This is a genomic window from Streptomyces sp. NPDC026589 (assembly GCF_040638385.1).
GTDB lineage: Bacteria > Actinomycetota > Actinomycetes > Streptomycetales > Streptomycetaceae > Streptomyces.
In genome coordinates, this window is the sequence record NZ_JBEZYG010000004.1 from 282,453 (window position 1) to 340,123 (window position 57,671).

Here is a 57,671-nt window from a genome sequence, read left to right on the forward strand (position 1 = left end):
ACTCGCTCGACACAACGAGGCGCAGGTGCAGCTCGCAGCTGACCGTGGTGTTCATAAGCGCCAGGGCCTTTCGCTCAGTGTGCGCTCGGGGATTCGCACGTCGGCGAAATCGACATGCCACCTACGGTGGCGTTGTAAACCCCTCTGACCTATTTGTGATGCTTCGGGTCCCTCGCTCAGCGGCGTGTAACTTTGAGTTATGCGCCCATTCCAGTGACGAGGACAGGTCGGGTAAGTTGAGCTTCATGAACGCGGAGAGTGACGAGCGGAGCGAGGTCGCCGGCCAGGCGGCCCCGGCATCCGCCACGGGGGAATCGGACCGGGTGGAGCGTGAGCTGGGCTCGCGGGCGCCGGGTTTCATCAAGGCGTCGAAAGCGCTCCATCTGAGCTGGCAGGTCGGCGTCTTCATCGTCGGTCTCGGCGTGGTGATCGCGGGCGTGCTCATGCTGGTGCTGCCGGGCCCCGGCTGGCTGGTGATCTTCGGCGGTATGGCGATCTGGGCGACCGAGTTCGTCTGGGCCCAATTGGTGCTGCGCTGGACCAAGCGCAAGGTCACCGAGGCGGCGCAGCGGGCCCTCGATCCCAAGGTCCGGCGACGCAACATCATCCTCACCACGCTCGGGCTCGTGATCATGGCGGTACTGGCCGGGATCTACGTCTGGAAGTTCGGGCTCACCATGCCGTGGAAGATCAGCGAGTAGCCCGGGGGACGGTCCGGGAGCACCGCTGACATGGGGTAATGTTTGCGGTGCGCCCGGGCGATTAGCTCAGTGGGAGAGCGCTTCGTTCACACCGAAGAGGTCACTGGTTCGAACCCAGTATCGCCCACCCGGACAGAGGGCCCGGGAGACGGAATCCGTCTCCCGGGCCCTCTGCGTTGCCCGCCGGGGTCCGGCCCCGGAGCCGCTGTGACCAGCGTGCCCCCGGACCGGGCGTGGCTCACCGCATCCGCCCCAGCGCCTCCCTCAGCCGACGGGCGTCGCGCAGCCGCTGCTCGTACGTCGCTCCCACCACCAGCAACAACAGCCCGGCCAGGGCCGGCGGCAGCCAGCGGGGGAGGGCGCCCGCGACCTGCACCACGTACGGGGCCAGCTCGTGCAGCCCGTCCAGAGCCAGCACAGCCCCACCGAGCAGCAGCAACGCCTGGAGGCGGTAGCGCGCGCCGAGCAGGGTGATCACCAGCGCCGCCACCCCCAGCAGCAACGGCCGGAGCCAGTCCGTGTCGGTCCAGGCGACCGCCATGCTCGGCAGCAGCGTCGCCGCGAGCCCCGGCCCGTACGCCGTCCACGACGAGGCCTCCGGGTCCCGGCGCCGCCGCAGCACGCCGATCACCAGCGCGGGCACGGTCACCGGCAGCGTGTACGCCTCCGGGAACGACACCTCCGAGGCCGCCAGCCGCACCCACGTGGCCAGCACGAACAGCGCCGCCGCCAGGTAACCCGCCACCGGCCGCCGCTCCGGCCGTACCGCCGCCCCCGCGGCCAGCACCCCGCACAACGCCAGCACCAGGGCCAGGAACGGCGCGTCGGACACCGCGAGCCCCACGGCCACCAGCGCACCCAGCGCGCCCGTCAGCTCCACCGGCAACGCCACCGGGTTCCGCCGCAGCCGTGCCCCGAGCAGCACCGTCAGCGCGGGCACCACGAGCACCAGCGGCGCGGTCTCCTGCGGGGCGAGGCCCAGCGACCGGCCCGCCAGCCCCGTGAGCACGGTGCCCCAGACCACCGCGGCGACCGCGAACACCGCACGCGGCAACGCGGCTCCCGCTCGGACCGCCGCCCCGGCGAACAGGGCCGCCAGCGCGCCGAACACCGCGTAGGAGGCCCCCTCGGACGCCAGCGACAGCACCCCGGCGCTCACCGCCCCGGCCACCGCCGCCACCAGCGCGGTCACCGGCATCGTGGTCGCGCCCCGGCCGCTCCCGGTGCCCCGGACCGCCAGAGCGAGCAGACCGCCCACCAGAGCCGTCTCCCCGGCCACCGCGAGCGCGTAGGGCACGTCCAGCAGCGCCCCGGCCAGCAGCAACGCGCCCCAGCCGAGAGCCACCGCCCCAGCACCGACGACCCCGCGCGCCGTGGCCGCGGAAGGCCGCCTGCCGGCACCGGCCCCAGCGCCGGACCAGGCGGTCCAGCCGGACCAGCCGGGCCAAGGCGCCGAGGCCCCGACCGCTCCCGGCGCTCCCGGTACTTCCGCTTCCGGCGTGCCGGTGTCCGCCGTCCTCGGCGCGGCCAACGGCGCCGAGATCCGCACGACCGACGGCCACCACCGGTGCGCCGCCCCCAGCAGCCCGGCCACCAGCGCGAGCACCACCGGGGCCGCGGCCAGCTCCGACCACGGCAGCGTCGTCCCCAGCGCCGACCGGAAGCCCTCCGGCGACCCCGCCCACACGTCCGACAGCAGCGTCCCCGGACCCAGCAGTACCACCGCGAGCGGCCGCAGCGCCCACACCAGGGCGCCGGCCACCACCACCCCCGACGCCGCCAGCACCCCGCGCGCCGCGTCCCTCGGCACCCCTGTCCGTACGACCCCGGTCAGGGCGAGGCCGCACAGCAGATACGCGAGCACCCGCCAGCCGTCCGGCAGCGCGGCGGCCGGTACGCCGCCCACCGCGGCCACCGCCGCGAGACCCGCTACCACACCGCCCGTCCGTGCGAAACCCTTCGGCGCGCGCCACGCTCCGGCCAGGGCCGCCGCGGCCGCGGCCAGCAGCAGCGCGCCCGGAGCCGCCGCCGCGAGCGGCCCGGAGGCCGTCGTGGAGAGCGCCAGGCCCACCATCAGGGCCGAGAACCCCATCGCCGATCCACCGACGCACGCCGTGACCCGCACCCCGGCGCCCTTGCCCCACAGGGCGATCGCTCCGTCCAGCACCGCGGTCGCCAGCAGCGCCCACCCGACCACCAGCGCCGGTGCGCCCGCGGCCCAGGCCCAGAGCGGCAGCGGCCACTGCGCCAGCACCACGGCGGCCGGCAACGGCAGGCGCAGCGTGCCCAGCGCCAGCCCGTACGCCGCCCACAGCGCCGCGAGCACCGCCGACGCGACGGCCGTGAAGCCGAGCCCGTCGGCGTCGGGCGCGGCCACCGCGTGGACCGCGTAGACGTCCAGCAGCGTCAGCACCAGGGCCAGGGCGGCCAGCGCCTCGGCGGTGGCCGCCAGCCCCCGCCGCAGCAGCACCGCCGGGGCGGCCAGCGCCCCCAGAGTCACCACGGCCAGCACGGCCGACCGGCCGCCGATCCCCATCGAACCCCAGCTCACCAGGGTGAACGCGACGGCCGCGACCGTCAGCAGCAGACCGCCCAGCGTCAGCAGGACGTTCTGCGCGCCGCGCGGGGCGGACGGCTGCTTCGGCACATAGCCCCACGGCTGCGCGGGCGCACCGGGAGGCGCTCCCCAGCCGGACGGGTTCCAGCCCGGGGCGGCCGTCGGCGCGGGCGGCCGCAGCGCGGCGAGCAGCCAGGTGCGCCGGGTCAGCAGCTGGGCCCGGCGGGCGTCCAGCTCGGCCAGTTCTCGATCGAGGCGGGCCAGTTCCTCGGCGGGCGGGGGCACGTGTTCCATGTACGGGAGTGTGGGCCCGGCCCCCCGGCCCGTACATGCGCTCGGATACTCACTTCCCGGCCGCGGCGCCCTGAGTAGAGCCCCGCCCGGAAGCGGTTTGAACGAAGCCCTCGGAGCCCTGTATGGTTCAACCCGTTCCCGGGCGATTAGCTCAGTGGGAGAGCGCTTCGTTCACACCGAAGAGGTCACTGGTTCGAACCCAGTATCGCCCACCGGGGAAAGCCGGTCCGCCAGCATCACGCGGACCGGCTTTCGCATGTCCCACGCCTCGAACCCCTCACGCCGCCGCGGGCAGTTCCGGGCGCAGCGGCCACGCCGGATCCACCGTCTCCGGCGTCCCGCTCTTCGCGAACCACGCCTCCAGGCCCCGCGCCTGGGCCGCGTGCCAGGTCGCCTGCAAGGCGTGCAGCTCGGACGGCGACACCCGCTCCAGCCGGGCCGAGAAGCGCCGGCACACCGCCCGCACCAGCTCCAGCGAGGCCGTCGCGTCGGCCGCCGCGTCATGGGCGCCGTCGAGCACCACCTCGTAACTCGCGCACAGATCCGTGAGCGTACGACGGCCCTTGCGGTAGCGGTCCAGGTGCTTGTCCAGCACCCGCGGATCCACGACGCGCATCGGCACCCCGTCCAGGTAGCCGGCCAGCGACGACGCCCGGTGCCGTTTCAGCTCCCGGTCCAGCAGCGTCAGGTCGAAGGGGGCGTTCATCACCACCAGCGGCCGCCCGGTCGCGCAGCTCTCCGCCAGCGCCCGGGCTATCTCGTCCATCACCGGGGCGGGCCAGCGCCCGGTGCGCTGAAGGTGATCGTCGGTCAGACCGTGGATCTCGGTCGCCCCCGGCGGAACCGGGACCCCCGGATTGACCAGCCAGCGCGTGACGCGGACGCGACCGCCCGCGGTGTCCTGCGCGACGAGAGCGGCCGAAACGATCCGGTCCCGCTCGACGTCCACGCCTGTTGTCTCCGTGTCAAAAGCGGCCAGTGGCCCCTCGAACCAGTGCATCATCCCCGAACTCCTCGCACCCGCACGGCAGATGGAGTGATTCCTCTGCCCGATATCGGTGATACCCGGGCTGTTTGCCTGATACGCCGTTTGCGGGCGGTCCGATGCGGTGACAACACAGTTGAGACGCCGGGAAGTTGCCTCCGACGTCCGTCGATCCGCCCAGCCCACGACACCCGCCGGCAGACCACCTGCCATCGATCGGCACGCCCGGAAGGCACACGGAGCCATGGCGCTCGCGCAGCCCGACCCCGGGGGGACCGCCCGCGCCGAGGCCATCGGGCCCCGGCCGCCGCAGCAGCTCGACGCGCCGCTGCGCGGCTCCCTCGCCACCACCGCCTGCATGGAGACCCTTCAGGTGGGCTATCTGCACGCCGTCGCGGCGGCGGCGGGATGCTCCCTGTCCCAGCCCTTCCCCGACAACGGCATCGACTGGCACGTCAGCCACGGCGCCCCGGCCCACACCGTCGACGACGAGGTGACCATCAAGGTGCAGCTCAAATGCACCTACCAGATACCGCCGCACCCGGCGGGCGGGGCGTTCTCCTTCACGCTCGACAACGCCCACCTCGTCAAGCTCGCCCGCAGCCCGGTGTCGGTGCACAAGATCCTGGTCGTGATGATCGTCCCCCGCAGCCAGGACGACTGGCTGCGCGCCGGGCCCGGGGGCCTCGACCTGCGCCACTGCTGCTACTGGACCAACCTGGCCGGCCACGCGGTGACGGGCCGGCACCGGACCACTGTGCGCGTCCCGACCTCACGGATCTTCGACGACCGCGCACTCTGCGACATCATGGCCCGGGTCGGGGCCGGAGGGAGACCCTGATGCACCGGTCGATGGACGAGCCCACGGGCGGAGCCGGACTGCCCGCCGCCCGCTCGCATCCCACCGCCCGCCCCGGGCCCCCGCCCCTCGCCGGGGCCGGTGAGGAACTCCCCGACCCCGCTGTCCTCGGGGCCCTCCTGCGCCGGCACGGCTGGCAGAGGCGCGGGGGAGCACCGGGACGCTACGGCCGCTGGACCCCGCCCGGATCCGCCGCGGGGACGACCAGCCTGCTGGTGCCCGAGAGCGCGGGCTTCCCCGACAGCGGGGAGCTGATCGAGGAGGCCCTCGACGCCCTCGGCCGCAGCGCCGCCCCCTCCGCCCGCGACATCCTCCTCTCCCTCACCCTGCCCAGCGACGAGATCCGCTGGTGGCGCGAGGTCCCCGAGTCGGCGGCCGCAGCCGCGGGTGCCGCCGCCTGGACCGAGGCGGAGGAGCTGCGCTCGGCCGCCCGGCAGGTCCTCATGGCCGGGGCCCTCGCGGCCCGCGGCCGGGCCGGCTACCACGGGGCCCGGCACCGCCGGAAAGCGCGCGCCGTCCTGGACGACGCCCTGATCGGGCCCGGAGCCGACGGCCGGAGCCTCACCGCGTACGTCCCCGTCGCCTCCGGCCGCGCCGTCGCGGTGCGGCTCTGCCACGCCCTGCACGCCACCCGCGAGGCGGTGGACTACCAGCGGGCCACCGGCGGCATGGAGGCCTTCGACAGCGCGGTCGCGGCGGGCGCCGGCCGGGAGCTGACCGAGGCGCTGATCGCCCTGGTGCGCGGCTCCGAGGGGGCCCGGATCGACCTGCGCTGGGCGCCCGCCGCAGGCACCCCGGACGGCTGCCCGGCCCGCCCCGCGCCCGTCGAGTTCTCCCCGGGCGACCTGCCCGCCCTGCGCGCCGCCGGAGCCCGCTACCTCCGCGACGAACCCGCCGTGCAGGTGCGGCTGACCGGCGCGGTGGTCCGGCTGCGCCGCTCGGGGCCGCGCGGCGCCGGAATCGTACGGCTGCGGGTACTGGCCGGGGCCGAGGTCGCGCACGTCCGCGTGGAGCTGGACGAGGAGGCGTACCGCATCGCGGGCCACGCCCACCTGGTCGGACTGCCGCTCCGGGTGGAGGGGCGGCTGGAGAACCGGGGCGGCTTCCGGCGGCTCACCGGGGCCTGTCAGGTCGCGCCCGTCCAGGTCGACGAGGCCGAACGGGACCGGCTGATGAAGGCCCTCCAGGAGAACGTGGACTTCTTCGAGGAGGCGTGCGCGGGGGAGGAGCCGTAGCCCGGCCCGGAAGGCGTTCGCGCCGGGGGCGTACGGCTCGGTACGATCCATAGTGCCTAGCCACTATGGAGCGGGCATCCCCTCAGTCAGGAGAGACCGGTGTCAGACGTCCGTGTGATCATCCAACGCGATTCCGAGCGGGAAGAGCACGTGGTGACGACGGGCACGACGGCCGGCGAGCTCTTCCCCGGTCAGCGCACCGTCGTCGCCGCGCGCATCGGTGGCGAGTTGAAGGACCTCTCCTACGAGCTCCAGGACGGCGAGAGCGTCGAGCCGGTGGAGATCTCCTCCGAGGACGGCCTGAACATCCTGCGCCACTCCACCGCGCACGTCATGGCCCAGGCCGTGCAGGAACTCTTCCCCGACGCGAAGCTGGGCATCGGCCCGCCGGTCAAGGACGGCTTCTACTACGACTTCGACGTCGAGAAGCCGTTCACGCCCGAGGACCTCAAGGCCATCGAGAAGAAGATGCAGGAGATCCAGAAGCGGGGCCAGAAGTTCTCCCGCCGCGTGGTCTCCGACGAGGCCGCCCGCGAGGAGCTGGCCGACGAGCCGTACAAGCTGGAGCTCATCGGCATCAAGGGTTCCGCCTCCTCGGACGACGGCGCGGACGTCGAGGTGGGCGGCGGCGAGCTGACCATCTACGACAACCTCGACCCGAAGACCGGCGACCTGTGCTGGAAGGACCTCTGCCGGGGTCCGCACCTGCCCACCACCCGGTTCATCCCGGCGTTCAAGCTGATGCGCAACGCCGCGGCGTACTGGCGCGGCAGCGAGAAGAACCCGATGCTCCAGCGCATCTACGGCACCGCCTGGCCGACCAAGGACGAGCTGAAGGCGCACCTGGAGTTCCTGGAGGAGGCCGCCAAGCGCGACCACCGCAAGCTCGGCAACGAGCTGGACCTCTTCTCCTTCCCCGACGAGATCGGCCCCGGCCTCGCGGTCTTCCACCCCAAGGGCGGCGTCATCCGCCGGGCCATGGAGGACTACTCGCGCCGCCGTCACGAGGAGGAGGGCTACGAGTTCGTCTACAGCCCGCACGCCACCAAGGGCAAGCTCTTCGAGAAGTCCGGCCACCTGGACTGGTACGCCGACGGCATGTACCCGCCCATGCAGCTCGACGACGGGGTGGACTACTACCTCAAGCCGATGAACTGCCCGATGCACAACCTGATCTTCGACGCGCGGGGCCGCTCGTACCGCGAACTGCCGCTGCGTCTCTTCGAGTTCGGCACGGTGTACCGGTACGAGAAGTCGGGCGTCGTGCACGGCCTGACCCGCTCGCGCGGCTTCACGCAGGACGACGCGCACATCTACTGCACCAAGGAGCAGATGGCGGAGGAGCTCGACCGCACCCTCACCTTCGTGCTGAACCTGCTCCGGGACTACGGGCTCACCGACTTCTACCTGGAGCTCTCCACCAAGGACCCGGAGAAGTACGTCGGCTCCGACGAGACCTGGGAAGAGGCCACCGAGACACTGCGTCAGGTCGCCGAGAAGCAGGGTCTGCCCCTGGTCCCGGACCCGGGCGGCGCCGCGTTCTACGGTCCGAAGATCTCGGTGCAGTGCCGAGACGCCATCGGCCGTACCTGGCAGATGTCGACCGTGCAGCTCGACTTCAACCTGCCGGAGCGCTTCGACCTGGAGTACACCGGCCCGGACGGTTCCAAGCAGCGCCCGGTCATGATCCACCGTGCCCTGTTCGGTTCCATCGAGCGCTTCTTCGCCGTGCTCCTGGAGCACTACGCGGGCGCGTTCCCGGTCTGGCTCGCACCGGTCCAGGCCGTCGGCATCCCGATCGGCGACGCCCACATCCCCTACCTCCAAAAGTTCGCCGCCAAGGCGCGCAAGCAGGGGCTGCGGGTGGACGTGGACGCCTCCTCGGACCGGATGCAGAAGAAGATCCGCAACCAGCAGAAGGCCAAGGTGCCCTTCATGATCATCGCTGGTGATGAGGACATGGCCAACGGCGCCGTCTCCTTCCGCTACCGCGACGGATCCCAGGAGAACGGCATCCCGGCCGACGAGGCCCTCGCCAAGATCGCGAAGGCCGTCGAGGACCGCGTACAGGTCTGATCCGTACGACAGGATCCGTACGACAGGAACGGCCCCCGGAGCGTCATCAACCGCGCTCCGGGGGCCGTCTCTCGTCCTCCCGGGTGAACACCTGGATCAGCCAGGACGAGAACGACCCCGTGACCGCGCCCAGCAGCGCCAGGCCGCCGGCCATCAGCCCCGCCGCGACCGTCCGGCCCCAGAACGTGACCGGTGCGGCGTCCCCGTAACCGACCGTCGTGAGCGTCGCGCACGCCCACCACACCGCGTCGCCGAAGGTACGGATGGAGGCGCCGGGGGCCGAGTGCTCCAGGTGGTAGACGGCGAGCGAGGCGGCGAAGCCGAGCAGGGCGGCGGTCAGTCCCGCGTACGAGATCACTCGCGCGTACAGACCGAGCCGCGGGCGGTCGCGGCGTCGCTGCACCGCCGTGTACACCTTGACCATGCGCAGCGGGCGCAGCAGGGGCAGCAGCAGGACCAGGGTGTCGAGCCAGTGCGTACGCGGGAAGCGCGCGCCCAGTCCGCTGAGCCGCAGCCGGGCCCCGTAGTCCACGAGGAACAGCAGCCAGGTCGACCAGACGAGGATCAGGGCGAGGTCGTTCCAGGGCTCGTCGTCGTGCGGGGTCAGCACCCGGACCGCGTAACCGGTCAGGAAGAGCAGCCCCGCGGCGAAGAGCGGAACCTCCGCGCGCTGCTCCCAGCGGGTCAGCCGGTCGGGTGGCTCGGGGGCGGGTCCGTCGCTCATCGCCTCAGCATCGCGGGCGGCCGGGCGGTGCGGCCCCGGCGACACGCTCCGCCGGGGTGACGCAATATGCTGATCGGCATGACGAGTGAGCCGGAGCAGCAGATCGGCGTGGGGACGCCCGACGCATTCCAGCGCCTGTGGACTCCCCACCGGATGGCGTACATCCAGGGCGAGAACAAGCCGAGCGGCCCGGGCGCGGAGGACGGCTGTCCGTTCTGTTCGATCCCCGCCAAATCCGACGAGGACGGGCTCCTCGTGGCGCGCGGCGAACACGTCTACGCGGTGCTGAACCTGTACCCGTACAACGGTGGTCACCTCATGGTCGTCCCCTACCGTCATGTGGCCGACTACACCGAGCTGGACGGCCCGGAGACGGCGGAGCTGGCGGACTTCACCAAGCGGGCGATGGGCGCGCTGCGGGCGGCCTCCGGGGCGCACGGCTTCAACATCGGCATGAACCAGGGCTCCGTGGCCGGTGCCGGGATCGCCGCGCATCTGCACCAGCATCTGGTGCCGCGCTGGGGCGGGGACGCCAACTTCATGCCGGTCATCGGCCACACCAGGGTGCTGCCCCAGCTGCTGGGCGACACCCGGGCGATGCTGGCCGACGCCTGGCCGAAGGGCGAGCTGCCTGCCCGCTGAGCGCGGTACGTGAAAGGGGGAGGGCCGACCGGGCCTCCCCCTCTCACGTCACGTTCCTACGCGTCGTAGACGTCGGCCTTGCGCGGGGCCGGGTCCTGGACGAGGCCGCTCAGTATCATCGAGCGGTTGTCGAAGCGCTCCGTGTCGACGCCGTTCTCCGCGAGGACCCGCATCGCCGCCGTGTGCACGGCCCGGAGTACCGGCGTGGCGGCGCGCATCGCGTCGTCCGCCATGAAGCGGTGGTTCCACGGCTTGGCCGCCCACGCGTGCCGCAGCCCGAACGGCTCGGGCAGCACTATCTTCCCGCCCAGGTAGTCCAGCAGCGGCGGATACCAGGTGAGCGGGGCCCGCAGGGCCAGCCGGACGACCTCCTTGGCGTCCACCAGCGCCAGCTGGATGTCCCGGGTCTCCCAGAAGCGGACGGTCTTGTTGACGGTCTTCGTCTTCGCCGCCGGCTTGGAGAGGAACAGGCCGTGCACCGGCCCCAGCGCATGGCCCGTGACCTCGATGCGCAGGGTCTCGTGGAGCACGGTGACGGTGATCATCATGGTGATCACCAGCTGGCCGTCCCACAGGGTGAACTGGACGCCCAGGTAATGCCGGTCGCCGCTGCCGAACTGCTGGTGGTTGCAGATCCGCTGTATCTCGTGGGGCTTCACCTGGAAGGTGGCGACGTCCTCCCCCTCGGGGCGTGTGACGGAGTCGGCGTTCTCCCCGATGGGCGAGACGATCCAGTGCTTCACGGACGGCTTCGGGAAGCCGCCGGTGTTGAGCGGTCCGCGCTCCAGCATCTTCAGCTGGTCGTGGATGATCCGGATCAGGTCCCAGCTGCGGAACTGGTGGATCTCCCTCGTCGGGTCCTTGGGGAGCAGCTCCTCGGCCAGCTGCCAGCTGCCCCAGCGGGTGCCCATCCCGAGGACGCCCTTGGGACCGGCGTAGAAGACGGCGTTCGACTGCTGCTCGGCCGACAGCTTCTCCAGGCCCTGGCGGAGGGCCTCGCGGGCGGTCTCGTTGGGATTCTTCGGCACCGCCTCGGGGATCTTCGCGATCACCCCGGCGCCGGAGAGCAGGCCTTCCCAGCGGGCCCGCATGTCCTTGGCCGAGGTCTCCGCGATCCGCTTGGCGATCAGCCAGCCGATCACCGGGGCGATGAGCGCGCCCCGGACATAGAGCGCGAGCAGTCCGTCCAGGGGAAGCTTGACCATCAGGACCAGCGCGCCGATCCCGAAGGCGGTCAGGAGGACCGTGCCGACCGCGCGGAACGCCGTGTCCTTGGACTTGTTGAGCGCGTCCCGGACCCGGAAGGCGATCACCCAGGCCAGCATGCCGGGCAGGAACAGGACGCCGAACACCACGGTCACCAGGGTGAGCCGGGTGTCACGGGCCTTGCGCAGGTTGTTCGCCGACAGGCAGTGCTCCACCACGGTCTGCGGGTCCGTGCCGAAGGACTGGATGAGCGCCTTGCGGGCGCCGCCGAGCATCCGCTCCTGGACGGCACGGGCGAACGCCTCGCCCAGATTCGGCTTGAAGTAGTCGGACTTGAAGAGTTTCGAGGAGCCCGGCTTCACCACCGATTTGTGCCACTCGCTGTTGGCGTCGAGGATCGTCTCCACCGGACTGTCCCGATACGCCGCCGAGGCCAGGGCATTGGTCGCCACGGTCTGGCCGCCCGAGCCCTGGATCGGGACCTGGGCCCCGGGTGAGAAGTCGAATCCGTCGTTGGCCACCTGTCGCCCCCACTCGCCGCACGTCTGCTCCTGCGGTGTGCCCAACTACCGTACGCGGCATACCTTCTGAGCTGCGACCACAGCGTATCGTCCTGATCACACCACTGCCCGTCACCCGCGTGCGTCGAACGGCGTGTGCGACAGTGCGCCGGTCACGCGCCGGGGGCCCCGTCCGACCGCTCCGCCCGGACCCGGTCCGCCACCTGCGGCGGCATCGCCTCGTGCCGGGCGTACGCGCGGTCGAAGCGGCCCGTGCCGTGCGACAGGGAGCGCAGGTCCACCGCGTACCGGCCGACCTCGATCTCCGGCACCTCGGCCCGTACGAGGGTGTGCCCGTCCGGACTCTGCTCGGTGCCCACGACACGCCCTCGCCGCCCCGAGAGGTCGCTCATCACCGGACCCACGTAGTCGTCGGGGATCAGGACGCTCACCTCGCACACCGGTTCCAGGAGCTGGATACGGGTGTCGGACGCGGCCTCGCGCAGCGCGAGCGCCCCGGCGGCCTGGAAGGCGGCGTCCGATGAGTCGACCGAGTGCGCCCTGCCGTCCAGCAAGGTGACGCGCACGTCGACCAAGGGGTGCCCGGCGCCCAGCCCCCGGGCGGCCTGGGCCCGCACGCCCTTCTCCACCGAGCGAACGAACTGACGCGGCACCGAACCGCCGACGACCTTGTCGACGAACTCGATGCCCGAGCCCGGCGGCAGCGGCTCCACCTCGATCTCGCAGATCGCGAACTGGCCGTGACCGCCCGACTGTTTGACGTGCCGTCCGCGCCCGGCGGCCCGCCCGGCGAACGTCTCGCGCAGCGGCACCCGATGCCGTTCCGCGTCGACCTGGACGCCGTAATGGCTGCGCAGCCGCTCCAGGGCCACCTCCTGGTGGGCCTCGCCCAGGCACCACAGGACGACCTGACCGGTGTCCGGGTTCTGTTCGAGCCGCAGCGTGGGGTCCTCGGCGACCAGCCGGGCCAGGCCCTGCGACAGCTTGTCCTCGTCCGCCTTGCCGTGCGCCCGTACGGCCAGCGGGAGCAGCGGGTCGGGCGTCGACCAGGGTTCGATCAGGACGGGGTCGCCGGCCGGGGAGAGCGTGTCGCCGGTCTCCGCCTCACCGAGCCGGGCCACGCACGCCAGATCGCCCGCGACACACCGGTCCAGAGCGTGCTGCCGGCGGCCGAACGGTGAGGTGAGCGCCCCGACGCGGATCTCCGCCTCGTGACAGGGGCGGGGCGCGCGTCCCGTGGCGTCCAGACCGTGGCCGCAGAGGTGTACGGAGTCGTCGGGGCGCAGGGTGCCGGAGAAGACGCGGACCAACGAGACCCGGCCCACGTACGGGTCGGAGGCCGTCTTGACGACCTCGGCGACCAGCGGGCCCCCGGGATCGCAGACCGGGGCGGGCCGGGGCTCGCCCGACGGGGAGGTGACGGTGGGCGGGGTGCGCTCCAGTGGGGTCGGGAAGCCGCGGGTGATCAGATCCAGCAGCTCCACCGTGCCGATACCCTGCCGGGCGCCCTCGGCCGCTGGCGCCGCCGTGAGGACGGGGTGGAAGGAGCCCCGGGCGACGGCCCGTTCGAGGTCGGCGATCAGCATCGCGACGTCGAGGTCCTCTCCGGCGAGATAGCGGTCCATCAGGGACTCGTCCTCGCTCTCGGCGATGATCCCCTCGATCAGCCGATCCCGGGCCGCCCGAAGGGGCTCCTCCTGGTCGGGCGCCGGGGGCCGCTCGGCGCGTTCCCCCGAGGAGTAGTCGAGGACGCGTCGGCTCAGCAGCCCGGTGAGCCCCGTCAGCGGGGCGTGCCCATCGGCGCCCTCGGGCCCCAGCACGGGCAGGTACAGGGGCAGTACGGCGTCGGGGTCCTCGCCCCCGAAGGCCTCGGCGCAGATCCGGTTCATGTCGTCGAAGGAGGTGCGGGCGGTGTCCAGGTGCGTCACGACGATCGCGCGTGGCATGCCGACGAGCGCGCACTCCTCCCAGGCGGCCCGGGTGGTCGCGGCCACGGTCGCCGCGTCCTGGGCCGCGGAGACGACGAACAGGGCCGCGTCCGCCGCGCGCAGACCGGCCCGCAGCTCCCCGACGAAGTCCGCGTATCCGGGGGTGTCCAGCAGATTGATCTTGCAGCCGTCCCAGGCCACCGGGACCAGCGAGAGCTGTACGGAACGCCGTCGGCGCCGCTCGATCTCGTCGTAGTCGGAGACGGTCGCCCCGTCCTCGACCCGCCCGGCCCGGTTCACGGCTCCCGCCGTCAGGGCCAGCGCCTCGACCAGCGTGGTCTTGCCCGATCCGCTGGGGCCGACCAGCACCACGTTCCGTACGGCGGAGGGGTGGCCGGCCGTCGGTACTCCTCCGGCGGCCCCGGGGTGTCCGTGTGCCTTGTCGCCCATGGTGCGTGCCTCCCGGTCGATGGCGCGGTGCGGGGGAGGGCGACCGCGCGCGGAGCAGCGGTGGTCACGGGCACGGGGAGGCCGCCGCGGCGGCTTCGGCGACGCCCGCGGTCCTTCGAGCTTGGCACCGCGACAGGGTCCCGTCCATACGTCGCGCACGGAGCGGTTCGTACGGACGGGCCCTGCCCCTACGTCGCGCACGGCGCGGTTCGTACGTCGCGCACGGCGCGGTTCGTACGGCGCGCGCGGCAGGGTTCGTACGGCGCGCACCGGCACACCCCGGAAGCCGGGCACCGGCACGGGCCACAGCGGCGCGTACACGCCCGGCCCCTGCCGGGACCGGTGTGACACCCGGCGGCGGGTGCCCGTCCGGTGGAAGGCACCGGCGGTGACTACGATGGGCCAGCCGGCGGCCGAAGGGGCCGCCCGGCGAACCGAACCCTCGGGAAGGCCATGCTGAACAAGTACGCGCGTGCATTTTTCACGCGTGTCCTCACACCGTTCGCCGCTCTGCTGCTCCGCCTCGGGGTCAGCCCCGACGCGGTCACTCTCGTCGGCACGGCCGGAGTGATGGCAGGTGCGCTGGTCTTTTTCCCCATGGGGGAGTTCTTCTGGGGCACGATCGTCATCACGATCTTCGTCTTCTCCGACCTCGTCGACGGCAACATGGCGCGGCAGGCCGGGGTCTCCAGCCGGTGGGGCGCGTTCCTCGACTCGACGCTGGACCGGGTCGCCGACGGGGCGATCTTCGCCGGATTCGCCCTCTGGTACGCGGGCGGCGGTGACGACACCATCCTGTGCGCCGTCGCGATCTTCTGCCTGGCCAGCGGCCAGGTGGTCTCGTACACCAAGGCGCGCGGCGAGTCGATCGGTCTGCCGGTCGCGGTCAACGGCCTCGTGGAGCGCGCCGAGCGCCTGGTGATCTCGCTGGTCGCCGCCGGTCTCGCCGGACTGCACACCTTCGGCGTCCCCGGTATCGACATCCTGCTGCCGATCGCGCTGTGGATCGTCGCCGCGGGCAGCCTCGTGACGCTGATCCAGCGCGTCGTGACCGTACGCCGCGAATCCGCCGAGGCGGACGCCGCGGAGACCGCCTCGGGACCGGCCGCCGTGGACCCGTCCGCCGCCGGTTCCGCCGGTCAGGCCGGCCAGGTCGGCCAGAGGAGCGAGGGCGACCGGTGAGCGCCGACGCGTCCGACCTGAAGGGGCGGCTCACCGACGGGCTCTACGGACTGGGCTGGGGCGCCGTCAAGAAGCTGCCCGAGCCCGCCGCCGCCCGGCTCTTCTCCACCATCGCCGACCAGGTGTGGAAGCGGCGCGGCAAGAGCGTGCTGCGTCTGGAGTCGAACCTGGCCCGGGTCGTCCCCGACGCGGGTCCGGAACGGCTGGCTGAGCTGTCGCGGGCCGGGATGCGTTCCTACATGCGCTACTGGATGGAGTCCTTCCGGCTGCCCACCTGGAGCCCCCAGCGCATCAAGGACAGCATCGACATCGCCGACGTCCACCACCTGACCGAGGGCCTGGACGCCGGGAAGGGCGTGATCGTCGCCCTGCCGCACCTGGCCAACTGGGACCTCGCGGGAGCCTGGGTCACCACCGACCTCAAGGTCCCCTTCACCACCGTCGCCGAACGCCTGGAGCCCGCGACGCTCTACGACCGGTTCGTCGCCTACCGCGAGGGCCTGGGCATGGAGGTCCTGCCGCACAGTGGCGGGGCCGCGTTCGGAACCCTGGCCCGGCGGCTGCGCGCGGGCGGTCTGATCTGCCTGGTCGCGGACCGGGACCTGTCCGCGTCCGGCGTCGAGGTGTCGTTCTTCGGCGCCACCGCCCGGATGCCCGCGGGCCCGGCGCTGCTCGCCCAGCAGACCGGCGCGCTGCTGATGCCGGTAACACTCTGGTACGACGGCACACCCGTGATGAAGGGGCGCATCCACCCGGCGGTCGAGGCGCCGGCAGAAGGCACCCGCGCCGAGAAGACCGCCGCCATGACCCAGGCGATGGCCGACGCCTTCGCCGGCGGCATCGCCGAACACCCGGAGGACTGGCACATGCTCCAGCGGCTCTGGCTGGACGACCTGGACCCCCGGGGGGAACCCACGTGAAGATCGGCATCGTCTGCCCGTACTCCTGGGACGTACCGGGCGGCGTGCAGTTCCACATCCGCGACCTCGCCGAACACCTGATCCGGCTCGGCCACGAGGTCTCCGTCCTGGCCCCCGCCGACGACGAGACGCCACTGCCGCCTTACGTCGTCTCGGCGGGCCGGGCCGTCCCCGTTCCGTACAACGGTTCCGTCGCCCGGCTGAACTTCGGCTTCCTGTCGGCGGCCCGGGTGCGGCGCTGGCTCCACGACGGCACGTTCGACGTCATCCACATCCACGAGCCGACCTCCCCGTCGCTGGGCCTGCTGGCCTGCTGGGCGGCGCAGGGGCCGATCGTGGCCACCTTCCACACCTCCAACCCGCGCTCCCGGGCGATGATCGCCGCGTACCCGATCCTCCAGCCCGCGCTGGAGAAGATCAGCGCCCGGATCGCCGTCAGCGAGTACGCCCGGCGCACCCTGGTCGAGCACCTCGGCGGGGACGCCGTCGTCATCCCCAACGGCGTCGACGTCGGCTTCTTCGCCAAGGCCGAACCGAAGGCCGCATGGCAGGGCGGGACCCTCGGCTTCATCGGCCGCATCGACGAACCCCGCAAGGGCCTGCCCGTCCTGATGAAGGCGCTGCCCGCGATCCTCGCCGCCCATCCCGAGGCCCGGCTGCTGGTCGCCGGGCGCGGCGACGAGGAGGAGGCGGTTCAGACCCTGCCGAAGGAACTGCGCGAGCGCGTCGAGTTCCTCGGCATGGTCAGCGACGAGGACAAGGCCCGGCTGCTGCGCAGCGTCGATGTGTACGTGGCCCCCAACACCGGCGGCGAGAGCTTCGGCATCATCCTGGTCGAGGCGCTGTCGGCCGGTGCGCCGGTGCTGGCGAGCGACCTGGACGCCTTCGCACAGGTGCTGGACCAGGGCGCGGCGGGCGACCTTTTCGCCAATGAGGACGCCGACGCGCTGGCCGCCGCCGCGATCCGGCTGCTGGGCGACCCCGAGCGCCGGGCCGGACTGCGCGAGCGCGGCGAGGCCCACGTACGGCGCTTCGACTGGGCGACGGTGGGGGCCGACATCCTCGCGGTGTACGAGACGGTGACCGACGGGGCCGCCTCGGTCGCGGCGGACGAACGCTCCGGGCTGCGGGCCCGATTCGGGCTGGCCCGGGACTGAGCCCCGGGGCTCCCGTTGAAGCGGGGGCCCCCGGCGACGGTAGCGTGTGGGCCCGTGACCGTAACCCTCATCGTCTGGATCGTCGTCGCCCTCATCGCGGTCGGCGTGTACCTCAGCTGGACCGCAGGCCGGCTCGACCGGCTGCACTCCCGGATCGACGCCGCCCGCGCCGCCCTCGACGCCCAACTGCTGCGCCGCGCCTCGGTCACCCAGGAGCTGGCCACCTCCGGCGTCCTGGACCCGGCCGCCTCGATCGTCCTGTACGAGGCCGCGCACGCCGCCCGCCAGGCCGAGGAGGACCACCGCGAGGTCGCCGAGAGCGAACTGAGCACCGCCCTGCGCGCCGTCTTCGGCGAACCGGCCCAGGTCGACGCGGTGAAGGAGATCCCCGGCGGCGAGGAGGCTGCCACCGAACTGGCCGCCGCCGTACGCCGCGTCCCCATGGCCCGACGCTTCCACAACGACTCCGTACGCGCCGCCCGCGCCCTGCGCCGGCACCGTACCGTCCGGCTCTTCCGACTGGCCGGGCACGCCCCGTTCCCGCTCGCCTTCGAGATGGACGACGCCCCACCGGTGGCCCTCGCGGACCGGCCCGGCACCTGACAGCCGCTGAGCCGGGACCGGTCCAGGGCCGATCCGGGGATCGGTCCAGGGCCAAAACGATCCACGGCCTGTCCATTGGCCCTTGCTGTGGACTGGTCCCGGGGCGTTTGCTCGGCATTGCAGTCACCAGCGTCTTTTCACCGAGTGAGGTCCCGTGTCCACGCTTCCCAGCACCCCGCAGTCCGCCGAGTACCCCGCCACCGGCACCGCCCGCGTCAAGCGTGGCATGGCCGAGCAGCTCAAGGGCGGCGTGATCATGGACGTCGTCGACGCCGAACAGGCGAAGATCGCCGAGGACGCGGGCGCCGTCGCCGTCATGGCCCTGGAGCGGGTCCCGGCCGACATCCGCAAGGACGGCGGCGTGGCCCGGATGTCCGACCCCAACATGATCGAGGAGATCATCGGGGCCGTCTCCATCCCCGTCATGGCCAAGTCCCGCATCGGCCACTTCGTCGAGGCCCAGGTGCTCCAGTCCCTCGGCGTCGACTACATCGACGAGTCCGAGGTCCTCACCCCGGCCGACGAGGTCAACCACAGCGACAAGTTCGCCTTCACCACCCCCTTCGTCTGCGGCGCCACCAACCTGGGCGAGGCCCTGCGCCGCATCGCCGAGGGCGCGGCCATGATCCGCTCGAAGGGCGAGGCCGGCACCGGCAACGTCGTCGAGGCCGTACGCCACCTGCGCCAGATCAAGAACGAGATCGCCCGGCTGCGCGGCTTCGACAACAACGAGCTGTACGCCGCGGCCAAGGACCTCCGCGCCCCCTACGAGCTGGTCAAGGAGGTCGCGGAGCTCGGCAAGCTGCCCGTCGTGCTGTTCTCCGCCGGTGGCGTCGCCACCCCGGCCGACGCCGCGCTGATGCGCCAGCTCGGCGCCGAGGGCGTCTTCGTCGGCTCCGGCATCTTCAAGTCCGGCGACCCGGCCAAGCGCGCCGCCGCCATCGTGAAGGCCACCACCTTCTACGACGACCCGAAGGTCATCGCGGACGCCTCCCGCAACCTGGGCGAGGCCATGGTCGGCATCAACTGCGACACCCTGCCCGAGTCCGAGCGCTACGCCAACCGCGGCTGGTAACCACTGATGAGCGACACCCCCCTGATCGGCGTGCTGGCTCTCCAGGGCGACGTACGGGAGCATCTGATCGCCCTGGCCTCGGCGGACGCCCTGGCCAGGCCGGTCCGGCGCCCCGAGGAGCTCGCCGAGGTCGACGGCCTGGTCATACCCGGCGGCGAGTCCACCACCATGTCCAAACTGGCCGTGCTCTTCGGCATGATGGAGCCGCTGCGCGAGCGGGTCAGGGCCGGCATGCCGGTCTACGGCACCTGCGCCGGAATGATCCTGCTGGCCGAGAAGATCCTCGACCCCCGCTCGGGCCAGGAGACCATCGGCGGCATCGACATGATCGTGCGGCGCAACGCCTTCGGCCGGCAGAACGAGTCGTTCGAGGCCGCGGTCGAGGTCGGCGGCGTCGAAGGCGGCCCGGTGGACGGTGTGTTCATCCGCGCGCCGTGGGTCGAGTCCGTCGGGGCCGAGACCGAGGTCATCGCCGAACACGGTGGGCATATCGTGGCCGTCCGGCAGGAAAACGCCCTCGCCACCTCGTTCCATCCCGAACTGACCGTCGACCATCGCGTGCACGCTCTGTTCGTGGACATGGTGCGCGCGGTGAACTGAGCGGACCCCGGTAGGATCTCTCGGGTTCGACTCGATTTTGGTGACGCGAAGGAGAAGGCAGATGTCCGGCCACTCTAAATGGGCTACGACGAAGCACAAGAAGGCCGTGATTGACGCCAAGCGCGGCAAGCTCTTCGCGAAGCTGATCAAGAACATCGAGGTCGCGGCGCGCTCCGGCGGCGTGGACCCCGACGGCAACCCCACGCTCGTCGACGCCATCCAGAAGGCGAAGAAGAGCTCCGTCCCCAACAAGAACATCGACTCCGCGGTCAAGCGCGGTGGCGGTCTCGAAGCGGGCGGCGCCGACTACGAGACGATCATGTACGAAGGCTACGGCCCCAACGGTGTCGCGGTGCTCATCGAGTGCCTCACCGACAACCGCAACCGTGCCGCGTCCGACGTACGTGTCGCGATGACCCGGAACGGCGGCTCCATGGCCGACCCGGGCTCCGTCTCGTACCTGTTCAACCGCAAGGGCGTCGTGATCGTGCCCAAGGGCGAGCTGACCGAGGACGACGTCCTCGGCGCGGTCCTGGACGCGGGCGCCGAGGAGGTCAACGACCTCGGCGAGACCTTCGAGGTGGTCAGCGAGGCCACCGACATGGTCGCGGTGCGCACCGCGCTCCAGGAGGCGGGCATCGACTATGACTCCGCCGAGGCCAACTTCCTCCCGACCATGCAGGTCGAGCTGGAGGAGGAGGGCGCCCGCAAGATCTTCAAGCTCATCGACGCGCTGGAGGACAGCGACGACGTGCAGAACGTCTTCGCCAACTTCGACGTGTCCGACGAGGTCATGGAGAAGGTCGACGCCTGACGGCGCGGCCGACAGGCCTCACACGACGGGCCGACGGGGCACTCCCCGTCGGCCCGTCGTCCTGTGGTTGCGACGGATTGTCAGTGCGAGCCGATAGCCTGCGGGAACAGATGATCGAGCGGACGCAGATGATCGAGCGGGCGCGGCGCGCCGGCGACGGGCTGAGGACAGGGGGCTCCATGCGGGTTCTGGGCATTGACCCGGGGCTGACCCGGTGCGGCGTCGGCGTGGTCGAAGGAGTCGCGGGAAGACCCCTGACCATGATCGGCGTCGGCGTCGTGCGCACTTCCTCCGACGCGGAGCTGGGCGACCGGCTCGTCGCCGTCGAGCGCGGCATCGACCAGTGGCTCGACGAGCACTCCCCGGGCTTCGTCGCCGTCGAGCGCGTCTTCGCCCAGCACAACGTACGCACCGTGATGGGCACCGCGCAGGCCAGCGCGGTCGCCATGCTCTGCGCCGCCCGCCGCGGCATCCCCGTCGCCCTGCACACCCCCAGCGAGGTCAAGGCGGCGGTCACCGGATCCGGCCGCGCCGACAAGGACCAGGTCGGCGCCATGGTGACCCGCCTGCTGAGGCTGGACGCACCGCCCAAGCCCGCCGACGCCGCCGACGCCCTGGCCCTGGCCATCTGCCACATCTGGCGCGCCCCCGCGCAGAACCGGCTCCAGCAGGCCGTCGCCGCCCACCGCACGTCCGGCGCGTCCCGCACACCCGGGGCGGCCGGCGCCCCAGGCGCCTCCCGTGCGCCCGGGGTTTCCCGCCCGCCCGGCCCGCCCGGGGCTCCCGGCACGTCCCGCACGCTGAAAGGCCGCACCGCATGATCGCTTTCGTCTCCGGCCCGGTGGCCGCCCTGGCCCCGACCACCGCCGTCATCGAGGTCGGCGGCATCGGCATGGCGGTCCAGTGCACCCCGCACACCCTCGCCGACCTGCGCGTCGGCAAGGAGGCCAAGCTCGCCACCTCGCTGGTCGTCCGCGAGGACTCGCTCACGCTGTACGGCTTCGCGGACGACGACGAGCGGCAGGTGTTCGAGCTCCTCCAGACCGCCAGCGGCGTCGGCCCCCGCCTCGCCCAGGCCATGCTCGCCACCCACAGCCCCGACGCCCTGCGCCTCGCGGTCTCCACCGGCGACGAGAAGGCGCTGACCGCCGTCTCCGGCATCGGCAAGAAGGGCGCGCAGAAGCTGCTCCTGGAGCTCAAGGACCGGCTCGGCGAACCGGTCGGCGCGCACATCGGCCAGCAGGGCATCGGCACCTCTGTCACCTCCGGCTGGCGCGACCAGCTCCAGGCCGCCCTCATCGGCCTCGGTTACGCGAGCCGCGAGGCCGACGAGGCCGTCAGCGCCGTCGCCCCGCAGGCGGAGGCCGCCGTCGCCGAGGGCACGGCACCCCCCGTGCCGCAGCTGCTGCGGGCCGCCCTGCAGACTCTCAACCGCGCACGCTGACCGGCACCGAACCACCGAAGAGGCCCTTGATGAACTGGGACGAGCCCGGACCCGAGACCGACGAGCCGACCGGCCCGGTCCTCGACGACCGGCTGGTCGACGCCGGTCATCTCGACGGCGAGGACACCGCGGTCGAGGCGGCGCTGCGCCCCAAGGACCTGGAGGAGTTCGTCGGCCAGGAGAAGGTCCGCGAACAGCTCGACCTGGTCCTCAAGGCCGCCCTCGCCCGCGGCGCCACCGCCGACCACGTACTGCTCTCCGGCGCCCCGGGCCTCGGCAAGACCACTCTTTCGATGATCATCGCGGCGGAGATGAACGCCCCGATCAGGATCACCTCGGGCCCCGCCATCCAGCACGCCGGCGACCTCGCGGCGATCCTCTCCTCCCTCCAGGAGGGCGAGGTCCTCTTCCTCGACGAGATCCACCGCATGTCCCGGCCCGCCGAGGAAATGCTCTACATGGCGATGGAGGACTTCCGGGTCGACGTCATCGTCGGCAAGGGCCCCGGCGCCACCGCCATCCCACTCGAACTGCCCCCCTTCACCCTGGTCGGGGCCACCACCCGGGCCGGGCTGCTGCCGCCCCCGCTGCGCGACCGCTTCGGCTTCACCGGGCACATGGAGTTCTACGCCCCCGCCGAACTGGAGCGCGTCATCCACCGCTCGGCCCGCCTCCTCGACGTCGCCATCGACGTGAAGGGCGCCGCCGAGATCGCCGGACGCTCCCGCGGCACCCCCCGTATCGCCAACCGCCTGCTGCGCCGCGTCCGCGACTACGCCCAGGTCAAGGCGGAGGGCACGATCGACCGGGAGATCGCGATGGCCGCCCTCAAGGTGTACGAGGTTGACGCCCGCGGACTCGATCGGCTGGACCGCGCCGTCCTCGGCGCCCTGCTGAAGCTCTTCGGCGGCGGCCCGGTGGGGCTGTCCACACTGGCGGTCGCGGTGGGGGAGGAGCGGGAGACCGTCGAGGAGGTCGCCGAGCCCTTCCTCGTACGGGAAGGACTGCTGGCCAGGACCCCGCGCGGCCGCGTCGCCACCCCGGCGGCCTGGGCGCATCTGGGACTGGTCCCGCCGCAGCATGGAGCAAAGGGACAACAGGGTCTGTTCGGGGCGTGATGGGTCACAGGTTCGCGTGCACAGGAACCCCGGTGCCATGCTGGGCGTTGTTCCAACGATGCGGACTCGCTTAGACTCCGCCGATGCCGCCCTTACCGGTCGGTGTACCCACCCCCGTATATACAGGCCGCATTCCAGCGCGGTCGTGCGAAGGAATTCCCGTCCCGTGGATATCTTGACTCTCCTCCCCTTCATCGTGCTCATCGGGGCCATGTTCCTGATGACCCGTTCCGCCAAGAAGAAGCAGGCGGCGGCCGCGCAGATGCGCAACGACATGCAGCCCGGCACCGGCGTCCGGACGATCGGGGGCATGTACGCCACCGTCAAGGAAGTCCACGACGACACCGTTATCCTCGAGGTCGCTCCCGGCGTGCACGCCATCTACGCGAAGAACTCCATCGGCGCCGTCCTGGACGACGCGGAGTACAACCGCATCGTGCACGGTGACGACCCGGAGCTGGACGCGGACGGCACGGTCGTTCCCGACGACGCCTCCTCGCTGACCGGCGAGTCCGACTCCGCCGAGGTCGCCAGGATCGACCTGACCAAGGACGACGCGGCCGACGACGTCGAGCCCGAGGACGCCTCGGTCAAGGAAGTCAAGGACGCGAAGGACGCCAAGGACGAGAGCAAGACCGACGGCGACGCCGACTCCAAGTAGTTCTCACGATCCCGGGGACGTCGCGCGCCCACCGGCGCGCGGCGTCCCCGGGACCGTGCGGTCGTCTGCGGGGGCAGGGTCCCCACTACACTTCGTGGCCGCTCGGGCGCGTACCCGGCGCGGGGCGGTTGGACAGGGAGAAACGAGAAGGTGGCAGCACCCAAGAAGGGCCGAGGGCCGTCCGGCGGTCAGGGCAGGCCGGGGCGTGCCCTGGCTCTGATCCTCATCGCCATGGTCGCGCTCACCGGCGGGATGTTCCTGTCCGGGCACACCACGCCACGACTGGGCATCGACCTGGCCGGCGGCACGTCGATCACGCTGGAGGCACAGAACCAGCCCGGCAAGCCGAACGCGATCAACCAGACCAACATGAACACCGCGGTCGGGATCATCGAGCGGCGGGTCAACGGTCTGGGCGTCTCCGAGGCCGAGGTTCAGACCCAGGGCTCGAAGAACATCATCGTCAACATCCCCAAGGGGACGAACTCCAAGCAGGCCCAGGAGCAGGTCGGCACCACCGCCCAGCTCTACTTCCGGCCTGTTCTGACAGTTCAGGCGAGCGGCCCCGAGCAGCCCACACCCTCCGGCTCCGGGACTCCCTCGGGCAGCGCCACCCCGAAGCCCGGCGAGTCCGCCGAAGACGCGGACAAGCCCAAGGGCGAGGAGGCCACCGATGCGGAGGCCACCCCCTCGGCGAGCGCCACCACCCAGGGCCGCGCGGTCACCGGGGCCCTGACGAAGGACGACCCGACCCCCGGCGCCTCCGACAAGCCGAAGCCGTCCGATTCCCCCGGGGCGACGCCCCCTGCGGACCCGGCGACGGCCAAGCTCCAGGAGGAGTTCGCCAAGCTCGACTGCACGGACCCCAAGCAGCGCACGGAGGCCGGCAAGAACGCCAAGCCCACCGACTCGATCGTCGCCTGCGGTTCGAACGTCCCGGGCAGCTACGAGAAGTACGTCCTCGGCCCGGCCGAGGTCTCCGGCAGCGACGTCGACGACGCCAAGGGCGCCATCGAGCAGCAGACCGGTGAGTGGATCGTGTCGATGGAGTTCACCTCCGCCGGCGCCAAGAAGTTCCAGACGATCACCGGCCGGCTCTCGCAGCAGCAGCCGCCGATGAACCAGTTCGCGATCGTCCTCGACGGCGAGGTCGTCTCCGCGCCCTCGGTGCGCACGGCGCTCAGCAAGAACGCCCAGATCTCCGGCAGCTTCGACCAGCAGTCCGCCGAGGACCTCGGCAACATCCTGTCGTACGGTGCGCTTCCGCTGACCTTCGAGGAGGTGAGCGTCACCACGGTGACCGCCGCCCTCGGCGACGAACAGCTCAAAGCGGGTCTGATCGCCGGTGCGATCGGTCTCGCGCTGGTCGTGATCTATCTGGTCGCCTACTACCGGGGGTTGGCGTTCATCGCGCTGCTGAGCCTCCTGGTCTCGGGCGTCCTGACGTACACGATCATGGCCCTCCTGGGACCGGCCATCGGCTTCGCGCTGAACCTTCCGGCGGTCTGCGGTGCCATCGTCGCGATCGGTATCACAGCCGACTCGTTCATCGTGTACTTCGAACGCGTGAGAGACGAGATCCGCGAGGGACGCACGCTGCGCCCGGCCATCGAGCGCGCCTGGCCACGCGCCCGGCGCACCATCCTGGTCTCCGACTTCGTATCGTTCCTGTCCGCGGTCGTCCTCTTCATCGTCACCGTCGGCAAGGTGCAGGGCTTCGCCTTCACGCTCGGCCTCACCACCCTGCTCGACGTCGTCGTGGTGTTCCTCTTCACCAAGCCCCTGATGACGCTCATGGGCCGGACGAAGTTCTTCTCCAAGGGCGGACCGTGGTCCGGGCTGGACCCGAAGCGGCTCGGCGCCCAGCCGCCGTTGCGCCGCTCGCGCCGTGTCAACGCCCCCACCGAACCGAAGGAGGCGTGAGATGTCGCGACTCGGCAATCTCGGCGCCCGGCTCTACCGCGGCGAGGTCGGTTACGACTTCATCCGCAACCGCAAGATCTGGTACGGCATCTCGATCCTGATCACCATCACGGCCATCATCGGCGTGGCGGTCGGCGGCCTCCGCATGGGCATCGAGTTCAAGGGCGGCGCGGTCTTCACGACCGACACCAAGGCCCAGATCTCCACCGCCCAGGCCACGGACGTGGCGACCGAGGCCTCCGGCCACCTGGCGATCGTGCAGGAGCTCGGCAACGGCGGTCTGCGCATCCAGATCACCGAGGTCGACACCGCCAAGGCCAACGAGATCAAGGAGACGCTCTCCGACGAGCTCGGCATCCCCGCCAACGACATCAACGCGGACCTGGTCGGCCCCAGCTGGGGCGAGCAGATCGCCAACAAGGCGTGGACCGGCCTCGGGGTCTTCATGATCCTGGTGGTGATCTATCTGGCCATCGCCTTCGAGTGGCGGATGGCCGTCGCCGCCCTCATCGCGCTGATCCACGACATCACCATCACGGTCGGCGTCTACGCCCTGGTCGGCTTCGAGGTCACCCCGGGCACGGTGATCGGTCTGCTGACCATTCTCGGTTACTCCCTGTACGACACGGTGGTGGTCTTCGACAGCCTCAAGGAGGGCCAGAAGGACATCACCAAGCAGACCCGCTTCACGTACAGCGAGATCGCCAACCGGTCGATCAACAGCACGCTCGTCCGCTCGATCAACACCACCGTGGTGGCGCTCCTGCCGGTCGCCGGTCTGCTGTTCATCGGCGGCGGCGTCCTCGGCGCGGGCATGCTGAACGACATCTCGCTGTCGCTGTTCGTCGGTCTCGCCGCCGGTGCCTACTCCTCGATCTTCATCGCCACGCCGCTCGTCGCCGACCTCAAGGAACGCGAGCCGCAGATGAAGGCGCTGAAGAAGCGGATCCTCGCCAAGCGGGCCGCCGCGGCCGCCAAGGGCGAGTCCCCCGACGACGACGGCCCCGAGGACCAGTACGACGACGCCGAGACCGCGGGCACGGCGATCGGCCGCCCCCGGTCGCACGGCCGCACCCCGGGAAGCGCTGAGCGATGACGAGCACCACCGAATCCACCAGGGAGCTGCTGCTCAGCCGGATCCGCGATGTCGCGGACTACCCGAAGCCGGGCGTGATGTTCAAGGACATCACCCCGCTGCTCGCGGACCCGGTGGCCTTCACGGCGCTCACCGACGCCCTCGCGGAGCTGTGCGTACGGCACGGCGCCACGAAGATCGTCGGCCTGGAGGCGCGCGGCTTCATCCTGGCCGCGCCCGTCGCGGTCCGGGCCGGCATGGGGTTCATCCCGGTCCGCAAGGCCGGGAAGCTCCCCGGTGCCACGCTGAGCCAGTCCTACGAGCTGGAGTACGGCAGCGCGGAGATCGAGATCCACGCCGAGGACCTCGACGCGGAGGACCGGGTCATGATCATCGACGACGTCCTGGCCACCGGCGGCACCGCCGAGGCCTCGCTGGAGCTCATCCGGCGGGCCGGCGCCCAGGTCGCGGGCGTCGCGGTCCTCATGGAGCTCGGCTTCCTCGCGGGCCGGGCCCGTCTGGAACGGGGCCTCGCAGGGGCACCGCTGGAGGCTCTGATCACGGTCTGAACGCCGGTCGCCGTCCCGCGACGGACACCGAGCACGCGAGGGATGGGCACCCGGGAACACCGGGTGCCCATCCCTCGTTGTACAGGCTCCCACCGCCCCGGGCGAGGTCCCGCCGGGGGATCGATACCATGGGCTCTCCGGGTACCCCGGATCCGCACGAGGAGCGCTCTTGCCAGACGAGGCCCAGTCAGCCGCCGCCCCGCAGCCCGACAAGCCCGTGGCGGCCCCCGCCACGCCGGAAAAGGCCGCGCCCTCGAACGCGCCGGAGCCCGCGCCCGCCGAACCCGCCGCGGGCGCCGCGCGCCCCCCGGCCGCCGCGAAGCCCTCCGGTCCGGCCGCCCCTCCCGCGAAGCCCGCGGGCCCCGAGACGCCGCCGGCCCCGGCCGGGACGACCGGGCCCGCGCAGCCACCGGCAAGGAAACCGGCCCCCGAGGCGCCCAAGCCCCCGCCTCCTGGCCCCCCGGCGAAGACCGGGGCCACCGCCGGGTCCGCCTCCCGCACCGGCGGCTCCTCCAACCGGGTGCGGGCCCGCCTCGCCCGACTGGGCGTACAGCGCTCCAGTCCGTACAACCCCGTCCTGGAACCCCTCCTGCGTACGGTCCGGGGCAACGACCCCAAGATCGAGACGGCCACGCTCCGCCAGATCGAGAAGGCCTACCAGGTCGCCGAGCGCTGGCACCGCGGTCAGAAGCGCAAGAGCGGCGACCCCTACATCACCCACCCGCTGGCCGTCACCACGATCCTCGCCGAGCTGGGCATGGACCCGGCGACGCTGATGGCCGGCCTGCTGCACGACACCGTCGAGGACACCGAGTACGGTCTGGACACCCTGCGGCGCGACTTCGGCGACCAGGTCGCCCTGCTCGTCGACGGCGTCACCAAGCTCGACAAGGTCAAGTTCGGCGAGGCCGCACAGGCCGAGACCGTACGCAAGATGGTCGTCGCCATGGCCAAGGACCCCCGGGTCCTGGTCATCAAGCTCGCGGACCGTCTGCACAACATGCGCACCATGCGCTACCTCAAGCGGGAGAAGCAGGAGAAGAAGGCCCGCGAGACGCTGGAGATCTACGCCCCGCTGGCGCACCGGCTGGGCATGAACACCATCAAGTGGGAGCTGGAGGACCTCGCCTTCGCGATCCTCTACCCCAAGATGTACGACGAGATCGTCCGGCTCGTCGCCGAGCGCGCCCCCAAGCGCGACGAATACCTCGCCATAGTGACCGACGAGGTCCAGGCAGACCTGCGCGCCGCCCGTATCAAGGCCACCGTCACCGGCCGTCCCAAGCACTACTACAGCGTCTACCAGAAGATGATCGTGCGAGGCCGCGACTTCGCCGAGATCTACGACCTGGTGGGCATCAGGGTCCTCGTCGACACGGTCCGCGACTGCTACGCGGCGCTCGGCACCGTCCACGCCCGGTGGAATCCGGTGCCCGGGCGGTTCAAGGACTACATCGCGATGCCCAAGTTCAACATGTACCAGTCACTGCACACCACGGTGATCGGTCCCAGCGGCAAGCCCGTCGAGCTCCAGATCCGCACCTTCGACATGCACCGCCGCGCCGAATACGGCATCGCCGCCCACTGGAAGTACAAGCAGGAGCCCTCCGCCGGCGTCTCCAAGGTGCGTACCGACGTGCCCAAGAGCACCGGACGCGGGCAGGACACCGTCAACGACATGGCGTGGCTGCGTCAGCTCCTGGACTGGCAGAAGGAGACCGAGGACCCCAGCGAGTTCCTGGAGTCCCTGCGTTTCGACCTCTCGCGCAACGAGGTGTTCGTCTTCACGCCGAAGGGCGACGTGATAGCGCTGCCCGCAGGCGCGACCCCCGTCGACTTCGCGTACGCCGTCCACACCGAGGTCGGCCACCGGACCATAGGAGCACGCGTCAACGGGCGGCTCGTCCCGCTCGAATCGACACTCGACAACGGCGACCTGGTCGAGGTCTTCACCTCCAAGGCGGCCGGCGCCGGACCCTCCCGGGACTGGCTCGGCTTCGTGAAGTCGCCGCGCGCCCGCAACAAGATCCGCGCCTGGTTCTCCAAGGAGCGCCGCGACGAGGCCATCGAGCAGGGCAAGGACTCCATCGCGCGCGCCATGCGCAAGCAGAACCTGCCGATCCAGCGCATCCTCACCGGCGACTCCCTGGTCACCCTCGCCCACGAGATGCGCTACCCGGACATCTCCTCGCTGTACGCGGCGATCGGCGAGGGCCATGTCGCGGCGGCGGGCGTCGTGCAGAAGCTGGTGCAGGCACTCGGCGGCCACGACGAGGCCAACGAGGACCTCGCCGAGTCCACTCCACCCTCGCACGGCGGTCGCGGCAAGCGCCGAGCCAACGCGGATCCGGGCGTCGTCGTCAAGGGCGTCGAGGACGTCTGGGTCAAGCTGGCCCGCTGCTGTACGCCCGTCCCCGGCGACCCGATCATCGGCTTCGTCACCCGGGGCAGTGGCGTCTCCGTGCACCGCGCCGACTGCGTCAACGTGGAGTCGCTCTCGCAGCAGCCCGAGCGGATCCTGGAGGTCGAGTGGGCCCCCACCCAGTCCTCGGTCTTCCTGGTCGCCATCCAGGTCGAGGCGCTGGACCGCTCCCGGCTGCTCTCCGACGTCACCCGGATCCTCTCCGACCAGCACGTCAACATCCTGTCGGCGGCCGTCCAGACCTCTCGCGACCGGGTGGCCACCTCGCGCTTCACCTTCGAGATGGGCGACCCCAAGCACCTGGGCCACGTCCTGAAGGCCGTGCGCGGCGTGGAGGGCGTCTACGACGTCTACCGGGTCACCTCGGCCCGCAGGCCCTGAGGACTGTCCAGCCCACAGCGGCGGCAACGGAAAGGCCCCGGTACGCGCGACGCGTACCGGGGCCTTCTGGCAGCCGTTGTCTCAGCCGCCGAACTCCTCCAGGCCCTTGAGCGCCTGGTCCAGCAGCGCCTGGCGGCCCTCCAGCTCCTTGGCCAGCTTGTCCGCACGGGCGTTGTTGCCCTGGGCGCGTGCGGTGTCGATCTGGCCGCGCAGCTTGTCCACGGCGGCCTGGAGCTGACCCGTCAGACCCGCGGCGCGGGCCCGCGCCTCCGGGTTCGTCCGGCGCCACTCCGACTCCTCGGACTGCTGGAGCTCCCGCTCCACCGCCTGCATCCGGCCCTCGACCTTCGGGCGGGCGTCACGCGGCACGTGGCCGATGGCCTCCCAGCGCTCGTTGATGGACCGGAACGCGGCCCGGGCCGCCTTGAGGTCCTTCACCGGCACCAGCTTCTCGGCCTCCGCGGCGAGCTCCTCCTTCAGCTTGAGGTTCTCGCCCTGCTCGGCGTCCCGCTCCGCGAAGACCTCGCTGCGGGCGGCGAAGAAGACGTCCTGGGCGCCGCGGAAACGGTTCCACAGGTCGTCCTCGGACTCGCGCTGGGCGCGGCCCGCCGCCTTCCACTCGGTCATCAGGTCGCGGTAGCGCGCGGCCGTGGTCACCCAGTCCGTGGAGCCGGACAGCCCCTCGGCCTCGGCGACCAGCTTCTCCTTGGCCTTGCGGGCGTCCTCGCGCTGGGCGTCCAGCGCGGCGAAGTGGGCCTTGCGCCGCTTGGAGAACGCCGAGCGGGCGTGCGAGAAGCGGTGCCACAGCTCATCGTCCGACTTGCGGTCGAGACGGGGGAGACCCTTCCAGGTGTCCACCAGCGCCCGCAGCCGCTCACCGGCCGAGCGCCACTGCTCGCTCTGCGCCAGCTCCTCCGCCTCGGTGACCAGTGCCTCCTTGGCCTGCTTGGCCTCGTCGGTCTGCTTCGCCTTGAGGACCTTGCGCTCCTCGCGTCGCGCCTCGACCGTCGCGACGAGCGCGTCCAGCCGCTTGCGCAGCGCGTCGAGGTCGCCCACCGCGTGGTGCTCGTCGACCTGCTGCCGCAGGTGGTCGATGGCCGTCGTCGCGTCCTTCGCCGACAGATCTGTGGTCTTCACCCGCCGTTCGAGGAGGCCGATCTCGACCACAATGCCGTCGTACTTGCGCTCGAAATAGGCCAGAGCCTCCTCGGGCGAACCGGCCTGCCACGATCCGACGACCTGCTCGCCCTCGGCAGTACGCACGTACACGGTGCCCGTCTCATCGACGCGGCCCCACGGGTCGCTGCTCACAGCGCCTCCTCCACCTGATGCCTGCGAGGGGGTTCGCCCCCCGGGCATCGTCCACAGTTTCCTGGGGCGGGCATCGCCCGCCCTGCACAACGCCAATCTAGGCGACCGGCCACCCGGCTGTCCGCACTCAGCACGGCCGAAATTCTTCCCTCCGGCCACCGGTGGCTCTCCGCCCCGCCGGTGGCCGCCCGGCCGGTCGCCGTACCGTCGGTCCCGTCCCGACGGTTCAGCCCTTCTCGACCGAAGCCTTCTCGACCGTCACGGCCTTCTTCGGGGCGCCGTCGCCCGCACCGCCCTCGACACCGGCCTCGCCGACCTTCTGGACGGCCTTCAGCGAGGCGTCGTCCATCGTGCCGAACGGGGTGTAGGTGGGCGGGAGCTTCGTCTCCTTGTAGACCAGGAAGTACTGGCTGCCACCGGAGTTCGGCTGGCCGGTATTGGCCATCGCCACCGTGCCCGGCGGGTAGACGACCGTGCCGTCGGCGCCCGCCTTGCCGAGCGCGTCCAGGTTCTCGTCCGGGATGTTGTAGCCGGGACCGCCCGTGCCGTCGCCCTTCGGGTCGCCGCACTGGAGCACGAAGATGCCCTGGGTGGTCAGCCGGTGGCACTTGGTGTCGTCGAAGTACTTCTTGTCGGCGAGCGCCTTGAAGGAGTTCACCGTCTGCGGAGTCTTCGCCGCGTCCATCGAGAACGCTATGTCGCCCTGGCTCGTCTTGAGCGACATCGTGTACTTCGCCTTTTTGTCGATCTTCATCGGCGGCGTGGGAGCCTTGCTCTCGCTCTCCGAAGGCTCCGGAGCAGGACTCTGGCTCGACGCCGCGTCGCTCTTCTTGTCCTTGTCGTCGTCCTTGCCCGCCACGACGAACGCGCTCACACTCACGACGGCGACCACGGCCACCGAGGCCGCGACGATCGCGGTGACGCGCCTCGTCCTGCTGCGGGCCTCCTCCCGGCGCTTCTGCTGGCGCTCGAACTTTTCCCGGGCGAGCTGCCGCCGCCGCTGTTCGCTGCTGGACACCGGTTGGGCTCCTTGTTACGTCGTGAGATGAGGGCCTGAGTTGCCCGTACCGTATATGGGTTACCTGTGTCATGAGGAGCGCCGGTAGGCTCTGATCTGCCGCATCCTTCGCCGTTGCCGCATCCTCCGGACGAACATTAAGGACGATCGTGCTCATTGCCGGGTTCCCCGCCGGGGCCTGGGGGACCAATTGCTATCTGGTCGCCCCCGCCGCAGGTGAGGAGTGCGTGATCATCGACCCGGGCCACCAGGCCGCCCAGGGCGTCGAGGAAACGCTGAAGAAGCATCGGCTCAAGCCCGTCGCCGTCGTCCTCACCCACGGCCATATCGACCACGTCGCCTCGGTCGTCCCCGTCTGCGGCGCCCATGACGTCCCGGCCTGGATCCATCCCGAGGACCGCTACATGATGAGCGACCCGGAGAAGGCGCTCGGCCGCTCGATCGGGATGCCGCTCATGGGTGAGCTGACCGTGGGGGAGCCGGACGACGTCAAGGAGCTGACCGACGGCTCGAAGCTGACCCTGGCCGGTCTGGAGTTCGCCGTCTCGCACGCGCCCGGCCATACCAAGGGGTCGGTGACGTTCGGGATGCCCGAGGCCGCGGACGTTCCGCCGGTCTTCTTCTCGGGTGACCTGCTCTTCGCCGGCTCCGTCGGACGCACCGACCTGCCCGGCGGCGACCACGCCGAGCTGCTCGAGTCGCTGGCCCGTGTGTGCCTGCCGCTCGACGACTCGACCGTGGTGCTGTCCGGCCACGGCCCCCAGACGACCATCGGCCGCGAGCGCGCCTCCAACCCGTTCCTGAACGGTCTGGACGCGGCGCCGCGCCGAGGAATGTAGACGAGAGACGCAATCGTGAGCACCTTCCAGGCCCCCAAGGGCACGTACGACCTGACCCCGCCCCGTTCCGCGACGTTCCTCGCCGTGCGCGAGGCCATCGCGGCCCCGCTGCGCGACTCGGGCTACGGCTACATCGAGACGCCCGGCTTCGAGAACGTCGAGCTCTTCGCCCGCGGTGTCGGTGAGTCCACCGACATCGTCACCAAGGAGATGTACACCCTCACCACCAAGGGCGGCTCCCAGCTGGCCCTGCGCCCCGAGGGCACCGCGTCCGTGCTCCGCGCCGCCCTGGAGGCCAATCTCCACAAGGCGGGCAACCTCCCCGTCAAGCTCTGGTACTCCGGCTCGTACTACCGCTACGAGCGCCCGCAGGCGGGCCGCTACCGCCACTTCTCGCAGGTCGGTGCCGAGGCCATCGGCACCGAGGACCCCGTCCTGGACGCCGAGCTGATCATCCTCGCCGACCAGGCGTACCGCTCGCTGGGCCTGCGGCGGTTCCGCATCCTGCTCAACTCGCTGGGCGACAAGGAGTGCCGCCCGGTCTACCGCGAGGCGCTCCAGACCTTCCTGCGCGACCTGGACCTCGACGAGGAGACCCGCCGCCGCATCGAGATCAACCCGCTGCGCGTCCTGGACGACAAGCGGGCCGACGTACAGCAGCAGCTCACGGACGCCCCGAAGCTCCGCGACTACCTCTGCGACGCGTGCAAGGCGTACCACGAGGAGGTGCGGTCGCTCCTCACGACCGCCGGGGTGGCCTTCGAGGACGACGAGAAGCTGGTGCGGGGCCTCGACTACTACACCCGTACGACCTTCGAGTTCGTCCACGACGGTCTCGGCGCCCAGTCCGCGGTGGGCGGCGGCGGCCGCTACGACGGACTGTCCGAGATGATCGGCGGCCCCGAGCTGCCGTCCGTCGGCTGGGCGCTCGGCGTGGACCGCACGGTCCTCGCCCTGGAGGCCGAGGGCATCGAGCTCGACCTGCCCTCCACCACCAGCGTGTACGCGGTCCCGCTCGGCGAGGAGGCCCGCCGGGTGCTGTTCGGCGTCGTCACCGAACTGCGCCGCGCGGGGATCGCCGCCGACTTCGCGTTCGGCGGCCGAGGCCTGAAGGGCGCGATGAAGAGCGCCAACCGCTCGGGCGCGCGCTACACCCTGGTCGCGGGCGAGCGCGATCTCGCCGAGGGCGTCGTCCAGCTCAAGGACATGGAGTCCGGCGAGCAGGGCCCGGTGGAGCTGGCCGAGGTCGCGGCGGAGCTGATGAAGCGGCTCGGCTGACCGAGACGTGAGGGGTGCGGGCGGAAGGACCTGAGGTCCTTCCGCCCGCACCTTTTTGTCCCCCGTCAACCAGGCGGGAGGGGATTCATCCTCGCCGGTGACCCCGACTTGGAGCCGCCCGCGCGCTCGGTGTCGCCGGACCGGCGCCGGGGACACGTGCGTCTACCGTCGTCCCGGCCCTGCCACCCCGCGACCCCGCCCGGGGGAGTGCTCGCGAACGCACACCTTTATGTCCATCGAACAGCTGATCCGTACGGGGGTGCGGCACAATGACCATGCCCGGCTGACCACTCGGTGACGGAACGGCGATATGACGACTGCAGCGGTAGACCACGATCTCTCCTCCGATCAGGACGAGGGCGGCCGCAAGCGCACCTTCGGGGCCGGACGCGGTCTCGCCCTGCTCCTGGTGATCACCGGCGCGGCCGGACTACTGGCCGCCTGGGTCATCACGCTCGACAAGTTCAAGCTGCTGGAGGACCCCTCCTTCACCCCCGGGTGCAGCCTCAATCCCGTCGTCGCGTGCGGCAACATCATGAAGAGCGAGCAGGCCTCCGTGTTCGGGTTCCCCAACCCGATGCTGGGCCTCGTCACGTACGGCATGGTCATCGCGATCGGGATGGGGCTCCTCGCCGGCGCCCGCTTCCGTGCCTGGTTCTGGCTCGGGCTGAACGCCGGGACGCTCTTCGGCGTCGGCTTCTGCACCTGGCTCCAGTACCAGTCGCTGTACAACATCAACTCGCTCTGCCTGTGGTGCTGCCTGGCCTGGGTCGCCACCATCGTCATGTTCTGCTACGTGACCACGCACAACGTCAAGCACCGCATCCTCCCGGCCCCGGCCTGGCTGCGCAGCGGGCTCACCGAGTTCCCCTGGGTGCTGCCGGTGATGTGGATCGGGATCATCGGCATGCTGATCCTGACCCGCTGGTGGGACTTCTGGACCAGCTGACAGTCACCTACCGATCTCGTAGGTGCTCTGCCCCCGGCGGCGCTGTCAGTGGGGTCGCATAGGCTTCATGACGTGGAGCCCGACCTCTTTACCGCAGCCGCCGAAGACCGCCAGGAGAAGGACCCGTCCAGCAGCCCCCTCGCTGTCCGGATGCGTCCCCGAGTCCTCGACGAGGTCGTCGGCCAGCAGCATCTGCTGAAGCCGGGCTCGCCGCTGCGCCGCCTCGTGGGTGAGGGGGGCGGTGGTCCGGCCGGCGCGTCCTCGGTCATCCTGTGGGGTCCGCCCGGCACCGGCAAGACGACCCTGGCGTACGTGGTCAGCAAGGCGACCAACAAGCGCTTCGTCGAGCTCTCCGCGATCACCGCGGGCGTCAAGGAGGTCCGGGCCGTCATCGAGAGCGCGCGTCGCGCCACCGGTGGCTTCGGCAAGGAGACCGTCCTCTTCCTCGACGAGATCCATCGCTTCTCCAAGGCCCAGCAGGATTCCCTGCTCCCCGCCGTGGAGAACCGCTGGATCACCCTCATCGCCGCCACTACGGAGAATCCGTACTTCTCGATCATCTCCCCGCTGCTGTCGCGGTCCCTGCTGCTGACCCTGGAATCGCTGACCGACGACGACCTGCGTGATCTGCTGCGCCGGGCGCTGACCGACGAGCGGGGCCTGGGCGGGGCGGTCACCCTGCCCGAGGACGCCGAGGCGCATCTGCTGCGCATCGCGGGAGGCGATGCGCGCCGGGCCCTGACGGCGCTGGAGGCCGCTGCGGGCGCGGCCATCGCCACGGGCGAGGCGGAGATCACCCTGGAGACGCTGGAAGCGACCGTCGACCGTGCCGCCGTGAAGTACGACCGGGACGGCGACCAGCACTACGACGTGGCCAGCGCGCTCATCAAGTCGATCCGGGGCTCCGACGTGGACGCCGCTCTGCACTACCTGGCCCGCATGATCGAGGCGGGGGAGGACCCGCGGTTCATCGCCCGCCGGCTGATGATCTCGGCCAGTGAGGACATCGGCCTGGCCGACCCCACCGCGCTGCCGACCGCCGTGGCCGCCGCCCAGGCGGTCGCCATGATCGGATTCCCGGAGGCGGCGCTCACCCTCAGCCACGCCACCATCGCGCTGGCGCTCGCCCCGAAGTCCAACGCGGCGACCCTGGCGATCTCCGCCGCGCAGGAGGACGTGCGCAAGGGGCTCGCGGGACCGGTCCCGGCCCATCTGCGCGACGGCCACTACAAGGGGGCGGCCAAGCTCGGCCACGCCCAGGGCTATGTCTATCCGCACGACGTGCAGGGTGGCATCGCCGCCCAGCAGTACGCCCCGGACGCGGTCCGCGACCGGCGGTACTACACCCCCACCCGCTACGGCGCCGAGGCGCGGTACGCGGACGTCGTCGAGCGTGTGCGCGAGCGCCTGGGCCGGTCCGACGAGAGCGCGGAGCGGCCCTAGGCCTACAGGGCCTGGGGGGCCGACGCCCCTGGATCAGGAGGCGGCCGCCTCGAAGAGCGTGTGCATGGCGCGGCGCAGCCCGGTGACGTCGCGGACCGGCTCCGGGAACTCGAAGCGGGCGTCGAAGCAGGAACCCCGGTCCTCGACGAAGCGGACCCGCAGCCCGAAGCGGTCCAGGGCGACGGGCACGGCCCTGGGCTGCTGGGAGGAGCAGGCGCGGGCGGTGCGCTCGCCCAGCAGCCCGCACAGGGTGCGCATCTGCTCGTCGTGGGCGGAGTGCAGATGCTGGAGCAGCTCCGGCTCGTGGAGGACCAGCGGGTCGGGTACCGCGTCCCGGAAGTCCTCCGGCTCGATGTCCTCGGCGCCCCAGAGGTCGTCCACGTAGGCCTCGCCGAACTCCAGGCGCAGCATCATCCGGCCGGCCGGGGCAAGTCCGGGGACGGAGGTGAGCCAGCCGGAGACCCACGCGCGGCCGCGGATCCGGTGCGGTACGGAGACCGGGGCGACGTCCGTGATCTCCAGCACGGCGGTCAGCTCGTCGTCCTGCGCGTGCGTGGCGGCCCGAACGGCCGGGGAATCCGCGGGGAATTCGAGGAACAGGTCGCCCTCGGGGCCCACGCTCCTGCTGTCCGGGATCAGGGGTTCGGCGCGGGCCGGATCGAGCCCCGGTACGACGAGCAGCGCGGAGCAGGTACTCTGTACGAGAGTTCGTGTGCGCTCGGCTGCTGACGGCATCCGAGTGTTTTCAAGCCCGCTGGGACGCGGCTGACCACGATCAGATCGGCCTTCCGTCGTAGCAGCACCTTCTGGTGTGCTGCCGCTGTCTGTGCTGTCCGTGACGTGAGTGGTGTTCCCAGGGCGAGACATGCGATCTCCTTGAGTAAGGTAAGCCTAACCTAACCTACAACGGAGGTCTGGAGAACGTGCCTAACCAGTCGCGTCCCAAGGTCAAGAAGTCGCGTGCCCTCGGCATCGCTCTGACGCCCAAGGCTGTCAAGTACTTCGAAGCTCGTCCGTACCCGCCGGGCGAGCACGGCCGTGGCCGCAAGCAGAACTCGGACTACAAGGTCCGTCTGCTGGAGAAGCAGCGCCTGCGTGCGCAGTACGACATCAGCGAGCGCCAGATGGCGCGCGCCTACGACCGTGCCAAGAAGGCCGAAGGCAAGACGGGCGAGGCGCTGGTCGTCGAGCTCGAGCGCCGCCTCGACGCCCTGGTCCTGCGTTCGGGCATCGCCCGCACCATCTACCAGGCCCGTCAGATGGTCGTCCACGGCCACATCGAGGTCAACGGTGGCAAGGTCGACAAGCCGTCGTTCCGCGTCCGTCCCGACGACGTCGTGATGGTCCGCGAGCGCAGCCGCTCCAAGGTCCCCTTCCAGGTGGCCCGCGAGGGTGGCTACGACACCGACGGTGAGACCCCGCGCTACCTCCAGGTGAACCTGAAGGCCCTGGCCTTCCGCCTGGACCGGGACCCGAACCGCAAGGAGATCCCGGTGATCTGCGACGAGCAGCTCGTCGTCGAGTACTACGCCCGCTGATCCAGGCGTAGCCGCTCTCACCAGCGCTCCGGCCCGCCCCTCCCTGTCATCCGGGAGGCGGCGGGCCTTCGCGTTCCCCCGGATCCGCCCGCCGTCGGCGCGCCGTCCGCGCCCGGTCCGTCCGTCGCCGCGGCCGGTCCGCCGCCGGCCAGGGCCCGTTCGACCGCGGTGGCCGGATCCAGCCGCCGGCCCGCCCGCAGCCCCTCCTCGTACGCCACGTTCCCCACCTCCCGGCGCGCCCGCTCCTCGCACTCCGCCCGCGGCCGCCCGTAGAACGCCGAGCCGAACAGCTGCAACCCCACCGACGGCCAGATGCCCTCCGCCGCTCCTTGGAGCACGGCGGCCTCCCAAGCGTCCCCCTCCACCGCCGTCACCAGGGCCAACAGCTCCAGCGACAGCACCGTGCCCAGCAGATCGTTGAACGTCCGGCCGATCGTCAGGCACTCCCCGAGCATCTGCCGCGCCCGGGCCGGCCGTCCGCGCCGCAGCGCCGCGTACGCCAGGACGTACAGCGCGTACGCCAGCGCCCACCGCTCCCCGTGGTCCTCGCAGACCTCCCGGACCTCGTCGCAGATCGCCGCGGCCGCGTCCAGATCACCGAGGAACGCCACCGCCATGGCCAACTCCACCTGCGCCATCAGCACATTGCTGTTCAGCTCGCCGACCTCGCGGTACCGGCCGAGCGCGTCGCGGAGCAGCTCCTCGGCGCGCGGCATGTCGTCCGTCACGATCGCCAGGCACCCCGTGCGGTGCACCGCGTACGCCAGCGCGGTCGCGTCCCCGGAGCGCTCGGCCTCCTCCCGGCACTCCTGGAGCGCCGAGATCGCGCCGACCGCGTCACCCTGCAGCACGGCCACGTAGCCCAGCACCCACAGCACCTTCAGCCGTGCGGCGTCGTGCGGGGTCGGCTCCTCCAGGACGTGGTCCAGCCAGTGCCGTCCCTCGGACAGCCGCCCGCAGCCGGCCCAGTAGAACCACAGCGTGCCCGCCAGATACTGCGCCAGATGTACCTCGTCGGGGCTCTCCATCGAACATTCCATCGCCCGGCGGAGGTTGGGCAGCTCGCTGTCGATGCGCGCCGCCACCTCCGCCTGGCGCGGACTGAACCAGTCCAGCTCGCACCAGGTCGCGAGCCCCAGGAACCAGTCCCGGTGCCGCCGACGCAGCCGCGGGGCGTCCCCGGCGGCCGCCAGCCACTGCGCCCCGTACTCGCTGACCGTGTCCAGCAGCCGGTAGCGGGCGCCGGCCGGGCCGTCCTCGCGCTCCACCACCGACTGGGCGAGCAGCTCGTCCAGCACATCGAGCACCGAGTCGGCCGGCAGGTCCGGCCCGCCGCAGATGTACTCGGCGGCCTCCAGGTCGAACGATCCCGCGAACACCGAGAGCCGCGCCCACAGCAGCCGCTGCTCGGGCGTGCACAGCTCATGGCTCCAGCCGATCGCCGTACGCAGCGTCTGGTGGCGGGGCGGCGCGCCGCGACGGCCGCCGGTCAACAGCCGGAACCGGTCGTCCAGGCGCAGGAGCACCTGTTCCACCGAGAGGGCGCGCAGTCGCCCGGCCGCCAGTTCCAGGGCCAGCGGAATGCCGTCGAGGCGGCGGCAGAGCTCCAGCACGGACGCCCGCTCGCCCGCCGTAGGCCCCCAGCCCGGCCGGACCCCGCGCGCCCGCTCGGTGAAGAGCTCCACCGCGTCCCCGTCGGACATCGGGGCGAGCGGATACGTCCGCTCCCCGTCCACCCGGAGGGGGCAGCGTCCGGCCGTGAGCACCTGGAGGCGCGGAGCCCGGCGCAGGAGTTCGGTGACGAGGTCGGCGCAGGCGTCGACGAGGTGCTCGAAGCCGTCGATCACCAGCAGTGTCCGGCGCTCGGAAAGATGTTCGACGAGGGTGGCGCGCGGGGGCCTGCTGGTGTGATCGGTCAGCCCCAGGGCGTCGACGAGGGCGTGTTCCAGCAGGTCGGGGTGGCGGACGGCGGAGAGCTCGGCCAGCAGGACCCCGCCGCAGTACCGTTTCTCCCGAAGTGCGGCGACCCGGATGACGCACCGGGTCTTGCCCACGCCCGCCACTCCGGCGACGGTGACGAGCCTGGACTCCTCCAGCAGCCCGCCCAGCTCGGCCAGTTCGTCCTCGCGCCCGACGAAGGGGTTCAGTTCGGCCGGGAGAGCGCCGGGCGCCGGTGCGGGGCGGGCGTCCGGATCGCCGGGATTCGGGCAGGGGTCGTGCAGGCGTCGCATGAAACACGGAGCGTACTGGCTTGAAAGCTCTCCGTATAATCTCGTTATGGCAACTCCCTCCCGGCCCGCGGAGAATGCGGTAGGAGAGGAGATGCGCGGCGCGATAGGCTCGTGTGACGACGATCGGGCGTCCGGGCCCAGGCCCGGACGCGACCGACGGAGACAAGGCCCGGCAGGGCCGAGCGACGAGCAGAGAGCGGTGCACAGTGTCCGGTGGAGAGGTGGCCGGGATCCTCGTGGCCGTCTTCTGGGCGATCCTGGTCTCGTTCCTCGCCGTGGTGCTGGTGAGGCTCGCCCAGACGCTCAGGGCGACCACCAAGCTCGTGGCGGACGTGACCGACCAGGCCGTCCCGCTGCTGGCCGACGCGTCGGCGACGGTGCGCTCCGCGCAGACCCAGCTGGACAAGGTCGACGCCATCGCGAGCGACGTCCAGGAGGTCACCTCCAACGCCTCCGCGCTCTCCACGACCGTCGCCTCCACCTTCGGCGGCCCCCTCGTCAAGGTCGCCGCGTTCGGCTACGGCGTACGGCAGGCCCTCGGCCGCCGCACCGCACCCGAGCCCGAACCGGAACCGGCGCGGGGCCGCGGCTCCGCCCGCCGCACGGTGATCGTCGGCCGGACCGTACCCTCGGCGCGCGGACGCAGGCGCGAACGCCGAAACGCCCGCGGACAGAAGGACTGATCGAGCGATGTTCCGCCGCACGTTCTGGTTCACCGCCGGCGCAGCCGCCGGTGTGTGGGCCACCACCAAGGTCAACCGCAAGCTCAAGCAGCTGACGCCCGAGAGCCTCGCGGCGCAGGCCGCGGACAAGGCGATCGAGACCGGTCACAAGCTCAAGGACTTCGCCCTCGACGTACGCGACGGCATGGTCCGGCGCGAAGCCGAACTGGGCGGCGCCCTGGGCCTTCAGGCGCCGGTCGACCCCGACCTTCCCGTACAGCGGCACTTCGCCGTCGAAGCGGCCGAACCGCCCGCGAACGCGAACACGTACCGCACGCTCCCCTGCAACTCGAACAACCGGAATGAGGACCCTGATGGAGTCGGCTGAAATTCGCCGCCGCTGGCTGAGCTTCTTCGAGGAGCGCGGTCACACCGCCGTGCCTTCGGCGTCGCTCATCGCGGACGACCCGACTCTGCTGCTGGTCCCCGCGGGCATGGTCCCCTTCAAGCCGTACTTCCTCGGCGAGGTCAAGCCGCCCGCCCCGCGCGTCACCAGCGTGCAGAAGTGTGTCCGTACACCGGACATCGAAGAGGTCGGCAAGACCACCCGGCACGGCACCTTCTTCCAGATGTGCGGCAACTTCTCCTTCGGGGACTACTTCAAGGAGGGGGCCATCACCCTCGCCTGGGAGATCCTGACGAAGTCCGTCGAGGAGGGCGGCTACGGCCTCGACCCGGAGAAGCTCTGGATCACGGTCTACCTCGACGACGACGAGGCCGAGGCCATCTGGCGCGATAAGATCGGCGTCCCCGCCGAGCGCATCCAGCGCCTGGGAATGGGGCCGAACTTCTGGTCCATGGGCGTGCCCGGCCCGTGCGGCCCGTGCTCGGAGATCAACTACGACCGCGGCCCCGAGTTCGGCGTCGAGGGCGGCCCGGCCGTCAACGACGAGCGCTACGTGGAGATCTGGAACCTGGTCTTCATGCAGTACGAGCGTGGCGCCGGCGACGGCAAGGAGGACTTCCCGATCCTCGGGGACCTGCCGTCGAAGAACATCGACACCGGTCTCGGCCTCGAACGCCTCGCCATGATCCTCCAGGGCGTACAGAACATGTACGAGACCGACACCCTGCGCGTCGTCATGGACAAGGCCACCGAACTGACCGGCGTGCGCTACGGCGCCGAGCAGGGAACCGACGTCTCGCTCCGCGTCGTCGCCGACCACATCCGTACGTCGGTGATGCTCATCGGCGACGGCGTCACCCCCGGCAACGAGGGCCGCGGCTACGTGCTGCGCCGCATCATGCGCCGCGCCATCCGCAACATGCGTCTCATGGGCGCCACCGGCTCCGTGGTGAAGGACCTGGTCGACGTCGTGATCGACACGATGGGCCTCCAGTACCCGGAGCTGATCACCGACCGCAGGCGCATCGAGACGGTCGCGCTCGCCGAGGAAGCCGCCTTCCTCAAGGCCCTCAAGGGCGGCACCAACATCCTGGAGACCGCCGTCACCGAGACCAAGGCCGCCGGCGGCCAGGTCCTCGCCGGCGACAAGGCGTTCCTGCTCCACGACACCTGGGGCTTCCCGATCGACCTCACCCTGGAGATGGCCGCCGAGCAGGGGCTCTCCGTGGACGAGGACGGCTTCCGCCGCCTCATGCAGGAGCAGCGCGACAAGGCCAAGGCCGACGCCCGCGCCAAGAAGACCGGTCACGCCGACCTCTCCGCCTACCGCGAGGTCGCCGACACCTCCGGCGCCACCGAGTTCACCGGCTACACCTCCACCGCCGGCGAGTCCACCATCGTCGGCCTGCTGGTCGACGGCGTGCCCTCGCCCGCCGCCACCGAGGGCGACGAGGTCGAGGTCGTCCTCGACCGCACCCCCTTCTACGCCGAGGGCGGCGGCCAGCTCGCCGACACCGGCCGCATCCGGCTGGACACCGGCGCCGTGATCGAGATCCGCGACGTCCAGAAGCCGGTCCCCGGCGTCCACGTGCACAAGGGCGTCGTCCAGGTCGGCGAGGTGACGGTCGGGGCTCCTGTCTTCGCCTCCATCGACAGCACCCGCCGCCGCGCCATCGCCCGCGCCCACAGCGCCACGCACCTCACGCACCAGGCACTGCGCGACGCGCTCGGCCCGACGGCCGCCCAGGCCGGCTCGGAGAACTCGCCCGGCCGCTTCCGCTTCGACTTCGGTTCGCCCGCCGCCGTCCCCGGCACGGTCCTCACCGACGTCGAGCAGCGGATCAACGAGGTCCTCTCGCGAGAGCTCGACGTCCAGGCCGAGGTCATGTCCATCGACGAGGCCAAGAAGCAGGGCGCCATCGCCGAGTTCGGCGAGAAGTACGGCGAGCGGGTCCGCGTCGTCACCATCGGCGACTTCTCCAAGGAGCTGTGCGGCGGCACCCACGTCCACAACACCGCCCAGCTGGGTCTGGTGAAGCTGCTCGGCGAGTCCTCCATCGGCTCCGGCGTGCGCCGTATCGAGGCCCTCGTCGGCGTGGACGCGTACAACTTCCTCGCCCGGGAGCACACGGTCGTCGCCCAGCTCCAGGAGCTGGTCAAGGGCCGCCCCGAGGAGCTCCCCGAGAAGATCGCGGGCATGCTCGGCAAGCTCAAGGACGCCGAGAAGGAGATCGAGAAGTTCCGCGCGGAGAAGGTCCTCGCGGCCGCCGCCGGACTCGTCGAGTCCGCCAAGGACGTCCGCGGCACCGCCCTGGTCACCGGCCAGGTCCCCGACGGCACCTCCGCCGACGACCTGCGCAAGCTGGTCCTGGACGTGCGCGGGCGCATCCAGGGCGGCCGGCCGGCCGTCGTGGCCCTGTTCACCACGGCCAACGGCCGCCCGCTCACCGTCATCGCCACCAACGAGGCCGCCCGCGAGCGCGGTCTCAAGGCCGGTGACCTGGTGCGCGCCGCCGCCAAGACCCTCGGTGGCGGTGGCGGCGGCAAGCCGGACGTCGCCCAGGGCGGCGGCACGAACCCGGCCGCCATCGGCGACGCCGTGGCCGCCGTCGAACGCCTCGTCACCGAGACCGCGTGACGAGCGGGATGACGCCGATGCGCCGGGGCCGACGGCTCGCCGTCGACGTCGGGGACGCCCGGATCGGGGTCGCCTCGTGCGACCCCGACGGGATCCTGGCCACGCCGGTGGAGACCGTGCCGGGACGCGATGTCCCGGCCGCCCACCGGCGGCTCCGCCAACTCGTCGAGGAGTACGAGCCGATCGAGGTCGTCCTCGGCCTGCCGCGCTCCCTCGGCGGCGGCGAGGGCCCGGCGGCGGTCAAGGTCCGGGAGTTCGCCCAGGTGTTCGCCCGCTCGATCGCACCCGTTCCGGTGAGGCTGGTGGACGAGAGGATGACCACAGTGACGGCCGCTCAGGGGATGCGCGCCTCGGGTGTGAAGTCCAAGAAGGGCCGGTCTGTCATCGACCAGGCTGCCGCTGTGGTGATCCTTCAGAACGCTCTGGAGTCCGAACGGGCGTCAGGCAACCCCCCGGGCGAGGGCGTCGAAGTGGTTGTCTGATCGCGATACGGTAACGTTCCGCGCGATGCGGCGGTGTTCGAACAAACACCGCACAGCGAAGCGAAGAGACGGAACGTCGTCTCGCGGCTCTAGGGGATCGATGACTGAGTATGGCCGGGGCCCCGGCTCCGAACCGTGGCATCCCGAGGACCCCTTGTACGGGGACCAGGGATGGGGAGGCCAGCAGGCCGCCCACGGCCAGGGCCAGTACGGCGACCAGCAGCAGTCCTTTCCGCAGGACCCGTACGCCCAGCAGCAGTCCTTTCCGCAGGACCCGTACGCCCAGAACCACCAGCAGTACCCGCAGCAGCAGAACCAGCAACAGCAGCAGTACGACCAACAGAACCAGCAGCCGTACGCCCAGCAGAACCAGCAGCAGTACGGCACGCCTCAGCAGGACCCGTACGCCCAGCAGCCGGGTGCCCAGCCGCAGTACGACGGCGGCTGGGACACCGGGCAGCAGGCCGCCATGCCGTACGGGGCCGAGCCCCAGGACCCGTACGCCCAGCAGCCCGGCGGCTACGACGCGGCGCAGGACTACTACGGCACCCCTGAGGCCTACCCTCCGCCGCAGCCCCCGGGCCGCCGCGACGCCGCAGCCGAGCAGCAACAGCAGCAACAACAACAGCAGCAGTCGCCGACGGACTGGGACCCGGACGCGCCGCAGGAGGAGACGCACCCCTTCTTCACCGGTGCGGACGAACCGGCCGGCCGCGAGCCGCACGACGACGATGACCCGGACGACGACGGTTCGCGCGCCTCGCGCCGCGACCGCGGCGGCAGCGACCGGCGGGGCGGCAAGGGCAAGAAGAAGAGCCGCAGCGGCGTCGCCTGTCTGGTGGTCGCCGTCGTCCTGGTCGGCGGCCTCGGCGGCGTCAGCTACGTCGGCTACACCTTCTGGAAGAACCAGTTCGGCGCTCCGGCCGACTACGCGGGGGCGGGTACCGGCCAGGTCGAGGTCGAGATCCCCGAGGGGTCGCTCGGCTACGACATCGCGAACATTCTGCGCAAGAGGGGCGTCATCAAGTCCTCCGACGCCTTCGTCGCGGCGCAGAACGACAACCCCAAGGGCAAGTTGCTCCAGGCCGGCGTCTACCTCATGAAGAAGGAGATGTCCGCCGCCAGCGCGATCGACCTGATGCTCGACCCCAAGAGCCAGAACGCTTTCGTGATCCCCGAGGGCACCCGTAACGTCACGGTCTACGCGAAGATCGACGAGCGGCTGGAACTGGAGAAGGGCACCACGGCGAAAGTCGCCAAAGCCAAGGCGGAGTCCCTGGGCCTGCCCGACTGGGCGGACGACAACCCGGATGTGAAGGACCCGCTGGAAGGCTTCCTGTACCCGGCCGCCTATCCGGTCGCCAAGGGGTCGAAGCCCGAGGACGCGCTGAAGAGGATGGTCACGCGGGCCAACAAGGAGTACGACAAGCTCGACCTGCCGGCGAGTGCGAAGGAGCTCGGTCTCAAGAACCCGTGGGAACTGATCACCGTCGCGAGCCTCGTACAGGTCGAGGGCAAGTACAAGCACGACTTCGACAAGGTCGCACGCGTCGTCTACAACCGTCTCAAGCCGGGCAACATGGAGACGGTCGGGCGGCTCGAATTCGACTCCACGGTCAATTACATCAGGGGCCAGAGCACCCTGGACATCGGCGCGGTCGACGAGGTCCGGAAGATCGACGACCCGTACAACACCTACAAGATCATCGGCCTGCCCTCCGGCCCGATCAGTAATCCTGGCGCGGACGCCCTGCACTCGGCGATGAACCCCAAGCCGGGCCCCTGGTACTACTTCGTCTCGATCAACGAGGACAAGACGGTCTTCGCCGAGACCAACGAGGAGCACGAGAAGAACCGGCGGGAGTACGAAGAAGGGAAGTCCGGCCAGTGAGCGAGCCTCGCCGGGCCGCCGTCCTCGGTTCGCCCATCGCCCACTCCCTCTCCCCGGTCCTGCACCGCGCCGCGTACGCCGAACTCGGCCTCGACCACTGGTCCTACGACCGGTTCGAGGTCGACGAGGCGGCGTTGCCGGGCTTCGTCGCGGGACTGGACGCCTCCTGGGCCGGGCTGTCGCTGACCATGCCGCTCAAGCGGGCGATCATCCCGCTGCTCGACGAGATCAGCGCGACGGCCGCCTCCGTGGAGACCGTCAACACGGTCGTGTTCACCGACGACGGCCGCCGGATCGGTGACAACACCGACATCCCCGGCATGATCGCCGCCCTGCGGGAGCGCGGGATCGACAAGGTCGACTCCGCCGCCGTCCTCGGCGCCGGAGCCACCGCCTCCTCCGCGCTCGCCGCGCTCGCCGCCGTCTGCGCCGGACCCGTGACGGCGTACGTGCGCGGCCCCGAGCGCGCGGCCGAGATGCGGGCCTGGGGGGAACGGCTCGGCGTCGACGTCGTGATCGCCGACTGGGCGGACGCGGCAGCGGCACTGAGCGCGCCGCTCGTCATCGCCACCACCCCGGCGGGCGCCACCGACGCCCTGGCCGGATCCGTGCCGGCGGCCCCGGGCATCCTCTTCGACGTGCTGTACGAGCCGTGGCCCACGGCGCTCGCCGCCGCCTGGTCGGCGCACGGCGGGGCCGTCGTCGGCGGACTCGACCTCCTCGTGCACCAGGCACTGCTCCAGGTCGAGCAGACGACCGGCCGGGTCCCGGCGCCGCTGGCCGCCATGCGGCAGGCAGGGGAAGCCGCGCTCGCGGCCCGCTGACGGGCCCGCGGGCCGGCGCCGTCCGTCCGTCTGCTGGACCGGCGGCCGGATCGTGCCCCCGGTCGTGGGAGGATCAAAGGCGGCGGGCCAGGGCCGCGCACCCGGTGGCGCCGTTGGATTTCAGGCGCGAGCATGAGGAGCACCGTTGAGCAGGTTGCGCTGGCTGACCGCGGGGGAGTCGCACGGCCCCGCACTGGTGGCGACGCTGGAGGGCCTTCCCGCCGGTGTCCCGATCACCACGGAGATGGTGGCGGAGGCGCTGGCCCGGCGACGGCTCGGTTACGGCCGCGGCGCGCGGATGAAGTTCGAGAAGGACGAGGTCACCTTCCTCGGCGGCGTACGCCACGGCCTCACCATGGGCTCCCCGGTCGCCGTCATGGTCGGCAACACCGAGTGGCCCAAGTGGGAGCAGGTCATGTCGGCCGACCCGGTCGACCCCGAGGAGCTGGCGAAGCTCGCCCGCAACGCCCCGCTGACCCGCCCCCGGCCCGGCCACGCCGACCTCGCGGGAATGCAGAAGTACGGCTTCGACGAGGCCCGGCCGGTCCTGGAGCGCGCCAGTGCCCGGGAGACCGCCGCGCGCGTCGCCCTCGGTGCCGTCGCCCGCTCCTACCTCAAGGAGACCGCGGGCATCGAGATCGTCAGCCATGTCGTCGAGCTGGCCGCCGCCAAGGCCCCGTACGGGGTCGTCCCCGTCCCCGCCGACGTGGAGAAGCTGGACGCCGACCCGGTCCGCTGCCTGGACGCCGACGCGTCCAAGGCGATGGTGGCCGAGATCGACCAGGCCCACAAGGACGGCGACACCCTCGGCGGGGTCGTCGAGGTGCTGGCGTACGGCGTGCCCGTCGGGCTCGGCTCGCACGTGCACTGGGACCGGCGCCTGGACGCCCGGCTCGCCGCCGCGCTCATGGGCATCCAGGCCATCAAGGGCGTCGAGGTCGGCGACGGCTTCGAGCTGGCCCGGGTCCCCGGCTCGAAGGCGCACGACGAGATCGTCGCCACCGAGGACGGCATCAGGCGCACCTCCGGGCGTTCCGGCGGCACCGAGGGCGGGCTCACCACCGGTGAACTGCTGCGCGTCCGCGCCGCGATGAAGCCCATCGCGACCGTGCCGCGCGCCCTGGCCACCGTGGACGTCGTCACCGGCGAGGCCACCAAGGCCCACCACCAGCGCTCCGACGTCTGCGCCGTCCCGGCCGCGGGCATCGTCGCGGAGGCCATGGTGGCCCTCGTCCTGGCCGACGCGGTCGCGGAGAAGTTCGGCGGCGACAGCGTCCCCGAGACCCACCGCAACGTCCAGTCGTACCTCGACCACCTCCAGATCCGATGAGCGGCCCCCTGGTCGTCCTCGTCGGCCCGATGGGCGTCGGCAAGTCCACCGTCGGCGAACTGCTCGCCGCCCGCCTCGGCACCACCTACCGGGACACCGACGCGGACGTCGTCGCCGAGGCCGGCAAGCCGATCGCGGAGATCTTCTACGACGAGGGCGAGGAGCACTTCCGCGCCCTGGAGCGCCGGGCCGTCGAGGCGGCCGTCGCCGGACATTCGGGCGTCCTCGCCCTCGGCGGCGGTGCCGTCCTGGACGCGACGACCAGGAAGCTGCTGGCCGGCCGCCCCGTCGCCTACCTCTCCATGGACGTGGACGAGGCCGTCCGCCGCGTCGGCCTCGGCGCCGCCCGCCCCCTGCTCGTGGTCAACCCGCGCCGGCAGTGGCGCGAGCTGATGGACGCCCGCCGCCCCCTCTACGAAGAGGTCGCCCGTACCGTCGTCGCCACCGACGAGAACACCCCCGAAGAGGTCGCCCAGGCGATCATCGACGCACTGGAACTGCCGGAGGGCCAAGCCGCCCCCGGCGTGGAGAACACCGGCATGACGCAGCAGGGCCCCACCCGCATCCAGGTCGCAGGCTCCGCGGGCTCCGACCCGTACGAGGTCCTCGTCGGCCACCAGCTCCTGGGCGAGCTGCCCCAGCTGATCGGCGACCGCGCGCGACGCGTCGCCGTACTGCACCCGGAGGCGCTCACCGAGACCGGTGAGGCGGTCCGTCAGGACCTCGCCGACCAGGGGTACGAGGCCATCGCCATCCAACTGCCCAACGCGGAGGAGTCCAAGACCGTCGAGGTCGCCGCCTACTGCTGGAAGGCGCTCGGCCAGACCGGCTTCACCCGCACCGACGTCATCGTCGGCATCGGGGGCGGCGCCACCACGGACGTCGCCGGGTTCGTCGCGGCCACCTGGCTGCGCGGGGTGCGCTGGATCGCGGTCCCGACCACCGTGCTCGGCATGGTCGACGCGGCCGTCGGCGGCAAGACCGGCATCAACACCGCCGAGGGCAAGAACCTGGTGGGCGCCTTCCACCCGCCCGCCGGGGTCCTCTGCGACCTCGCCGCGCTGGACTCGCTGCCGGTCAACGACTACGTCTCCGGCATGGCCGAGATCATCAAGGCCGGGTTCATCGCCGACCCGGTCATCCTGGACCTGGTCGAGGCCGACCCCGAGGGCGCGCGCACCCCGGCCGGGCCGCACACCGCTGAGCTGATCGAGCGGTCCATCCGGGTCAAGGCCGAGGTCGTCTCCAGCGACCTCAAGGAGTCCGGACTCCGCGAGATCCTCAACTACGGCCACACCCTGGCCCACGCCATCGAGAAGAACGAGCGCTACAAGTGGCGCCACGGCGCGGCCGTCTCCATCGGCATGGTCTTCGCGGCCGAGCTGGGCCGGCTCGCCGGACGCCTCGACGACGCCACCGCCGACCGGCACCGCAGCGTCCTGGCGTCGGTGGGTCTGCCGCTCGCCTACCGCGGCGACCAGTGGCCCAAGCTGCTGGAGAACATGAAGGTCGACAAGAAGTCGCGCGGCGACCTGCTGCGCTTCATCGTCCTGGACGGCATCGGCAGGCCCACCGTCCTGGAGGGCCCCGACCCGGCCGTGCTGCTCGCCGCCTACGGGGAGGTCTCCGCGTGAGGCGAAGGGTCTTCGTCCTGAACGGTCCCAACCTCGGACGCCTAGGCTCGCGTGAGCCCGACGTCTACGGGGCCACCTCCTACGCCGGACTCGTCGACGCCTGTACGACCCTCGGCAAGGAGCTCGGCTTCGACGTCGAGGTGCGGGAGACCAACGACGAGGGCCAGCTGATCCGCTGGCTCCACGAGGCGGCGGACGGATCGATTCCGGTCATTCTCAACCCGGGCGCGTTCACGCACTACTCGTACGGCATGCGGGACGCGGCCGCCCAGCGCACCGCCCCGCTGATCGAGGTGCACATCTCCAACCCGTACACCCGCGAGGAGTTCCGGCACACGTCCGTGGTCGCCGCGGTGGCCACGGGCACGGTGGCCGGGTTCGGCATCGGCTCCTACCGGCTCGCCCTGCGCGCCCTGGCCGACGAGCTGACGGACTGACGGACCGACAGCATCGCGGTGCCCGTCCGCACTCCGCGCGGCCGGCGGGCCCTTCGCACCCTCCCGGGCCGTTCACCCCGAGACGGCCCGGGAAGGTACGGTGGCCGTCCCATCAGCGTCAGTTGCAGTTACGAGACGGAGTGGCACCGGATGCAGCACGCAGTGGGGGCCCCGCTGCCGCCGCCCCACGGCCCCGGCATCGGGCACGTCGGCCGGCCGTACCAGGCCCAGCACGCCGGCCACCCCGGCCCGCCCCCGATATCCCCGCCGCCCGGCCAGGCCCCGCCCCCGCTCCCTCCTGGCCAGGCTCCGCCCCCGGCCCAGGGCCGGCCCCAGCAGCCCGCCGCCCCCGGCCAGGCCCCGCAGCCCGGCTGGAGCGGCACCGGACCCACGCCGCCGCCCGCCGGGCAGGTGACCGGGCACACCGGGCACGTCCAACTGCCCCCGGGCGGTCCCGTTCCGCTGCCCGCACCGCCCGCCGGGGCCGGCACCGGCGGCGCCACGCTCGCCGTCCTACTCATCGGCCCCGCCGGGGCGGGCAAGACCACGGTCGCCAAGCTCTGGGCGGCCCGCCGCCGGGTGCCCACCGCCCACGTTTCCCTGGACGACGTCCGCGAATGGGTCCGCTCCGGCTTCGCCGACCCGCAGGCCGGCTGGAACGACCACTCGGAGGCCCAGTACCGGCTGGCCCGCCGCACCTGCGGCTTCGCCGCCCGTAACTTCCTCGCCAACGGCATCTCCTGCATCCTCGACGACGCCGTCTTCCCCGACCGCCCGGTCGTCGGCCTCGGCGGCTGGAAGCGCCACGTGGGCCCCGGCCTGCTGCCCGTGGTCCTGCTGCCCGGCCTGGAGATCGTCCTGGAGCGCAACGCCGCCCGCAGCGGCAACCGCAGGCTCTCCGACGAGGAGGTCGCCCGCATCCACGGCCGGATGGCCGGCTGGTACGGCTCCGGCCTCCCGATCATCGACAACTCCACGTACGACGTCGAGACCACCGCCCGGGTCCTGGACGATGTGCTGGCCCGCTCGATCGCGAGCCCGCCCGCCTGGTAGCCGACGGGAGGCCCCGTCCGGGCGGAAAGCCCTCCCGACGGCGGCCGACCGCGCGCGGCGTCCGGCCCCCGGTCGGGTGCGCTGGCCGGGCGGGGAGCCGCCCTCGCTCGTACGCTCGAACCATGTCAGAGGTGCACGCCGTCCGACGCGGGCTGCTCCGCGACCGGTGCGCCGCCGCGGGCTCCGCGGCCGCCCTGGTCTCCCGACCCGCCAACGTCCGCTATCTCGCGGGCGGAGCGCCGCCCGGGGCCGTGCTGCTGCTCGGCCCCGGCGAGGACGTTCTGCTCTGCCCCCGCGCCCCGACCGGTGAATCCGCCCACGGGCGGCCCGACGAGGCGCTCCGGATCGACCTCCTGCCCGTCCCGGACGGGGACCCGGTGGTCGCCGCCGCGGGGCTCGCCGCCTCGGCGGGCGCCGATTCGCTCGCCGTCGAGGAGCACGATCTGACCGTGGCCCGGCACCGAGCTATGGGGAAGGCCGCCCCACGCCTGATCCTGGCCGATCTGGGCTTCACCGTGGAGCAGCAGCGGATCGTCAAGGACGAGGAGGAGATCGGCTGCCTCCGGATCGCCGCCGAGATCACCGACCAGGCCCTCGGGGAACTCCTCGAATCGATCCTCGTCGGCCGTACCGAGCGGCATCTCGCCCTGGAGCTGGAGCGCCGCCTGGTCGACCACGGGGCGGACGGTCCCGCCTTCGCCACCTCCGTGGCCACTGGCCCCAACTCCGGTCAGGGACGGCACCGGCCCTCGGACCGCAGGGTGGAGGAGGGGGATTTCCTCTCCGTCCGCCTCGGCGCGAGCTACCACGGCTACCGCTGCGAGATCGGCCGGACCTTCGTCATCGGCACCGCCCCCGCCGAGTGGCAGATCGAGCTCTACGACCTCGTTTTCGCCGCTCAGCGGGCCGGCCGGGAAGCCCTGGCGCCGGGGGCCGCCTATCGGGACGTGGACCGTGCGGCCCGTCATCCGCTGGAGTCGGCGGGGCACGGAGAGGGGCTTCAGCCGAGGAGCGGGCACGGTGTGGGCCTGGAAATCGAGGAGGACCCGCAACTGGCACCGACAGCCATGGGTAAACTGGACGCTTGTGTGCCGGTCACCGTCGAACCGGGGGTCCACCTCCCGGGCCGGGGCGGTGTCCGGATCGATGACACGCTCGTCGTGCGCCCCGAGGCGGACGGCGGACCCGAGCTACTCACCATGACGACCAAGGAGCTGCTCGCGCTCTAGCGCGCATCCTCGGTCGTTCCACCAGCTTCAGTCCAGGAGATTCCGCAACCGTGGCTTCCACGAACGACCTCAAGAACGGCCTGGTGCTCAAGCTCGACGGAGGCCAGCTCTGGTCCGTCGTCGAGTTCCAGCACGTCAAGCCCGGCAAGGGCCCCGCCTTCGTGCGCACCAAGCTCAAGAACGTGCTCTCCGGCAAGGTTGTCGACAAGACGTTCAACGCCGGCGTGAAGGTCGAGACGGCCACCATTGACCGCCGCGACATGCAGTTCTCGTACATGGACGGCGAGTACTTCGTCTTCATGGACATGAGCACCTACGACCAGCTCATGGTCGAACGCAAGGCCGTCGGCGACGCCGCCAACTTCCTGATCGAGGGCTTCACCGCCTCCGTCGCCCAGCACGAGGGCGAGGTGCTCTACGTCGAGCTGCCGGCCGCCGTCGAGCTCACCGTCAAGCACACCGACCCGGGCGTCCAGGGCGACCGCTCCACCGGCGGCACCAAGCCCGCCACGCTGGAGACGGACTACGAGATCGGCGTGCCGCTCTTCATCAGCACCGGCGAGAAGATCAAGGTCGACACCCGCTCGGGCGACTACCTCGGCCGGGTGAACAGCTAACCGTGGCTGCCCGGAACAAGGCCCGCAAGCGCGCCTTCCAGATCCTCTTCGAGGCCGACCAGCGCGGTGAGTCCGTGCAGAGCGTCCTCGCGGACTGGGTTCGGCTCTCGCGGACCGACGACCGTCAGCCGCCGGTCGGTGAGTTCACGATGGAGCTCGTCGAGGGGTACGCGCAGTACGCGGACCGGATCGACGACCTCATCGTCACCTACGCCGTGGACTGGGAGATCGACCGCATGCCGGTCGTCGACCGGAGCATCCTACGGCTCGGCGCGTACGAGCTGATCTGGATGGACGAGACCCCGGACGCCGTGGTGATCGACGAGGCCGTCCAGCTCGCCAAGGAGTTCTCCACCGATGACTCCCCGTCCTTCGTGAACGGCCTGCTGGCCCGTTTCAAGGACCTCAAGCCGAACCTCCGCCGGGAGCAGTAGCCCCGGCCGCGGCGGTTCGGTCGCACACACCACGAAGGGGCCCGCGGTCAGCCGACCGCGGGCCCCTTCGTCGTACCCGAGAACCCCGCGCCGGGTCGGATGGACCCGGGGCACGGGCCGGGAACAGAAACGCCGGGAGGGCGGGAGCCCGAAGGTCCCCGCCCACCCGGCGGCACGTTTCTGCTGTGGGGTCCCGCCCCGCTCGCTCAGCCCTCGTCGTGGGAGACCGCGCGACGCGCGTCCGCGTCCAGCACGCCCCAGCTGATGAGCTGCTCCGTGAGGACGGAAGGCGACTGGTCGTAGATGACGGCGAGCGTGCGCAGGTCGTCCTGGCGGATCGAGAGCACCTTGCCGTTGTAGTCACCGCGCTGGCTCTGGATGGTCGCCGCGTAGCGCTGCAGCGGACCGGCCTTCTCCGGCGGGACGTGGGCGAGGCGCTCCAGGTCCAGGACGAGCTTCGGCGGCGGCTCCGCGGCCCCGCCCGGCGTCGTACCGGGCAGCAGCTCCTGCACCGGGACCCCGTAGAAATCCGCCAGCTCGGCGAGGCGCTGTACGGTCACGGCACGGTCGCCGCGCTCGTACGAACCGACCACGACGGCCTTCCAGCGACCCTGGGACTTCTCCTCCACGCCGTGGAGGGAAAGGCCCTGCTGGGTGCGGATGGCACGGAGTTTGGCCCCGAGTTGTTTTGCGTATTCGCTGGACATATGGCTCCCCGGACGCTGGAACAGTGTGCGGCTCCGCCGCGTGGCTGGTAACTCACTGTGAGGTTACGCAGCGTTACTTGGATGCGTCAAGCCGAATGGTCCGGACCGGTACCTCCCGGGGGTGGGGCCAGGGCCGGGCGCAAGCCCTGGTAGCGTGGATGACGCAATTTCGACGTCCTTTAACGATCCGTCCCGTGAGGCGGAGAAGGAGGTCCGTTTCTTATGGACGCACAGCACGACGACACCGGCAACGCGGCACGCCCCGTTCTTGAGGCCCCCGACATCGCCCGTGTTCTGACCCGTATCGCCCACGAGATCGTCGAACGCGCCAAGGGTGCCGACGACGTGGTGCTGCTCGGCATCCCGACCCGAGGCGTCTTCCTCGCCCGTCGGCTGGCCGAGAAACTCCAGGAGATCACCGGCCGGAAGACGCCGGTCGGATCGCTCGACATCACCATGTACCGCGACGACCTGAGGATGCGCCCGGCGCGCGCCCTGGCCCGTACCGACATCCCCGGCGAGGGGATCGAGGGCAGCCTGGTCGTCCTGGTCGACGACGTGCTCTTCTCCGGCCGCACGATCCGCGCCGCCCTCGACGCGCTCGGCGACATCGGCCGCCCCCGCGCGGTGCAGCTCGCGGTCCTCGTCGACCGTGGCCACCGGGAGCTCCCGATCCGCGCGGACTACGTCGGCAAGAACCTCCCCACGTCGCTGCGGGAGACGGTCAAGGTCCAGCTCGCCGAGGAGGACGGCCGCGACGCCGTGCTGCTGGGCGTCAAGCAGGCCACCCCCGCGGACACGCGGTAGCCCGAGTCCTCCCGTACGCCCTTTCGGGGACGTACGGCCGCTCCCGCGTGCCCGCATGCCTGAAACTCCCTCCAGCAACCCGGAGAACCCCCAGATGAAGCGTCACCTCATCTCGGCCGCCGACCTCACCCGCGACGACGCCGTCCTGATCCTCGACACCGCCGAGGAGATGGCCCGGGTCGCGGACCGGCCGATCAAGAAGCTCCCCACCCTGCGCGGCCGTACCGTCGTCAACCTCTTCTTCGAGGACTCGACCCGCACCCGCATCTCCTTCGAGGCGGCCGCCAAACGGCTGTCCGCCGACGTCATCAACTTCTCCGCCAAGGGCTCCTCCGTCTCCAAGGGCGAGTCCCTGAAGGACACCGCGCTGACCCTGGAGGCGATGGGCGCCGACGCCGTCGTCATCCGGCACGGCGCCTCCGGAGCCCCCTACCGGCTCGCCACCTCCGGCTGGATCGACGGGGCCGTGGTCAACGCCGGCGACGGCACCCACGAACACCCCACCCAGGCACTGTTGGACGCCTTCACGATGCGCCGCCGGCTCGTCGGCGCCGACACCGGGCTCGGCCGCGACCTGGACGGCCGCCGCATCACGATCGTCGGCGACATCCTGCACAGCCGCGTCGCCCGCTCCAACGTCCACCTGCTCACCACGCTCGGCGCGCACGTCACCCTGGTGGCTCCGCCCACCCTGGTGCCCGTCGGCGTCGAGAAGTGGCCCTGCGACGTCAGCTACAGCCTCGACGACGTGCTGGCGAAGTCCGATGCGGTGATGATGCTGCGTGTGCAGCGTGAACGGATGAACGCCGCGTACTTCCCGACCGAGCGCGAGTACTCCCGCCGCTACGGCCTGGACGGCGAGCGCATGGCGAAGATGCCCGGACACGCCATCGTCATGCACCCCGGCCCGATGGTCCGCGGCATGGAGATCACCGCCGAGGTCGCCGACTCCGACCGCTGCACGGTCGTCGAGCAGGTCGCCAACGGCGTCTCCATCCGCATGGCCGTGCTCTATCTGCTGCTCGGCGGCTCCGACACCGCACTGTCCGCCGCCCCCGCCCGTACCGAGGAGAACAAGTAACCATGAGCAAGATCCTTATCCGCGGTGCGCGGATCCTCGGCGGCGAGCCCAGGGACGTCCTGATCGACGGCGAGACCGTCACCGAGGTCGGCACCGGCCTCGACGCCGCCGGCGCCACCGTCATCGAGGCCGAGGGGCAGATCCTGCTGCCCGGCCTGGTCGACCTGCACACCCATCTGCGCGAGCCCGGCCGCGAGGACTCCGAGACCGTCCTCACCGGCACCAAGGCCGCGGCCGTCGGCGGCTTCACCGCCGTGCACGCCATGGCCAACACCTTCCCCGTCGCCGACACCGCCGGCGTCGTCGAGCAGGTCTGGCGCCTCGGCAAGGAGTCCGGCTACTGCGACGTGCAGCCCGTGGGCGCCGTCACCGTCGGCCTGGAGGGCAAGCAGCTCGCCGAGCTCGGCGCGATGCACGACTCCGCCGCCGGGGTGAAGGTCTTCTCCGACGACGGCAAGTGCGTCGACGACGCGGTGATCATGCGCCGCGCCCTGGAGTACGTGAAGGCCTTCGACGGCGTCGTCGCCCAGCACGCCCAGGAGCCCCGCCTCACCGAGGGCGCCCAGATGAACGAGGGCATCGTCTCCGCCGAACTCGGGCTCGGCGGCTGGCCCGCCGTCGCCGAGGAGTCGATCATCGCCCGCGACGTCCTCCTCGCCGCCCACGTCGGCTCCCGCGTCCACATCTGCCACCTCTCCACGGCCGGCTCC

The 57,671-nt window shown here is 71.4% G+C and carries 52 protein-coding genes and 2 tRNA genes (2 of these 54 cut by a window edge); 43 read left to right on the forward strand and 11 right to left on the reverse strand.

Annotation, left to right across the window (positions count from 1 at the left end; all coding sequences use genetic code 11):
* On the reverse strand, positions 1-55 hold the 5' end (the start) of the coding sequence (locus AB0F29_RS09435) for an SsgA family sporulation/cell division regulator (protein ID WP_003959770.1). It extends 359 nt beyond the left edge of the window; the window shows 55 of its 414 coding nt (coding positions 1-55); its start codon is at positions 53-55; its stop codon lies beyond the left edge, outside the window.
* Positions 56-245: 190 nt separating this feature from the next.
* Between AB0F29_RS09435 and AB0F29_RS09440 the strand changes: the two genes are divergently transcribed.
* Both AB0F29_RS09440 and AB0F29_RS09445 read left to right on the forward strand, forming a co-directional pair.
* A complete protein-coding gene (locus AB0F29_RS09440) occupies positions 246-701 on the forward strand; it encodes a TIGR02611 family protein (protein WP_361869297.1) in 456 nt (151 codons plus the stop codon).
* A gap of 55 nt (positions 702-756) precedes the next feature.
* Positions 757-828 (forward strand) — tRNA-Val (locus AB0F29_RS09445).
* Positions 829-939: 111 nt separating this feature from the next.
* On the opposite strand, the gene AB0F29_RS09450 is transcribed toward AB0F29_RS09445, so the two are convergent.
* A complete protein-coding gene (locus tag AB0F29_RS09450) occupies positions 940-3,552 on the reverse strand; it encodes a hypothetical protein (protein WP_361869299.1) in 2,613 nt (870 codons plus the stop codon).
* 140 nt (positions 3,553-3,692) lie between these two features.
* On the opposite strand from AB0F29_RS09450, the gene AB0F29_RS09455 reads away from it, so the two are divergent.
* Positions 3,693-3,764, forward strand: a tRNA-Val gene (locus tag AB0F29_RS09455).
* A gap of 65 nt (positions 3,765-3,829) precedes the next feature.
* Here the strand turns inward: AB0F29_RS09455 and AB0F29_RS09460 are convergent.
* Positions 3,830-4,555, reverse strand: a complete 726-nt coding sequence (locus tag AB0F29_RS09460) for a 3'-5' exonuclease (protein WP_361869301.1) — start codon at positions 4,553-4,555, stop codon at positions 3,830-3,832.
* Between the two features lie 226 nt (positions 4,556-4,781).
* Between AB0F29_RS09460 and AB0F29_RS09465 the strand changes: the two genes are divergently transcribed.
* The 3 genes from AB0F29_RS09465 (at position 4,782) to thrS (ending at position 8,707) form a co-directional block, all read left to right on the forward strand.
* A complete protein-coding gene (locus AB0F29_RS09465) occupies positions 4,782-5,378 on the forward strand; it encodes a DUF4365 domain-containing protein (protein WP_361869304.1) in 597 nt (198 codons plus the stop codon).
* On the forward strand, positions 5,378-6,631 hold the full coding sequence (locus tag AB0F29_RS09470; RefSeq protein ID WP_361869307.1) for a hypothetical protein: 1,254 nt from the start codon (positions 5,378-5,380) through the stop codon (positions 6,629-6,631). Before AB0F29_RS09465 ends, AB0F29_RS09470 begins: the two co-directional genes overlap by 1 nt.
* 99 nt (positions 6,632-6,730) lie before the next feature.
* The gene (thrS, locus tag AB0F29_RS09475) at positions 6,731-8,707 is read left to right on the forward strand and encodes a threonine--tRNA ligase (RefSeq protein ID WP_361869310.1); all 1,977 of its coding nucleotides are present in this window, start codon (positions 6,731-6,733) and stop codon (positions 8,705-8,707) included.
* Positions 8,708-8,753: 46 nt separating this feature from the next.
* On the opposite strand, the gene AB0F29_RS09480 is transcribed toward thrS, so the two are convergent.
* Positions 8,754-9,431 (reverse strand): potassium channel family protein, encoded by a 678-nt coding sequence (locus AB0F29_RS09480; protein WP_361869312.1) that lies wholly within the window; start codon positions 9,429-9,431, stop codon positions 8,754-8,756.
* Positions 9,432-9,497: 66 nt separating this feature from the next.
* On the opposite strand from AB0F29_RS09480, the gene AB0F29_RS09485 reads away from it, so the two are divergent.
* Positions 9,498-10,073 (forward strand): HIT domain-containing protein, encoded by a 576-nt coding sequence (locus AB0F29_RS09485; protein WP_018960493.1) that lies wholly within the window; start codon positions 9,498-9,500, stop codon positions 10,071-10,073.
* Positions 10,074-10,129: 56 nt separating this feature from the next.
* Here the strand turns inward: AB0F29_RS09485 and AB0F29_RS09490 are convergent, their stop codons facing one another.
* A complete protein-coding gene (locus tag AB0F29_RS09490) occupies positions 10,130-11,800 on the reverse strand; it encodes a hypothetical protein (RefSeq protein WP_361869315.1) in 1,671 nt (556 codons plus the stop codon).
* Positions 11,801-11,952: 152 nt separating this feature from the next.
* Complete coding sequence (locus AB0F29_RS09495) at positions 11,953-14,178, reverse strand: elongation factor G-like protein EF-G2 (protein ID WP_361869317.1); 2,226 nt, start codon at positions 14,176-14,178, stop codon at positions 11,953-11,955.
* A 453-nt stretch (positions 14,179-14,631) separates the two neighbouring features.
* Between AB0F29_RS09495 and pgsA the strand changes: the two genes are divergently transcribed.
* From pgsA to AB0F29_RS09570, 15 genes are all read left to right on the forward strand, one after another.
* Positions 14,632-15,360 carry a phosphatidylinositol phosphate synthase gene (gene pgsA / locus AB0F29_RS09500; RefSeq protein WP_361869319.1) on the forward strand — a complete coding sequence of 243 codons (729 nt, stop codon included), beginning with the start codon at positions 14,632-14,634 and terminating at the stop codon, positions 15,358-15,360.
* The gene (locus AB0F29_RS09505; protein ID WP_361869321.1) at positions 15,357-16,280 is read left to right on the forward strand and encodes a phosphatidylinositol mannoside acyltransferase; all 924 of its coding nucleotides are present in this window, start codon (positions 15,357-15,359) and stop codon (positions 16,278-16,280) included. Before pgsA ends, AB0F29_RS09505 begins: the two co-directional genes overlap by 4 nt.
* The gene (locus AB0F29_RS09510) at positions 16,277-17,437 is read left to right on the forward strand and encodes a glycosyltransferase family 4 protein (RefSeq protein ID WP_361869324.1); all 1,161 of its coding nucleotides are present in this window, start codon (positions 16,277-16,279) and stop codon (positions 17,435-17,437) included. Before AB0F29_RS09505 ends, AB0F29_RS09510 begins: the two co-directional genes overlap by 4 nt.
* Before the next feature lie 54 nt (positions 17,438-17,491).
* A complete protein-coding gene (locus AB0F29_RS09515) occupies positions 17,492-18,040 on the forward strand; it encodes a hypothetical protein (protein ID WP_007457915.1) in 549 nt (182 codons plus the stop codon).
* 154 nt (positions 18,041-18,194) lie between these two features.
* Entirely contained in the window at positions 18,195-19,115 is a 921-nt protein-coding gene (gene pdxS, locus AB0F29_RS09520; protein WP_018960500.1) for a pyridoxal 5'-phosphate synthase lyase subunit PdxS, read from the forward strand.
* A gap of 6 nt (positions 19,116-19,121) precedes the next feature.
* On the forward strand, positions 19,122-19,715 hold the full coding sequence (gene pdxT, locus AB0F29_RS09525) for a pyridoxal 5'-phosphate synthase glutaminase subunit PdxT (RefSeq protein ID WP_361869327.1): 594 nt from the start codon (positions 19,122-19,124) through the stop codon (positions 19,713-19,715).
* A 61-nt stretch (positions 19,716-19,776) separates the two neighbouring features.
* Positions 19,777-20,529 carry a YebC/PmpR family DNA-binding transcriptional regulator gene (locus AB0F29_RS09530; protein ID WP_032794021.1) on the forward strand — a complete coding sequence of 251 codons (753 nt, stop codon included), beginning with the start codon at positions 19,777-19,779 and terminating at the stop codon, positions 20,527-20,529.
* Between the two features lie 179 nt (positions 20,530-20,708).
* Entirely contained in the window at positions 20,709-21,350 is a 642-nt protein-coding gene (gene ruvC, locus AB0F29_RS09535; RefSeq protein WP_361869567.1) for a crossover junction endodeoxyribonuclease RuvC, read from the forward strand.
* Entirely contained in the window at positions 21,347-21,973 is a 627-nt protein-coding gene (gene ruvA / locus AB0F29_RS09540) for a Holliday junction branch migration protein RuvA (protein WP_361869330.1), read from the forward strand. The genes ruvC and ruvA overlap by 4 nt, the downstream gene beginning before the upstream one ends.
* A 29-nt stretch (positions 21,974-22,002) precedes the next feature.
* Positions 22,003-23,091, forward strand: coding sequence for a Holliday junction branch migration DNA helicase RuvB (ruvB, locus tag AB0F29_RS09545; protein WP_361869332.1), 1,089 nt, complete (start codon positions 22,003-22,005; stop codon positions 23,089-23,091).
* Positions 23,092-23,257: 166 nt separating this feature from the next.
* On the forward strand, positions 23,258-23,752 hold the full coding sequence (gene yajC / locus AB0F29_RS09550; RefSeq protein ID WP_018960506.1) for a preprotein translocase subunit YajC: 495 nt from the start codon (positions 23,258-23,260) through the stop codon (positions 23,750-23,752).
* 150 nt (positions 23,753-23,902) lie between these two features.
* The gene (gene secD, locus AB0F29_RS09555; protein WP_361869334.1) at positions 23,903-25,675 is read left to right on the forward strand and encodes a protein translocase subunit SecD; all 1,773 of its coding nucleotides are present in this window, start codon (positions 23,903-23,905) and stop codon (positions 25,673-25,675) included.
* A gap of 1 nt (position 25,676) precedes the next feature.
* Positions 25,677-26,771, forward strand: coding sequence for a protein translocase subunit SecF (gene secF / locus AB0F29_RS09560; protein ID WP_361869337.1), 1,095 nt, complete (start codon positions 25,677-25,679; stop codon positions 26,769-26,771).
* Entirely contained in the window at positions 26,768-27,319 is a 552-nt protein-coding gene (locus AB0F29_RS09565) for an adenine phosphoribosyltransferase (RefSeq protein WP_361869340.1), read from the forward strand. Before secF ends, AB0F29_RS09565 begins: the two co-directional genes overlap by 4 nt.
* Before the next feature lie 169 nt (positions 27,320-27,488).
* Positions 27,489-30,122 (forward strand): bifunctional (p)ppGpp synthetase/guanosine-3',5'-bis(diphosphate) 3'-pyrophosphohydrolase, encoded by a 2,634-nt coding sequence (locus AB0F29_RS09570; RefSeq protein WP_361869342.1) that lies wholly within the window; start codon positions 27,489-27,491, stop codon positions 30,120-30,122.
* A gap of 81 nt (positions 30,123-30,203) precedes the next feature.
* On the opposite strand, the gene AB0F29_RS09575 is transcribed toward AB0F29_RS09570, so the two are convergent.
* Positions 30,204-31,433, reverse strand: a complete 1,230-nt coding sequence (locus AB0F29_RS09575; protein ID WP_361869344.1) for a DUF349 domain-containing protein — start codon at positions 31,431-31,433, stop codon at positions 30,204-30,206.
* A gap of 226 nt (positions 31,434-31,659) precedes the next feature.
* Complete coding sequence (locus tag AB0F29_RS09580; RefSeq protein ID WP_361869347.1) at positions 31,660-32,451, reverse strand: peptidylprolyl isomerase; 792 nt, start codon at positions 32,449-32,451, stop codon at positions 31,660-31,662.
* 149 nt (positions 32,452-32,600) lie between these two features.
* Here AB0F29_RS09580 and AB0F29_RS09585 point away from each other — a divergent pair, with 149 nt between their 5' ends.
* From AB0F29_RS09585 to AB0F29_RS09600, 4 genes are all read left to right on the forward strand, one after another.
* The gene (locus AB0F29_RS09585) at positions 32,601-33,290 is read left to right on the forward strand and encodes an MBL fold metallo-hydrolase (RefSeq protein ID WP_361869349.1); all 690 of its coding nucleotides are present in this window, start codon (positions 32,601-32,603) and stop codon (positions 33,288-33,290) included.
* 15 nt (positions 33,291-33,305) lie between these two features.
* Complete coding sequence (hisS, locus tag AB0F29_RS09590) at positions 33,306-34,568, forward strand: histidine--tRNA ligase (RefSeq protein WP_361869351.1); 1,263 nt, start codon at positions 33,306-33,308, stop codon at positions 34,566-34,568.
* Between the two features lie 310 nt (positions 34,569-34,878).
* Positions 34,879-35,517, forward strand: a complete 639-nt coding sequence (locus tag AB0F29_RS09595; protein ID WP_361869354.1) for a vitamin K epoxide reductase family protein — start codon at positions 34,879-34,881, stop codon at positions 35,515-35,517.
* Between the two features lie 72 nt (positions 35,518-35,589).
* On the forward strand, positions 35,590-36,960 hold the full coding sequence (locus AB0F29_RS09600; protein ID WP_361869356.1) for a replication-associated recombination protein A: 1,371 nt from the start codon (positions 35,590-35,592) through the stop codon (positions 36,958-36,960).
* 33 nt (positions 36,961-36,993) lie between these two features.
* On the opposite strand, the gene AB0F29_RS09605 is transcribed toward AB0F29_RS09600, so the two are convergent.
* Positions 36,994-37,695 carry a DUF2470 domain-containing protein gene (locus AB0F29_RS09605; RefSeq protein ID WP_361869359.1) on the reverse strand — a complete coding sequence of 234 codons (702 nt, stop codon included), beginning with the start codon at positions 37,693-37,695 and terminating at the stop codon, positions 36,994-36,996.
* Between the two features lie 188 nt (positions 37,696-37,883).
* Between AB0F29_RS09605 and rpsD the strand changes: the two genes are divergently transcribed.
* Complete coding sequence (gene rpsD / locus AB0F29_RS09610; protein WP_018960518.1) at positions 37,884-38,498, forward strand: 30S ribosomal protein S4; 615 nt, start codon at positions 37,884-37,886, stop codon at positions 38,496-38,498.
* A gap of 17 nt (positions 38,499-38,515) precedes the next feature.
* Here rpsD and AB0F29_RS09615 read toward each other — a convergent pair whose 3' ends face one another.
* Entirely contained in the window at positions 38,516-40,729 is a 2,214-nt protein-coding gene (locus AB0F29_RS09615) for a tetratricopeptide repeat protein (protein ID WP_361869364.1), read from the reverse strand.
* Positions 40,730-40,950: 221 nt separating this feature from the next.
* Here AB0F29_RS09615 and AB0F29_RS09620 point away from each other — a divergent pair, with 221 nt between their 5' ends.
* From AB0F29_RS09620 to nusB, 13 genes are all read left to right on the forward strand, one after another.
* Entirely contained in the window at positions 40,951-41,412 is a 462-nt protein-coding gene (locus tag AB0F29_RS09620; protein WP_007457957.1) for a DUF948 domain-containing protein, read from the forward strand.
* A gap of 7 nt (positions 41,413-41,419) precedes the next feature.
* Positions 41,420-41,779, forward strand: coding sequence for a DUF6167 family protein (locus tag AB0F29_RS09625; protein ID WP_361869367.1), 360 nt, complete (start codon positions 41,420-41,422; stop codon positions 41,777-41,779).
* Positions 41,766-44,435, forward strand: a complete 2,670-nt coding sequence (gene alaS, locus AB0F29_RS09630) for an alanine--tRNA ligase (protein ID WP_361869368.1) — start codon at positions 41,766-41,768, stop codon at positions 44,433-44,435. The genes AB0F29_RS09625 and alaS overlap by 14 nt, the downstream gene beginning before the upstream one ends.
* A gap of 8 nt (positions 44,436-44,443) precedes the next feature.
* Positions 44,444-44,917, forward strand: coding sequence for a Holliday junction resolvase RuvX (gene ruvX, locus AB0F29_RS09635; protein WP_179894397.1), 474 nt, complete (start codon positions 44,444-44,446; stop codon positions 44,915-44,917).
* Between the two features lie 100 nt (positions 44,918-45,017).
* Positions 45,018-46,808 (forward strand): endolytic transglycosylase MltG, encoded by a 1,791-nt coding sequence (gene mltG / locus AB0F29_RS09640; RefSeq protein ID WP_361869371.1) that lies wholly within the window; start codon positions 45,018-45,020, stop codon positions 46,806-46,808.
* Positions 46,805-47,632, forward strand: coding sequence for a shikimate dehydrogenase (locus AB0F29_RS09645; protein ID WP_361869372.1), 828 nt, complete (start codon positions 46,805-46,807; stop codon positions 47,630-47,632). The genes mltG and AB0F29_RS09645 overlap by 4 nt, the downstream gene beginning before the upstream one ends.
* Positions 47,633-47,777: 145 nt before the next feature.
* Positions 47,778-48,962, forward strand: a complete 1,185-nt coding sequence (gene aroC, locus AB0F29_RS09650) for a chorismate synthase (RefSeq protein ID WP_361869375.1) — start codon at positions 47,778-47,780, stop codon at positions 48,960-48,962.
* Entirely contained in the window at positions 48,959-50,596 is a 1,638-nt protein-coding gene (gene aroB, locus AB0F29_RS09655) for a 3-dehydroquinate synthase (RefSeq protein ID WP_361869377.1), read from the forward strand. Before aroC ends, aroB begins: the two co-directional genes overlap by 4 nt.
* Positions 50,593-51,033 (forward strand): type II 3-dehydroquinate dehydratase, encoded by a 441-nt coding sequence (locus AB0F29_RS09660; protein ID WP_361869380.1) that lies wholly within the window; start codon positions 50,593-50,595, stop codon positions 51,031-51,033. The genes aroB and AB0F29_RS09660 overlap by 4 nt, the downstream gene beginning before the upstream one ends.
* Before the next feature lie 150 nt (positions 51,034-51,183).
* Complete coding sequence (locus AB0F29_RS09665) at positions 51,184-52,086, forward strand: Pro-rich N-terminal domain-containing protein (RefSeq protein WP_361869382.1); 903 nt, start codon at positions 51,184-51,186, stop codon at positions 52,084-52,086.
* Between the two features lie 122 nt (positions 52,087-52,208).
* Positions 52,209-53,315: a M24 family metallopeptidase gene (locus AB0F29_RS09670; RefSeq protein ID WP_361869385.1), complete on the forward strand. Its 1,107-nt coding sequence runs from the start codon at positions 52,209-52,211 to the stop codon at positions 53,313-53,315.
* 50 nt (positions 53,316-53,365) lie between these two features.
* Positions 53,366-53,932, forward strand: coding sequence for an elongation factor P (gene efp, locus AB0F29_RS09675; RefSeq protein WP_018960530.1), 567 nt, complete (start codon positions 53,366-53,368; stop codon positions 53,930-53,932).
* A gap of 2 nt (positions 53,933-53,934) precedes the next feature.
* A complete protein-coding gene (nusB, locus tag AB0F29_RS09680) occupies positions 53,935-54,366 on the forward strand; it encodes a transcription antitermination factor NusB (RefSeq protein WP_007453233.1) in 432 nt (143 codons plus the stop codon).
* Positions 54,367-54,572: 206 nt separating this feature from the next.
* Here the strand turns inward: nusB and bldD are convergent, their stop codons facing one another.
* The gene (bldD, locus tag AB0F29_RS09685) at positions 54,573-55,073 is read right to left on the reverse strand and encodes a transcriptional regulator BldD (protein ID WP_003970358.1); all 501 of its coding nucleotides are present in this window, start codon (positions 55,071-55,073) and stop codon (positions 54,573-54,575) included.
* 222 nt (positions 55,074-55,295) lie between these two features.
* Between bldD and pyrR the strand changes: the two genes are divergently transcribed.
* From pyrR to AB0F29_RS09700, 3 genes are all read left to right on the forward strand, one after another.
* Positions 55,296-55,880, forward strand: coding sequence for a bifunctional pyr operon transcriptional regulator/uracil phosphoribosyltransferase PyrR (pyrR, locus tag AB0F29_RS09690; RefSeq protein WP_361869389.1), 585 nt, complete (start codon positions 55,296-55,298; stop codon positions 55,878-55,880).
* A gap of 94 nt (positions 55,881-55,974) precedes the next feature.
* Positions 55,975-56,961, forward strand: coding sequence for an aspartate carbamoyltransferase catalytic subunit (locus tag AB0F29_RS09695; protein ID WP_018960533.1), 987 nt, complete (start codon positions 55,975-55,977; stop codon positions 56,959-56,961).
* A gap of 2 nt (positions 56,962-56,963) precedes the next feature.
* A protein-coding gene (locus AB0F29_RS09700) for a dihydroorotase (protein WP_018960534.1) crosses the window boundary here: on the forward strand, positions 56,964-57,671 show its 5' portion. It continues 579 nt past the right edge of the window; only the first 708 of its 1,287 coding nucleotides appear in the window; the start codon lies at positions 56,964-56,966; its stop codon lies beyond the right edge, outside the window.

What these genes read in the sequence shown, in the direction of transcription:
- AB0F29_RS09440 (WP_361869297.1), top strand. Translation starts at nt 246, where the DNA reads ATGAACGCGGAGAGTGACGAGCGGAGCGAGGTCGCCGGCCAGGCGGCC.
- AB0F29_RS09450 (WP_361869299.1), bottom strand. Translation starts at nt 3,552, where the DNA reads ATGGAACACGTGCCCCCGCCCGCCGAGGAACTGGCCCGCCTCGATCGA.
- AB0F29_RS09460 (WP_361869301.1), bottom strand. Translation starts at nt 4,555, where the DNA reads ATGATGCACTGGTTCGAGGGGCCACTGGCCGCTTTTGACACGGAGACA.
- AB0F29_RS09465 (WP_361869304.1), top strand. Translation starts at nt 4,782, where the DNA reads ATGGCGCTCGCGCAGCCCGACCCCGGGGGGACCGCCCGCGCCGAGGCC.
- AB0F29_RS09470 (WP_361869307.1), top strand. Translation starts at nt 5,378, where the DNA reads ATGCACCGGTCGATGGACGAGCCCACGGGCGGAGCCGGACTGCCCGCC.
- AB0F29_RS09480 (WP_361869312.1), bottom strand. Translation starts at nt 9,431, where the DNA reads ATGAGCGACGGACCCGCCCCCGAGCCACCCGACCGGCTGACCCGCTGG.
- AB0F29_RS09485 (WP_018960493.1), top strand. Translation starts at nt 9,498, where the DNA reads ATGCTGATCGGCATGACGAGTGAGCCGGAGCAGCAGATCGGCGTGGGG.
- AB0F29_RS09495 (WP_361869317.1), bottom strand. Translation starts at nt 14,178, where the DNA reads ATGGGCGACAAGGCACACGGACACCCCGGGGCCGCCGGAGGAGTACCG.
- pgsA (WP_361869319.1), top strand. Translation starts at nt 14,632, where the DNA reads ATGCTGAACAAGTACGCGCGTGCATTTTTCACGCGTGTCCTCACACCG.
- pdxT (WP_361869327.1), top strand. Translation starts at nt 19,122, where the DNA reads ATGAGCGACACCCCCCTGATCGGCGTGCTGGCTCTCCAGGGCGACGTA.
- AB0F29_RS09530 (WP_032794021.1), top strand. Translation starts at nt 19,777, where the DNA reads ATGTCCGGCCACTCTAAATGGGCTACGACGAAGCACAAGAAGGCCGTG.
- ruvC (WP_361869567.1), top strand. Translation starts at nt 20,709, where the DNA reads ATGCGGGTTCTGGGCATTGACCCGGGGCTGACCCGGTGCGGCGTCGGC.
- ruvA (WP_361869330.1), top strand. Translation starts at nt 21,347, where the DNA reads ATGATCGCTTTCGTCTCCGGCCCGGTGGCCGCCCTGGCCCCGACCACC.
- ruvB (WP_361869332.1), top strand. Translation starts at nt 22,003, where the DNA reads ATGAACTGGGACGAGCCCGGACCCGAGACCGACGAGCCGACCGGCCCG.
- secF (WP_361869337.1), top strand. Translation starts at nt 25,677, where the DNA reads ATGTCGCGACTCGGCAATCTCGGCGCCCGGCTCTACCGCGGCGAGGTC.
- AB0F29_RS09565 (WP_361869340.1), top strand. Translation starts at nt 26,768, where the DNA reads ATGACGAGCACCACCGAATCCACCAGGGAGCTGCTGCTCAGCCGGATC.
- AB0F29_RS09595 (WP_361869354.1), top strand. Translation starts at nt 34,879, where the DNA reads ATGACGACTGCAGCGGTAGACCACGATCTCTCCTCCGATCAGGACGAG.
- AB0F29_RS09605 (WP_361869359.1), bottom strand. Translation starts at nt 37,695, where the DNA reads ATGCCGTCAGCAGCCGAGCGCACACGAACTCTCGTACAGAGTACCTGC.
- AB0F29_RS09615 (WP_361869364.1), bottom strand. Translation starts at nt 40,729, where the DNA reads ATGCGACGCCTGCACGACCCCTGCCCGAATCCCGGCGATCCGGACGCC.
- AB0F29_RS09625 (WP_361869367.1), top strand. Translation starts at nt 41,420, where the DNA reads ATGTTCCGCCGCACGTTCTGGTTCACCGCCGGCGCAGCCGCCGGTGTG.
- alaS (WP_361869368.1), top strand. Translation starts at nt 41,766, where the DNA reads ATGGAGTCGGCTGAAATTCGCCGCCGCTGGCTGAGCTTCTTCGAGGAG.
- ruvX (WP_179894397.1), top strand. Translation starts at nt 44,444, where the DNA reads ATGACGCCGATGCGCCGGGGCCGACGGCTCGCCGTCGACGTCGGGGAC.
- mltG (WP_361869371.1), top strand. Translation starts at nt 45,018, where the DNA reads ATGACTGAGTATGGCCGGGGCCCCGGCTCCGAACCGTGGCATCCCGAG.
- aroB (WP_361869377.1), top strand. Translation starts at nt 48,959, where the DNA reads ATGAGCGGCCCCCTGGTCGTCCTCGTCGGCCCGATGGGCGTCGGCAAG.
- AB0F29_RS09665 (WP_361869382.1), top strand. Translation starts at nt 51,184, where the DNA reads ATGCAGCACGCAGTGGGGGCCCCGCTGCCGCCGCCCCACGGCCCCGGC.
- AB0F29_RS09670 (WP_361869385.1), top strand. Translation starts at nt 52,209, where the DNA reads ATGTCAGAGGTGCACGCCGTCCGACGCGGGCTGCTCCGCGACCGGTGC.
- bldD (WP_003970358.1), bottom strand. Translation starts at nt 55,073, where the DNA reads ATGTCCAGCGAATACGCAAAACAACTCGGGGCCAAACTCCGTGCCATC.
- pyrR (WP_361869389.1), top strand. Translation starts at nt 55,296, where the DNA reads ATGGACGCACAGCACGACGACACCGGCAACGCGGCACGCCCCGTTCTT.
- AB0F29_RS09695 (WP_018960533.1), top strand. Translation starts at nt 55,975, where the DNA reads ATGAAGCGTCACCTCATCTCGGCCGCCGACCTCACCCGCGACGACGCC.